Annotated in this window: 53 protein-coding genes (1 of these 53 running past the window's edge); 34 read left to right on the forward strand and 19 right to left on the reverse strand. The window is 61.5% G+C overall.

What is annotated here, in order from left to right; all coding sequences use genetic code 11:
* Positions 1 to 15, reverse strand: partial view of a c-type cytochrome gene (locus DES49_RS09990; protein WP_243865010.1) — the 5' end (the start) only. It extends 324 nt beyond the left edge of the window; only the first 15 of its 339 coding nucleotides appear in the window; it begins with the start codon at positions 13 to 15; the stop codon falls past the left edge of the window.
* Between the two features lie 288 nt (positions 16 to 303).
* Here DES49_RS09990 and DES49_RS09995 point away from each other — a divergent pair, with 288 nt between their 5' ends.
* The 15 genes from DES49_RS09995 to DES49_RS10065 all read left to right on the forward strand — a co-directional run bounded on the left by DES49_RS09995 (position 304) and on the right by DES49_RS10065 (position 15,725).
* Positions 304 to 1,965 (forward strand): cytochrome D1 domain-containing protein, encoded by a 1,662-nt coding sequence (locus DES49_RS09995; protein WP_243865022.1) that lies wholly within the window; start codon positions 304 to 306, stop codon positions 1,963 to 1,965.
* Positions 1,966 to 1,978: 13 nt separating this feature from the next.
* Positions 1,979 to 2,443, forward strand: coding sequence for an Lrp/AsnC family transcriptional regulator (locus DES49_RS10000; RefSeq protein WP_133736268.1), 465 nt, complete (start codon positions 1,979 to 1,981; stop codon positions 2,441 to 2,443).
* Positions 2,440 to 2,964: a siroheme decarboxylase subunit beta gene (ahbB, locus tag DES49_RS10005; protein WP_243865011.1), complete on the forward strand. Its 525-nt coding sequence runs from the start codon at positions 2,440 to 2,442 to the stop codon at positions 2,962 to 2,964. The genes DES49_RS10000 and ahbB (DES49_RS10005) overlap by 4 nt, the downstream gene beginning before the upstream one ends.
* A complete protein-coding gene (locus DES49_RS10010; protein WP_243865012.1) occupies positions 2,942 to 3,421 on the forward strand; it encodes an Lrp/AsnC family transcriptional regulator in 480 nt (159 codons plus the stop codon). The genes ahbB (DES49_RS10005) and DES49_RS10010 overlap by 23 nt, the downstream gene beginning before the upstream one ends.
* Positions 3,422 to 3,425: 4 nt before the next feature.
* A complete protein-coding gene (gene ahbB, locus DES49_RS10015) occupies positions 3,426 to 3,911 on the forward strand; it encodes a siroheme decarboxylase subunit beta (protein ID WP_133736436.1) in 486 nt (161 codons plus the stop codon).
* A 9-nt stretch (positions 3,912 to 3,920) separates the two neighbouring features.
* On the forward strand, positions 3,921 to 5,117 hold the full coding sequence (gene nirJ, locus DES49_RS10020) for a heme d1 biosynthesis radical SAM protein NirJ (protein ID WP_133736269.1): 1,197 nt from the start codon (positions 3,921 to 3,923) through the stop codon (positions 5,115 to 5,117).
* Between the two features lie 11 nt (positions 5,118 to 5,128).
* Complete coding sequence (gene cobA, locus DES49_RS10025; RefSeq protein ID WP_133736270.1) at positions 5,129 to 5,974, forward strand: uroporphyrinogen-III C-methyltransferase; 846 nt, start codon at positions 5,129 to 5,131, stop codon at positions 5,972 to 5,974.
* A complete protein-coding gene (locus DES49_RS10030; RefSeq protein WP_133736271.1) occupies positions 5,971 to 7,539 on the forward strand; it encodes a nitrite reductase in 1,569 nt (522 codons plus the stop codon). The genes cobA and DES49_RS10030 overlap by 4 nt, the downstream gene beginning before the upstream one ends.
* A 90-nt stretch (positions 7,540 to 7,629) precedes the next feature.
* On the forward strand, positions 7,630 to 8,997 hold the full coding sequence (locus DES49_RS10035; RefSeq protein ID WP_133736272.1) for an efflux RND transporter periplasmic adaptor subunit: 1,368 nt from the start codon (positions 7,630 to 7,632) through the stop codon (positions 8,995 to 8,997).
* Positions 8,994 to 12,092 carry an efflux RND transporter permease subunit gene (locus DES49_RS10040; RefSeq protein ID WP_133736273.1) on the forward strand — a complete coding sequence of 1,033 codons (3,099 nt, stop codon included), beginning with the start codon at positions 8,994 to 8,996 and terminating at the stop codon, positions 12,090 to 12,092. The genes DES49_RS10035 and DES49_RS10040 overlap by 4 nt, the downstream gene beginning before the upstream one ends.
* A gap of 63 nt (positions 12,093 to 12,155) precedes the next feature.
* Positions 12,156 to 12,815 carry a cytochrome b/b6 domain-containing protein gene (locus DES49_RS10045; protein ID WP_133736274.1) on the forward strand — a complete coding sequence of 220 codons (660 nt, stop codon included), beginning with the start codon at positions 12,156 to 12,158 and terminating at the stop codon, positions 12,813 to 12,815.
* Positions 12,815 to 13,120 (forward strand): PepSY domain-containing protein, encoded by a 306-nt coding sequence (locus DES49_RS10050; RefSeq protein WP_133736275.1) that lies wholly within the window; start codon positions 12,815 to 12,817, stop codon positions 13,118 to 13,120. Before DES49_RS10045 ends, DES49_RS10050 begins: the two co-directional genes overlap by 1 nt.
* Positions 13,121 to 13,131: 11 nt before the next feature.
* Positions 13,132 to 13,815, forward strand: a complete 684-nt coding sequence (locus tag DES49_RS10055; protein ID WP_133736276.1) for a response regulator transcription factor — start codon at positions 13,132 to 13,134, stop codon at positions 13,813 to 13,815.
* A gap of 11 nt (positions 13,816 to 13,826) precedes the next feature.
* Entirely contained in the window at positions 13,827 to 15,149 is a 1,323-nt protein-coding gene (locus tag DES49_RS10060; protein ID WP_133736277.1) for an ATP-binding protein, read from the forward strand.
* Positions 15,150 to 15,263: 114 nt separating this feature from the next.
* Positions 15,264 to 15,725: a cytochrome c gene (locus tag DES49_RS10065; RefSeq protein WP_133736278.1), complete on the forward strand. Its 462-nt coding sequence runs from the start codon at positions 15,264 to 15,266 to the stop codon at positions 15,723 to 15,725.
* A gap of 32 nt (positions 15,726 to 15,757) precedes the next feature.
* Here DES49_RS10065 and DES49_RS10070 read toward each other — a convergent pair whose 3' ends face one another.
* On the reverse strand, positions 15,758 to 17,035 hold the full coding sequence (locus tag DES49_RS10070; RefSeq protein WP_133736279.1) for an O-acetylhomoserine aminocarboxypropyltransferase/cysteine synthase family protein: 1,278 nt from the start codon (positions 17,033 to 17,035) through the stop codon (positions 15,758 to 15,760).
* Between the two features lie 168 nt (positions 17,036 to 17,203).
* Between DES49_RS10070 and rpe the strand changes: the two genes are divergently transcribed.
* Positions 17,204 to 17,881 (forward strand): ribulose-phosphate 3-epimerase, encoded by a 678-nt coding sequence (gene rpe, locus DES49_RS10075; RefSeq protein WP_133736280.1) that lies wholly within the window; start codon positions 17,204 to 17,206, stop codon positions 17,879 to 17,881.
* Here rpe and DES49_RS10080 read toward each other — a convergent pair.
* The 4 genes from DES49_RS10080 to DES49_RS10095 form a co-directional block, all read right to left on the reverse strand.
* On the reverse strand, positions 17,878 to 18,642 hold the full coding sequence (locus DES49_RS10080; protein WP_133736438.1) for an ABC transporter permease: 765 nt from the start codon (positions 18,640 to 18,642) through the stop codon (positions 17,878 to 17,880). The genes rpe and DES49_RS10080 overlap by 4 nt on opposite strands.
* 41 nt (positions 18,643 to 18,683) lie before the next feature.
* Positions 18,684 to 19,649, reverse strand: a complete 966-nt coding sequence (locus tag DES49_RS10085; RefSeq protein WP_133736281.1) for an ATP-binding cassette domain-containing protein — start codon at positions 19,647 to 19,649, stop codon at positions 18,684 to 18,686.
* Positions 19,650 to 19,711: 62 nt separating this feature from the next.
* The gene (locus tag DES49_RS10090; protein ID WP_166646056.1) at positions 19,712 to 19,906 is read right to left on the reverse strand and encodes a TonB-dependent receptor; all 195 of its coding nucleotides are present in this window, start codon (positions 19,904 to 19,906) and stop codon (positions 19,712 to 19,714) included.
* Positions 19,878 to 20,489 carry a TetR/AcrR family transcriptional regulator gene (locus tag DES49_RS10095; RefSeq protein WP_133736283.1) on the reverse strand — a complete coding sequence of 204 codons (612 nt, stop codon included), beginning with the start codon at positions 20,487 to 20,489 and terminating at the stop codon, positions 19,878 to 19,880. The genes DES49_RS10090 and DES49_RS10095 overlap by 29 nt, the downstream gene beginning before the upstream one ends.
* Before the next feature lie 48 nt (positions 20,490 to 20,537).
* On the opposite strand from DES49_RS10095, the gene DES49_RS10100 reads away from it, so the two are divergent.
* A complete protein-coding gene (locus DES49_RS10100) occupies positions 20,538 to 21,014 on the forward strand; it encodes a hotdog fold domain-containing protein (protein WP_133736284.1) in 477 nt (158 codons plus the stop codon).
* Between the two features lie 3 nt (positions 21,015 to 21,017).
* Here the strand turns inward: DES49_RS10100 and DES49_RS10105 are convergent, their stop codons facing one another.
* Both DES49_RS10105 and DES49_RS10110 read right to left on the reverse strand, forming a co-directional pair.
* Positions 21,018 to 21,335, reverse strand: a complete 318-nt coding sequence (locus DES49_RS10105) for a DUF3301 domain-containing protein (RefSeq protein WP_133736285.1) — start codon at positions 21,333 to 21,335, stop codon at positions 21,018 to 21,020.
* A 6-nt stretch (positions 21,336 to 21,341) separates the two neighbouring features.
* Entirely contained in the window at positions 21,342 to 21,827 is a 486-nt protein-coding gene (locus DES49_RS10110; protein WP_133736286.1) for a hypothetical protein, read from the reverse strand.
* 191 nt (positions 21,828 to 22,018) lie between these two features.
* Between DES49_RS10110 and DES49_RS10115 the strand changes: the two genes are divergently transcribed.
* The 10 genes from DES49_RS10115 to DES49_RS10160 all read left to right on the forward strand — a co-directional run bounded on the left by DES49_RS10115 (position 22,019) and on the right by DES49_RS10160 (position 35,574).
* Entirely contained in the window at positions 22,019 to 22,561 is a 543-nt protein-coding gene (locus tag DES49_RS10115; RefSeq protein ID WP_133736287.1) for a hypothetical protein, read from the forward strand.
* Between the two features lie 259 nt (positions 22,562 to 22,820).
* Complete coding sequence (gene trpE, locus DES49_RS10120) at positions 22,821 to 24,305, forward strand: anthranilate synthase component I (protein WP_133736288.1); 1,485 nt, start codon at positions 22,821 to 22,823, stop codon at positions 24,303 to 24,305.
* Between the two features lie 18 nt (positions 24,306 to 24,323).
* Positions 24,324 to 24,917, forward strand: a complete 594-nt coding sequence (locus DES49_RS10125; protein WP_208297030.1) for an anthranilate synthase component II — start codon at positions 24,324 to 24,326, stop codon at positions 24,915 to 24,917.
* A gap of 5 nt (positions 24,918 to 24,922) precedes the next feature.
* The gene (gene trpD, locus DES49_RS10130; RefSeq protein WP_133736289.1) at positions 24,923 to 25,963 is read left to right on the forward strand and encodes an anthranilate phosphoribosyltransferase; all 1,041 of its coding nucleotides are present in this window, start codon (positions 24,923 to 24,925) and stop codon (positions 25,961 to 25,963) included.
* Positions 25,960 to 26,763: an indole-3-glycerol phosphate synthase TrpC gene (gene trpC / locus DES49_RS10135; protein WP_133736290.1), complete on the forward strand. Its 804-nt coding sequence runs from the start codon at positions 25,960 to 25,962 to the stop codon at positions 26,761 to 26,763. Before trpD ends, trpC begins: the two co-directional genes overlap by 4 nt.
* A gap of 98 nt (positions 26,764 to 26,861) precedes the next feature.
* The gene (locus DES49_RS10140) at positions 26,862 to 28,304 is read left to right on the forward strand and encodes an ATPase domain-containing protein (protein WP_133736291.1); all 1,443 of its coding nucleotides are present in this window, start codon (positions 26,862 to 26,864) and stop codon (positions 28,302 to 28,304) included.
* Positions 28,304 to 30,595, forward strand: coding sequence for a putative bifunctional diguanylate cyclase/phosphodiesterase (locus DES49_RS10145; protein WP_133736292.1), 2,292 nt, complete (start codon positions 28,304 to 28,306; stop codon positions 30,593 to 30,595). The genes DES49_RS10140 and DES49_RS10145 overlap by 1 nt, the downstream gene beginning before the upstream one ends.
* A 76-nt stretch (positions 30,596 to 30,671) precedes the next feature.
* Positions 30,672 to 32,315 carry an FMN-binding glutamate synthase family protein gene (locus tag DES49_RS10150; RefSeq protein ID WP_133736293.1) on the forward strand — a complete coding sequence of 548 codons (1,644 nt, stop codon included), beginning with the start codon at positions 30,672 to 30,674 and terminating at the stop codon, positions 32,313 to 32,315.
* Between the two features lie 100 nt (positions 32,316 to 32,415).
* Positions 32,416 to 33,009 (forward strand): PAS domain-containing protein, encoded by a 594-nt coding sequence (locus tag DES49_RS10155; RefSeq protein ID WP_243865013.1) that lies wholly within the window; start codon positions 32,416 to 32,418, stop codon positions 33,007 to 33,009.
* A gap of 36 nt (positions 33,010 to 33,045) precedes the next feature.
* Entirely contained in the window at positions 33,046 to 35,574 is a 2,529-nt protein-coding gene (locus tag DES49_RS10160; RefSeq protein WP_133736294.1) for a chemotaxis protein CheB, read from the forward strand.
* Between the two features lie 16 nt (positions 35,575 to 35,590).
* Here DES49_RS10160 and DES49_RS10165 read toward each other — a convergent pair whose 3' ends face one another.
* Both DES49_RS10165 and crp read right to left on the reverse strand, forming a co-directional pair.
* Complete coding sequence (locus DES49_RS10165; protein ID WP_133736295.1) at positions 35,591 to 36,205, reverse strand: glutathione S-transferase family protein; 615 nt, start codon at positions 36,203 to 36,205, stop codon at positions 35,591 to 35,593.
* Positions 36,206 to 36,215: 10 nt separating this feature from the next.
* Positions 36,216 to 36,857 carry a cAMP-activated global transcriptional regulator CRP gene (gene crp, locus DES49_RS10170; RefSeq protein WP_133736296.1) on the reverse strand — a complete coding sequence of 214 codons (642 nt, stop codon included), beginning with the start codon at positions 36,855 to 36,857 and terminating at the stop codon, positions 36,216 to 36,218.
* A 291-nt stretch (positions 36,858 to 37,148) separates the two neighbouring features.
* Between crp and DES49_RS10175 the strand changes: the two genes are divergently transcribed.
* The 5 genes from DES49_RS10175 to DES49_RS10195 all read left to right on the forward strand — a co-directional run bounded on the left by DES49_RS10175 (position 37,149) and on the right by DES49_RS10195 (position 42,241).
* A complete protein-coding gene (locus DES49_RS10175) occupies positions 37,149 to 37,568 on the forward strand; it encodes an OsmC family protein (protein WP_133736297.1) in 420 nt (139 codons plus the stop codon).
* Between the two features lie 293 nt (positions 37,569 to 37,861).
* Complete coding sequence (speD, locus tag DES49_RS10180) at positions 37,862 to 38,653, forward strand: adenosylmethionine decarboxylase (RefSeq protein ID WP_133736298.1); 792 nt, start codon at positions 37,862 to 37,864, stop codon at positions 38,651 to 38,653.
* Positions 38,654 to 38,851: 198 nt separating this feature from the next.
* A complete protein-coding gene (locus DES49_RS10185) occupies positions 38,852 to 40,405 on the forward strand; it encodes a flavin-containing monooxygenase (protein ID WP_133736299.1) in 1,554 nt (517 codons plus the stop codon).
* Positions 40,402 to 41,286 carry an SDR family NAD(P)-dependent oxidoreductase gene (locus DES49_RS10190; RefSeq protein ID WP_133736300.1) on the forward strand — a complete coding sequence of 295 codons (885 nt, stop codon included), beginning with the start codon at positions 40,402 to 40,404 and terminating at the stop codon, positions 41,284 to 41,286. Before DES49_RS10185 ends, DES49_RS10190 begins: the two co-directional genes overlap by 4 nt.
* Complete coding sequence (locus tag DES49_RS10195; RefSeq protein ID WP_166646057.1) at positions 41,267 to 42,241, forward strand: alpha/beta fold hydrolase; 975 nt, start codon at positions 41,267 to 41,269, stop codon at positions 42,239 to 42,241. The genes DES49_RS10190 and DES49_RS10195 overlap by 20 nt, the downstream gene beginning before the upstream one ends.
* Before the next feature lie 14 nt (positions 42,242 to 42,255).
* On the opposite strand, the gene DES49_RS10200 is transcribed toward DES49_RS10195, so the two are convergent.
* The 5 genes from DES49_RS10200 to DES49_RS10220 form a co-directional block, all read right to left on the reverse strand.
* The gene (locus DES49_RS10200) at positions 42,256 to 43,125 is read right to left on the reverse strand and encodes a phosphoribulokinase (RefSeq protein WP_133736302.1); all 870 of its coding nucleotides are present in this window, start codon (positions 43,123 to 43,125) and stop codon (positions 42,256 to 42,258) included.
* A gap of 82 nt (positions 43,126 to 43,207) precedes the next feature.
* Positions 43,208 to 46,609: a DUF1631 family protein gene (locus DES49_RS10205; RefSeq protein WP_166646058.1), complete on the reverse strand. Its 3,402-nt coding sequence runs from the start codon at positions 46,607 to 46,609 to the stop codon at positions 43,208 to 43,210.
* 79 nt (positions 46,610 to 46,688) lie between these two features.
* Entirely contained in the window at positions 46,689 to 47,996 is a 1,308-nt protein-coding gene (gene argA, locus DES49_RS10210) for an amino-acid N-acetyltransferase (RefSeq protein ID WP_133736304.1), read from the reverse strand.
* Positions 47,989 to 49,167: an acetylornithine deacetylase gene (argE, locus tag DES49_RS10215; RefSeq protein WP_133736305.1), complete on the reverse strand. Its 1,179-nt coding sequence runs from the start codon at positions 49,165 to 49,167 to the stop codon at positions 47,989 to 47,991. The genes argA and argE overlap by 8 nt, the downstream gene beginning before the upstream one ends.
* Before the next feature lie 2 nt (positions 49,168 to 49,169).
* A complete protein-coding gene (locus DES49_RS10220) occupies positions 49,170 to 50,549 on the reverse strand; it encodes a hypothetical protein (RefSeq protein ID WP_133736306.1) in 1,380 nt (459 codons plus the stop codon).
* Positions 50,550 to 50,747: 198 nt separating this feature from the next.
* Between DES49_RS10220 and DES49_RS10225 the strand changes: the two genes are divergently transcribed.
* A complete protein-coding gene (locus DES49_RS10225) occupies positions 50,748 to 51,200 on the forward strand; it encodes a PilZ domain-containing protein (RefSeq protein ID WP_166646059.1) in 453 nt (150 codons plus the stop codon).
* Here DES49_RS10225 and argB read toward each other — a convergent pair.
* The 4 genes from argB to coaBC form a co-directional block, all read right to left on the reverse strand.
* Complete coding sequence (argB, locus tag DES49_RS10230) at positions 51,187 to 52,083, reverse strand: acetylglutamate kinase (RefSeq protein ID WP_133736308.1); 897 nt, start codon at positions 52,081 to 52,083, stop codon at positions 51,187 to 51,189. The two genes, DES49_RS10225 and argB, sit on opposite strands and share 14 nt — an antisense overlap.
* 15 nt (positions 52,084 to 52,098) lie before the next feature.
* Positions 52,099 to 54,708 (reverse strand): phosphomannomutase/phosphoglucomutase, encoded by a 2,610-nt coding sequence (locus DES49_RS15715; RefSeq protein ID WP_133736309.1) that lies wholly within the window; start codon positions 54,706 to 54,708, stop codon positions 52,099 to 52,101.
* A gap of 62 nt (positions 54,709 to 54,770) precedes the next feature.
* On the reverse strand, positions 54,771 to 55,232 hold the full coding sequence (dut, locus tag DES49_RS10240) for a dUTP diphosphatase (protein ID WP_133736310.1): 462 nt from the start codon (positions 55,230 to 55,232) through the stop codon (positions 54,771 to 54,773).
* A gap of 174 nt (positions 55,233 to 55,406) precedes the next feature.
* Positions 55,407 to 56,600 (reverse strand): bifunctional phosphopantothenoylcysteine decarboxylase/phosphopantothenate--cysteine ligase CoaBC, encoded by a 1,194-nt coding sequence (gene coaBC, locus DES49_RS10245; RefSeq protein WP_133736311.1) that lies wholly within the window; start codon positions 56,598 to 56,600, stop codon positions 55,407 to 55,409.
* A gap of 282 nt (positions 56,601 to 56,882) precedes the next feature.
* Between coaBC and radC the strand changes: the two genes are divergently transcribed.
* A complete protein-coding gene (gene radC / locus DES49_RS10250; RefSeq protein WP_133736312.1) occupies positions 56,883 to 57,557 on the forward strand; it encodes a RadC family protein in 675 nt (224 codons plus the stop codon).
* Positions 57,558 to 57,671 lie beyond the last annotated feature (114 nt).

Here is a 57,671-nt window from a genome sequence, read left to right on the forward strand (position 1 = left end):
TTTCCAACGGATCATAGCTCCACCCTACCAACGCCCATCCGGCAATCGTGACTATCGCGCCGGAACTAATCATTGATTTTAGTTAACAGTTTCCCTGGCGCCCTCAGATTAAAGGGGTATCTCTTAGGTGGTAACTCGCCTCTAAAGTCCCAACTGATGACTTTCATCAATGATGGTGGATTAATAAAAAGAAATATTGACCATGTATAAAAGGTGCCACCAAAGGAGAACGCGCTGATGAATGCAACCCACCATTTCTTCAAACCCATGGCTTTGGCGGTTGCCATTGCCGCTACGGCGACGATGAGCGTACACGCCGAACCGAAACACCCCGAGGACGGGGGCTCCTCCTACAAGGGCGCGCCAAGCGCAGTGGATCCAGGGTCCACCAAGGACCTTATGACCAGCGAAGGCGCACCGCCCATGTCCAAGGAGAACTGGAACGAGGCGAAACAGATCTTCTTCGACCGCTGCGCGGGCTGTCACGGTGTGCTGCGCAAAGGGGCAACCGGTAAGCCGCTCACTCCGGATATTACCCAGGAGCGCGGCATGGCCTACCTGAAGGCCTTCATCAACAGCGGCTCACCCGCCGGCATGCCAGCCTGGGGTGAATCCGGTGAGCTGAGCGATGAGCAGGTCGAGATGATGGCCAAATACATCCAGCACGAACCGCCGGAGCCGCCGGAATTCGGCATGGAGAAGATGCGCGAAACCTGGTCGGTGGATGTCCCTCCCGAGGACCGTCCCACTGAACCCCAGAATGACCTCAACCTGGAAAACCTCATGAGCGTAACGCTGCGTGATGCAGGCCAGGTAGCTCTGATCAGCGGCGACACCAAGGAAATCGTCAAGGTGATTGATACCGGCTATGCGGTGCACATCTCACGCATGTCGGCATCCGGCCGCTACCTGTTCGTGATCGGCCGTGACGCGCGCGTCAACATGATCGACCTCTGGATGGAAGAGCCCACCAACGTGGCGGAGATCACCATCGGGCTGGAGGCGCGTTCCGTTGAAACCTCCAAGTTCAAGGGTTACGAAGACGACCTGGCGATTGCCGGCAGCTACTGGCCGCCGCAGTACACCATCATGGATGGCGAAACACTGGAGCCGAAGAAGATCGTCTCCACCCGCGGCATGACGGTCAACGAGCAGGAGTACCATCCGGAACCGCGCGTGGCGGCCATTGTTGCCTCCCACGAGCACCCGGAGTTCATCGTCAACGTCAAGGAAACCGGCAAGATCAAGCTGGTCAACTACGAGGACCTGGACAACCTGTCCGTGACCACCATCGACTCCGCGCCCTTCCTGCATGACGGTGGCTGGGACCGCACCAAGCGCTACTTCCTGACCGCCGCCAATGAGTCCGACAAGATTGCCGTGGTCGACTCCAGGGACCGCGAGCTTGAGGAACTGATCGACGTGGGCAGCATTCCCCACCCCGGCCGTGGCGCCAACTTCGTGGATCCGGAACACGGACCCGTCTGGGCCACCTCCCACCTGGGTGACGACAGCGTCCAGCTGATTGGTACCGATCCGGAAAACCACCCGGAAAACGCCTGGAAAGTGGTCCGTAAGCTTGAGGGTCAGGGCGGCAGCTCGCTGTTCATCAAGACCCATCCGGAGTCGGATAACCTCTGGGTCGACAACCCGCTCAACCCGAACGACGAGATCAAGCAGAGCGTGATCGTCTTCGACATCAACAACCTTGATGAGGGTTACGAGCGGCTCCCGATCGCCGAGTGGGCCGACCTGGGCGAAGGACCCAAGCGGGTCGTCCAGCCCGAGTACAACAAGGCCGGTGACGAGGTCTGGTTCTCGGTATGGAACGGCAAGGAGCAGGAATCCGCGCTGGTGGTTGTGGATGACAAGACACGCGAACTGAAGAAGGTCATCAAGGATGAGCGTCTGGTGACCCCAACAGGCAAGTTCAACGTCTACAACACACAGCACGACGTGTACTGAGCCGGGTGAGCTGATGCAACTGGATGCGACCGACAGGCGGCTGATCGACCTCTACCAGAGGCGGATGCCCGTAACTTCCCGCCCCTTCCTGAGAATGGGCGAGGAACTGGGCCTCTCCGAACAGGAGGTCATCAATCGACTGGAGGCGCTCCAGGCGCATCAGATCATCAGCCGGGTTGGACCCGTCTTTGAACACAGCCGCGCGGGCGCCAGCCTGCTCGCGGCTGTGGCTGCACCGCAGCACGAGATTGATCAGGTCGCCGACCGGATCAATCACTTCCCGGGCATCAATCACAACTATGCCCGGGAACATACATTCAACCTCTGGTTTGTCATGACCGCGCCGGATGAAAGAACACTGGCGACGCGACTGGATGAGCTGGAGGAGACACTGGCGCTGCCAGTACTCAGGCTGCCGATGATCGAGGCCTATCACATCGACCTCGCCTTCAACATCGACTGGGAGGCAGTCTCATGAGTCATATGCCCCGGGCCATTGATACGACCCTGAGCCATGCGCAGAAGCTGCTGATGCTGCGCCGCCGGCTGGAGACCGGCCTGCCCCTCTGCCCAAGGCCGTACCAGGCGCTTGCGGAAGAGTGTGGACTCACCGAGGAGCAGGTGCTGGATGCCACGTCCGAGTGGCAGGCCGACGGCCTGATCAAGCGCATGGGACTCGTGGTGCGCCATCGCACCCTGGGCTATCGCGCCAATGCCATGGTGGTCTGGAACCTCCCCGATGAGGAGGTTGCCACTATTGGCAATGCCTTTGCGGAAGAACCCTTCGTGACGCTCTGCTACCAGCGTCCCCGACAGCTTCCGGACTGGCCCTACAACCTGTTCTGCATGATCCACGGCACGGATCGGGAGCAGGTCCTGGAGCAGCTCCGACAGCTGCGTGAGCGCCATGGTCTTGAGGAAACGGAGCACGCCGTCCTGTTCAGCCGCAAGGCCTACCGACAGTGTGGAGGCCGTTATGTCGGTGATGGAAACACCTGAAAAGCCGCCCGCGCTGAGCGATACCGAGCGGGCCATTCTCAACCGCCTGCAGGACGGCCTTCCCCTGGTCCCGCATCCCTATGCGGCCGTGGCCGAGGAACTCGGCATCGGGGAAGACACCCTGCTGACCCATCTTCAGGCCATGCTGGACTCCGGCCTTCTGACCCGTTTCGGCCCCATGTTCCATGCCGGGGAAATGGGCGGCGGGCTGACCCTGGCGGCGATGGCCGTTCCGGAAGATGAGTTTGAAACCGTGACCGAACAGGTCAACAGCTTCCCGGAAGTGGCCCACAACTACCGCCGGGAACATGACCTGAACATGTGGTTCGTGCTGGCCACCGAAGAGGAAGAGGCCATTCCGCGGGTCATCCAGGACATTGAATCCCTGACCGGTCACCCGGTCTACAACATGCCCAAGGAGGAGGAGTTCCATGTCAACCTCCGCTTCTACGTCTGAATCAATGACCCTGGGCAACCTGGACCGGGAACTGATCGTCGCCACCCAGCAGGGGCTGCCCCTGGTATCCGACCCCTGGGCCGCCGTGGGCGAACAGATCGGCATCAGCGGCGACGAAGCCCTGGCGCGATTCCAGCGCCTCCAGGCCAATGGTGTACTGCGCCGCGTCGCTGCCGTGCCCAACCACTACCGGCTGGGCTACCACTTCAACGGCATGACGGTCTGGGACGTTGACGATGAGCGGGTCCGTGAGCTGGGCCGGGCAACGGGGGAACTGCCCTTTGTCAGCCACTGCTACCGCCGGCCACGGCATCTGCCGCTCTGGCCCTACAACCTCTTCGCCATGGTGCACGGCACAAGCCGTGACGAGGTGGAAAGCAAGGCCGAACGCATTCACGAGCTGCTGGGCGATGCCTGCCGCGGGCACCAGATCCTGTACAGCTCCGCAATCCTGAAAAAGACCGGATTGCGCCTTCAGCGCAAACGATAAGGGGGCGCCATGTTCAGAATGACCCGTTACATCAAGAGCCTCATGCACCCCACCCCGGTTGCGCCGCCCGCGCAGCCACCCGGGCCCGTGGTTATCTGGAACCTCATCCGCCGCTGCAACCTCACCTGCAAGCACTGCTATTCGGTGTCCGCGGACATTGATTTCGAGGGCGAGCTGGAGACCGACGAGGTCTACACCGTCATGGACGACCTCAAGAGTTACGGCGTGCCGGTGCTGATTCTTTCCGGCGGCGAACCCCTGATGCGGCGGGACATCTTCGAGATTTCCCACCGCGCCAAGCAAATGGGTTTCTACGTGGGCCTGTCCACCAACGGCACCCTGATCACCGAAGACAATATCCAGCAGATTGCCGAGGTGGGCTACGACTATGTCGGCATCAGCATCGACGGACTCGAGGCCACCCACGACTGGTTCCGCCAGAAGCAAGGGGCGTTTGCCGAATCCATGAAGGCGGTCGCGCTGTGCCGCCAGGCCGGAATCAAGGTGGGGCTGCGCTTCACCCTGACCCAGGACAACTTCCACGAACTGCCGGACATACTGCAGCTTCTGGATGACCACGACATCGACAAGTTCTACCTCTCGCACCTGAACTATTCCGGTCGGGGCGGGCGCAACCGCAAGCGCGACACCTGGTACGACATGACCCGCCAGGCCATGACCATGATGTTCGACCACTGCCACCGCGAACTGCAGCAGGGCATCGAACGCGAATACGTCACCGGCAACAACGATGCCGACGGCCCCTTCCTGATCGAATGGGCCAGGGAGCACTACCCGGATCAGGTGGACACCCTCTGGCAGCGGCTCGTGAACTGGGGGGGTAACTCCTCGGGCGTGAACATCTCGAACATCGATAATCTGGGCAACGTCCACCCGGATACCTTCTGGTGGAACTACACCCTGGGCAACGTCCGTCAGAGGCCCTTCTCCGAGATCTGGAGCGACGAGAGCGATCCGCTGATGGCCGGTTTCCGCCAGCGCCCGAGGCCCGTGAAGGGACGCTGCGCGGACTGCCATTACCTGTCCGTGTGCAACGGCAACACCCGTGTGCGGGCCTATAACGTCTCCGGGGATTTCTGGGAGGAAGACCCGGGCTGTTACCTGACCAACCAGGAAATCGGGGTGCCCGAGAGTGACCGCCGGGTGGCCACGCCCGCGGTGGAGATTCCGGTCCATAACCTTTGAGGGAGCGCCGTATGGACAACGCCAACCAGAAAAAACGCCTGGTGGAATTCCAGCTGGCGGAGCCGCCCTTCCGGGCCGGCGACGTCGCCATCGTCGGCGCAGGGCCGGGCGACCCGGGCCTTCTGACCCTGCGCGCCCTGATGCTGATCCAGCAGGCCGATGTGGTCCTGCACGACAGGCTTGTTTCCCCGCAGGTCATGGAACTGGTCAACCCGTCAGCGGAATGCCTCCACGTGGGCAAGTTCAGCGGCAACCATTGTGTGCCCCAGCAGGATACCAACGCACTACTGGTCCAGCGGGCCCGACAGCATCAGCGGGTAGTCCGACTCAAGGGCGGCGACCCCTACATCCTCGGGCGCGGCGGCGAGGAAGCCGAATACCTCATGGAACACGGCATTGACTTCCAGGTGGTACCGGGGATCACCTCGGCGTCCGGCTGCGCGTCACATTGCGGCATCCCCCTCACCCACCGCGATCACGCGCAGAGCGTGATCTTCGTAACCGGCCACCGCAAGGCGGACCAGAGCCTGGACCTGGACTGGAGCGCCCTGGCCACCCCCAACCAGACCCGGGTCTTTTACATGGGGTTGAGCAATGCCGGTGCGATTACGCATAACCTGATGCATCACGGTGTACCGGGAAGCTGCCCTGTTGCCCTGATCGAACGCGGAACAACGGACCAGCAGCGCATGGCCGTCACCTCCCTCGCCGAGCTGCCGGACACCGCGGAACGCGATCAGTTCCAGCCACCGACGCTGATCATCGTCGGGGAAGTCGTGGCTCTTGCCAAGCGCCTGATGCCCTCCCAGAGTAAACCGATTCGCCCGCCAATGATCCGGGCATACCAGGGAGCATGATATTGAAGCCCACTTTTGCCAACACTGCATTCCTCGTCCTGCTGGGTATGGCGACGGCGCTGCAGGCCAGTAACAGCGAACCCGGCGCCACCGAATCCCTCTATCAACAGCACTGCGCCAGCTGCCACGGCTCCGACCGGCTCGGCGTCACCGGCCCCGCCCTGCTGCCGGAGAACCTCTCGAGGCTTTCCAGGGAGGACGCGGAGAACGTCATTCGAAACGGCCGCGCCGCCACCCAGATGAGCGGTTATGAAAAGGCGCTTTCGGACGATGAGATCACCCGCCTGGTGGATTTCATCTACACCAAGCCTGAGGACGACCTGGAATGGAGCCAGGAGGCCATCACGGCGTCACACCGTGTTCCCAACCCGGTGGACACGCTCGATCCGTTCCCCATCTACGTGGCGGACCTGATGAACCTCTTCCTCGTGGTTGAAAAGGGCGACCACCACGTCACTCTGCTCGACGGCGACCGCATGGAGCCCATCACCCGCTTCCCGACCCGCTTCGCCCTCCATGGCGGACCCAAGTACAGCCCGGATGGACGCTTTGTCTACTTCGGTTCAAGGGACGGCTGGATCACCAAGTACGACCTGTACAACCTCAAGGTGGTCGCCGAGATCCGGGCCGGCATCAACATGCGCAACATTGCGGTCTCCGCCGATGGCGAGCATGTGCTGGCCGCCAACTACCTGCCCCACACCATGGTGCTGTTCGATGCCGAGGACCTCAGCCTTATGGAGGTGATTCCCGCGGCACGTCCGGATGAAAACCAGTCCGCAAAGACCAGCTGGCACAGCCTCGAATACCAGGATGCCGTACCAAAGGCGATGGAAAGCTCCCGCGTCAGTGCTGTCTACACGGCGCCACCCAGGGATAGCTTCATCGCCGCGCTCAAGGACATTCCCGAAGCCTGGGAAATCCGGGTGGTCGACGGCGAAGCCGAAGTCCGCCGGATGAAGACGGAGACCCATCTTGATGATTTCTTCTTCGACCAGGATTACCAGCACCTGATCGGTGCCGCGCGTAATGGTGAGAACGGCCATGTCATCGACCTGGATACGGGCAAGACCATCGCCACCCTGCCACTGCCCGGCATGCCCCACCTGGGCTCCGGCATCACCTGGGAATACGAGGGCCGGCGCGTGATGGCCACGCCACACTTCCGCACCGGTGCCGTCTCCATTATCGACATGGAGAACTGGGAGGTTCTCAAGACGCTGGAGACCGACGGCCCCGGCTTCTTCATGCGCAGCCATGAGAATTCCCGCTACGCCTGGGTGGATGTCTTCTTCGGTCCCAACAGTGACAAGGTCCACGTGATCGACAAGCAGACCCTGGAGATCGAGAAGACCCTCCAGCCCGAGCCCGGCAAGACCTCGGCCCATGTGGAGTTTGACCGTTACGGCGAGAAGCTCCTGCTCAGCATCTGGGACGACGACGGGGCGGTGATCGTCTATGACGCCGACACCCTGGAAGAGCTCAAGCGCATTCCCATGAAGAAGCCTTCCGGCAAGTACAACGTCTGGAACAAGACCCAGTACGAGGAGGGGACCAGTCACTGACGGATGTCAATGTGAGAAATCCTTGACTGGGTTTATAGTATTAGGCTTCGCTTAATTAACCATGAACGGTTCAGGGATCACCACTTGGCCATGCTCTCGCCCCGGAAGAACGCACTCATTATCGGCCTGGCGCTGGTGGCCGGCATCGCCTTCGTGGTGGTGATGGCCAACCTCAGGCCTGGGCCCGAAGAGTCCGATTCAGTCGCTGAATCCCGCAGTGTGCGGGTTATGCCCATCACGCCCATGCCCTTTCGCATGGAAGCCCGGGGCTACGGCAATGTCCGCGCGGCCCGACGCTGGCAGGCGGTTGCACGGGTTGGCGGCCGCATTACCGAACGCCACCCCAACCTCGAAAGCGGCAATCTGATTAATGAAGGCACGGAACTGCTGCGGATCGATCCCACCCGGTACGAACTGGCGGTTGCCAGCGCCGAAGCGGACCTTGCCTCGGCACGCAGCGACAAGCGCCAGCTTGAACAGAAAGCCGCCAATACCCGCCTGCTTCTGGAGCTGGAAAAAGAGCGCCTTGCTCTGGCTGAGAGAGAACTCGAACGGGTTCGCAATCTTGCCGAAAGGGACGCGGTCTCCCGCACCCGGTTGGACGAACAGGAACGTGCCACCCTCCAGCAGCGCCAGGCCGTGCAGTCCCTGGAGAATGAACTGGCACTGATCCCCAGCCAGCGGGACAACCTGGAAGCGCGTATTGCCCGCGCGGAGTCCGCCCTGGGACAGGCCAGACAGGATCTTGAGGATACCCATTTCAGCGCCCCCTTTGACCTGCGCATCCATAAGGCCGACGTGGAACAGGACGAAGAGGTGCGCCCGGGGCAGACCCTGTTCACGGCCGATGGCATTGCAACCGCTGAAGCCGTCATCCAGCTCCCGGTCGCCCAGCTGCGCCGGCTTATGCGCCAGTTACCGGACATGCCCGCCGCTGAACTGAAAGAACCCATAGCGGATCTGCACCGCCGTATTGATCTCAGCAGGATCGACGCGCAGCTTTCACTGGCCGGAGATCCGGACACCACCTGGGATGCCAGTGTCACGCGCGTTGCCAGCGGTCTCGACCCGGGCACGCGCACCGTCCAGGTGGTGCTGAGCGTGGAGGAGCCCTACCGCAACGCCAACCCGCCCGAGCAGCCACCGCTGGTGCGGGATATGTACGTGCGGGGCACCCTCTCGCTGCCGACACCGGATGATGTGATTGTGGTTCCCGCAGCAACCATCCACGGGGACCGCGTCTATCTGGCCGATGACGGCGACCGCCTTGAACGGCGCAGGGTCTCGGTGGCGTGGAGCCAGGATGATCTTTCCGTCATCCGGGAGGGGCTGAGCCCCGGAGAGCGGCTGGTGCTGGATGACCTGGTTCCCGCCATCGAGGGAACCCGGCTCAGCCCAGGCCGTGACGAGGAAGCCCTGGAAACCATCCGGAACCAGGCGCGGAGTGCCGCCCCATGATCCGCTGGTTCGCCGCGCACCCCACGGCGGGCAACCTGCTGCTGATCCTGATTCTGGCCATCGGGCTGTTCGCCGCGCCCAATCTCAAGCGCGAGACCTTTCCCGATTACCGCCCGCCGGAAGTCAGCATCACCATGGAATACCGGGGTGCAACAGCAGCGGACGTGGAAGAGGCCATCTGCCGGCGTTTCAACGAGGCCCTGCAGCGTGTGGAGAACCTGGAGGAACTCACCTGCACCGCCCGGGACAACATGGCCCGGGCCGTGGCCAGCATGGAACGTGGTGGCGACATGGGACGCTTCCTGGATGACATCCGCACCGAAATCGAGGCCCTCCAGAACCTGCCCGAGCGGGCCGAGGACCCGATCATCGAAGAGCGCTACCGGACCGACCTGGTGGCCGCCCTCGCCGTTTCCGGCCCCATGTCCTTCAACGATCTGGAAGAATACGCGGACGATCTCGAGGATGAGCTGCTGCGCCTCGACGGCGTCGCGGACGTGGTGACCCAGGGCCTGTCACAGCGCCAGTGGCAGGTGGAGGTCTCCCGCGACCAGCTGCGCCAGTATGGCCTGGCCACCACGGATATCGCCGCGGCCCTGCAGCGCCAGAACCTGGACATGCCGTTGGGCACCCTTGAGACGGACCGGCAGGATGTTCAGCTGCGTTTTGTGGATCAGCGCCGGCGCGCTGAAGACCTGAAAAACCTGCGTATCATCAGCGGCGACAGCGGTGCCGAGATCCGGCTGGGCGACATCGCTGACGTCAGCATCACCCATGAACGCGACGAGGAACGGGTCACGTTCAACGGTGAGCGGGCCATCATCCTGGAAGCCCACAAGAGCCTGGGCGCGGATTCGCTGCGCGTGATGGACGCGCTCGAGGATTTCCGGCGCAGCGAAGTGGCGTCAAAGGGCGATACCGTCAGCCTTGAACTGACCCAGGATATGACCTCCATCGTCCGGGACCGGCTGCGGATGCTGGTGGAGAACGGGATTTTCGGGCTGGTCCTCGTGGGACTGGTCCTGAGCCTCTTCTTCCGCCCGCGCCTCGCGCTCTGGGCCCTGTTCGGGCTGCCCGCCGCCTTTGCCGGGGCCTTTGCGGTCATGCTGGCGACCGGGCTTACGCTGAACATGATCACCCTGGTCGCCCTTCTCATGGCCATTGGCATCGTCATGGATGACGCCGTGGTGATTACCGACAATATTGCGGCCAGTGCCACACAGGACCGCTCGCCGCTGGAAGCCGCCGCCCACGGGGCCCGCGAGGTCTTTCCCGGTGTCATGTCCTCCTTCCTGACCACCGCTTCCGTATTCCTGCCTCTGGCATTCCTCGCCGGGGAAATGGGGGCGGTGCTTGAAGTGCTTCCGGTCGCCCTTCTTGCCGCCCTCGCAGCCAGCCTGATCGAGGCGTTCTGGATCCTGCCCCATCACCTGAAAGGCAGCCTCGGGACGCTGCAGGATCAATCCGATTCACGGCTGAGAGCTGCATTCACCCGGCGCTTCGAGGCGCTGCGGGAACAGAGCGGGCGTATTGCGGATCGTGCCATCCAGTTCCGCTATTCAGCGCTTGCGGTAACGCTCCTCTTCCTGTTCGGCTCGGTTGGCGTCATCGCTTTCGGGGTAATCAAGATGGAAGGGATGCCGGATATCGAAGGCGACGTGCTGGAAGCGCGGATTCTCATGCCCCAGGGCACCCCACTGGAGCGTACCCAGGCGGTTACGGACCAGGTCAGCGCGGCCATGCAGACCATCAACAAGGATCTGACACCCCAGCAGCCCGGGGAGCAGCCCCTGGTTCAGAACATCCAGACCCGCTTCAATCACCATGCCAGCGCGGGAGAAACCGGGCCCCATATTGCAACCGTCATGGTTGACCTGTTGACGGCAGAGGCGCGGACCACGAACCTGGATACGATCAGGCGCCGCTGGTACGAGGGCATTGGCGACATCAATGGTCTCGTCAGCCTCAACATCCAGGAGCCCGGTTTCGGGCCCGCGGGTATTCCCATCGAGGTCCGCCTCCAGCACGAGGATCTGCCCACCCTGAAACAGGCCGCCACGGACCTGTCCGCAGCCATTGGCGATTATGCCGGCACATTCAACATCATGGACGACCTCCGCCCCGGCAAGCCCCAGCGGCTGCTGTCACTCAGGGAAGGCGCTCTGGCCCTGGGCATCGACGCCCGTGACGTGGCGAACCAGGTCCGGACTGGCCTGCTCGGTGACATCGTGGACTCTGTCCAGGTGGGGGATCAGTACATCGAGGTGCTGCTGCGCCAGACAGCCACGGAACGCAACACCCTCGACTTCCTCGCCGACAGTATTGTATTCAGCGCCAATGACCGCGCCGTGCCGCTGACCGAAGTGGTCCGAGTTGAGACCTCACGGGACTGGGGGCAGATCACACGGATCGACGGGCTGCGCACCGCGACCGTCACCGCTGACGTCGATGCCCAGACAGGAAACGCCGCCGCCATTGTCGGTGACCTGAAAGGGACAGCCTTTGCGGACCTGAAGGAGCGCTACCCCGGCCTCAACATCAGCGTGGAAGGCCAGACCGCACGCTCCCAGGAGACCGGCCAGTCCATCGCGCGGGGCCTGATAATCGGACTTGTGGGCATATTCCTGATCCTGTCGTTCCAGTTCCGCAGTTACGTCGAGCCCGTGATCGTGATGCTCGCGATCCCGGTCGCCTTCATGGGCGCCATCTGGGGCCATATCCTGATGGGCTACGACCTGTCCATGCCATCGCTGATCGGCGCGGCGTCGCTGGCGGGGATCGTGGTGAACAACGCCATCCTGCTGGTGCAGTTCATACGCATTCACCGGCAGAACGGCCTGGATGCCCTGAGTGCCGCCAGCCAGGCCAGCCGCGACCGCTTCCGGGCCATTTTCATCACCTCCAGCACCACCATCGCGGGCCTGTTGCCGCTGCTGACCGAAACGAGCACACAGGCCATGGCCGTCATTCCCCTGGTGATCTCCGTCGTATTCGGACTGTTGATCTCAACCGTGCTGATCCTTGTCGCACTGCCGGCGTTCTACGCCATCCTCAGCGATCTTGGCCTTACCAGTACGGACGCGGATGCCTTTTAAGACTGAATTAAGGTTCTCCGCCTAGGCTGAAGTCATAAACACATGAACAGCGGAGAACCAACCATGAATCAGGACAATCAGGTGCGGGTCTGGGACCCATTCGTACGCATCTTTCACTGGCTTCTGGTCATTGCCTTCTTTACAGCCTATCTGACCGAAGGAGAGCCCGAGTGGCTGCATGCCTGGGCCGGCTACCTCATTGTGGGGCTTCTGGTATTGCGCATCATCTGGGGCTTCATCGGAAGCGAGCACGCCCGCTTCAGCAGTTTCGTGTTCTCTCCCCGCGCCATACTGGCCTACATGCGTGACAATATCCGGGGACGTGCCGAATACTACAGGGGGCACAACCCGGCAGGGGGTGCCATGATCCTGGCGATCATCCTGTCCCTGCTCATCACCTCCGGCGCCGGCATGGTAGTCCTCGCAGGAGAGGAAGGCGAAGGGCCTCTCGCCGGCTGGCTGATTGCCACACCGGAAATGCAGTCAGGGGTTGCCCCCGCCGAAACGCATAACGAGTCTGAAGAGGGCGAAGAAGCCCACGAAGAAGAGGAAGAACACGAGGAAAGCGCCTTGGTGGAAACGGCCGAAGAAGTCCATGAGTTGTTTGCTAACCTGACGCTGGCGCTGGTGATTCTTCACGTGATCGCCGTGATCGTGGAAAGCATCCGCGAACGCCAGAACCTGGTTCGATCGATGTTTACCGGCTACAAGCGAGATCATTGATGACAGTCACACCTCCATGGCGGCCGCTGATGGCCGCCGCTCTGCTCCTGGTAGCCGTTATACCGATTGCCGGGGCAGATCATGACGAGGTTCGGGAACTGCGCGAGAATGAGGATATCGTTGGTCTTGAGGAGATCCTCACAACCTTCCGCCAAAAATATCCCGACGGCCGGGTGCTGGAAGTGGAGCTGGAGCGCGAAGAAGATGAACACGTCTACGAACTGGAAATCCTTGCCCCCTCGGGGGAGGTACGTGAACTGCGTTTTGACGCTGTTACCGGCGAATTCATGGGCGAAGACGATTAGGTGACCGGCGCATGAGACTGTTACTGATTGAGGATGAGGCAGCTCTCGCCGAGCAACTCAGGAAAGCCCTGAGTGACGCGGGCTTCGCCACGGATGTCACCGGCGATGGTATTGAAGCCCAGTATCTGGGCGAACAGGAAGCCTACGATGTGGCGGTACTGGATCTTGGTCTCCCCGGCCGCTCCGGGCTGGAAGTACTCCGGAACTGGCGCAAGGCGGGAAACGCCCTCCCCGTTCTGATCCTCACCGCCCGGGATGCATGGCATGAAAAGGTCGATGGCTTCAAGGCCGGGGCCGATGACTATCTGGGGAAGCCCTTCCATACCGAGGAACTCATCGCCCGGCTCAATGCCCTGATCCACCGTGCCGGCAACCAGCCCGGCGGCGCGCTTACCGCCGGCGGTCTGACATTGGATGAGGAGCGCCAGGAAGCCCTTTTGCCCTCGGGAGCCCCGGTGGAGCTCACCGGAACCGAGTTCCGGTTATTGCGCTACCTGATGCTCCACCCGGATTCGCTGCTGTCGAAGAGCCGCCTCACCGAGCACGTGTATGAATACGACCAGGACAAAGACAGCAACGTCATCGAGGTCTACATCAACCGGCTGCGCCGCAGGATCGGGCACGACGCCATCGAAACCCGGCGCGGCCAGGGCTATGTCTTTCACCCCGGCGTTTTCCGGGCACAGGACGGCTGAGGGAGTTCAGGGTGCGAACCAGTCTGCAATCCCGACTTGCTATTGGTATTGCCATTCCGGTGGCGATAGCGACACTGCTGACCGTGGTCCTCGTGAGCTATGGCGCGCGCCAGCTGGTGGACGACTTCGTGCTGACCCGCCTGGAACACGACCTTGAAACCCTGGTCGCCGGCGTGGAACTGAGCCCGAATGCCCCGCCGCACCAGGGCAAACAACTCACCCAGGTGTATCAACAGCCCTATTCCGGCCACTATTTCCAGATTGAAACAGAGGGCAGCGCGCCCGAGCGTTCCCGTTCCCTCTGGGACCATCAACTGGATCTTCCGGATCTCGAACCCGGCGAACGCCGTACCTTCCGCACACTGGGGCCCGAGGGACAACCGCTCATGATGCTGATTGAAGGCTTCAGTCAGTCGGGCCAGTCCGCCGTGGTCGGCGTCGCTGAGGATATTGGCCCGCTAACGGCAACGGTACGACTGCTGCAGGGCAGTATTGCCGGCCTTGGCGTTCTGCTTCTCGGGCTTATTGTGCTGTCACAGACCGCCCTTATCCGTCGTGGTCTGGCACCGGTGAACGCACTCCGCCAGGAGCTTCAGCGCCTGGAGCGCGGCGATATCGAGGAACTCAACGCCGACCAGGTCCCGCGTGAAATCCGCCCCCTGATCCTGGAAATCAATCAGCTGATCCGCCTGCTCTCCAGCCGTTTGATACGCTCCCGCAACGCCCTTGGCAATCTGGCCCACGCCCTCAAAACCCCCCTGACCATCCTCGATGGCCTCAATGAAAACGAGCCTCACTCGTCCGACGAACTCCATCGCCAGGTCGCGGCCATGCGCAACATTGTTGAACGGGAGCTGCGTCGTGCACGCCTTGCCGGTGGCGGCATGCCAGGCGCAACCCTGGCACCGGAGACCGCGATTTCTGAACTTGTCGAGGTATTCACCAAAGTCTATGCCCACAAAACCATCGAATTTGATATCCAGATTACGCCGGAATTGAGACTGCCCCTGGATCGGGAGGATTTTCTCGAGCTGGTCGGAGTCCTCGTCGACAACGCCTGCAAGTGGTGTCATCACCGCGTCCGGGTTACCGTGGAACAGTCTGGGGAGAAGACTTCGCTTACCGTTGACGATGACGGCGCCGGCTGCCCTGAGGAACAACGCGCCTCGCTGGCGAAACGGGGCTGGCGGGTGGATGGGGAACATCCGGGTTCGGGCCTGGGACTGGCCATCGCCGCCGACATTGTCGAGCAGTACAACGGGCGGCTGAGCTTCCATGATTCCCCGCTTGGCGGCCTGCAGGTGAAAGCCACGCTTAAAACAGGGAGGGACTGACTTCCCGAGCAAGGCACTGCTGGCTTGCCCATAAAGATTCATTTTATTAGTATTTTTTATTAATCCTTCTTTTCAAACCAGCAAACAACCACCAACATCAGGGAGACACACCCCATGAGATCCATCCGAAACAGCCTTCTCGGCGCATGCCTGATAACAATGACCCTCGCCGTTCTGCCCGCACAGGCGGAAGACGTGACCTCGGAGCTGAACCCCAAACTCCGGGGACTCCTCCAGAAGGAAATGGTCGGAATCGAGGCGGCAATGAAGGAAGTCTACAGCGCCATCATCCGCGGCAATCACAAGGTCGTGCAGGAAAAAGGCCAGGCCATTCACGACAGTTTCATTCTCGCTCAGGAATTAACCGATGAGGACCGCAAGGCGCTCAAGGCTGCTGTGCCCAAGGCGTTCCTGAAACTCGACCAGAAGTTCCACAAGCAGGCTGCAAAGCTCGCTGAAGCCGGCGGGGGTAAGGACACAGGGAAACAGAAACAGATCTTCGACCGGATGACGAATTCCTGCGTGAGCTGTCACAGCCGTTTTGTGGATGAGCGTTTCAGCGGCCTGAAGAAGTAAGCCCGGATGCGCGACATCCGGGCTGCCCCGGGTCAGGACTGTGAGGCGTCCAGTGCCTGCTCAACGTCCGCCAGGATGTCATCCACGTGCTCAATACCAATGGCGAGGCGCACCAGATCCCGTGGAACGCCGGCGCTGGCCAGTTCCTCGTCATTGAGCTGACGGTGGGTAGTGCTGGCGGGATGGCATGCCAGCGTCTTGGCATCACCAATATTCACCAGGCGCACGATCATCTGCAGGGCATCGATGAATCGGGCGCCCGCTTCGTCGCCTCCCTTGATGCCAAAGGACAGAATGCCCGAGGCTCGGCCATCCATGTATTTCTTCGCGAGCTCATGGTACCGGCTGGATGCCAGGCCCGCGTAGTTGACCCAGTTCACCGCCGGATGCTGCTCCAGGTACTGGGCTACTCTGAGGGCATTCTCGCAGTGGCGTTCCATGCGCAGGTGCAGGGTCTCAATGCCCTGCATCAGCTGGAACGCATTCATCGGTGACAGGGCTGCGCCCATGTTGCGCAGCGGCACCACCCGGCAGCGCCCGATGAAGGCGGCCTCGCCCATGGCTTCGGTATAGACCACGCCATGGTAGGAGGGATCCGGTTCATTCAGCATGGCAAAACGCTCGGGGTAGTCGGCCCACGGGAAGCGCCCGGAATCCACAATCGCACCACCCAGTGTGGTTCCATGCCCACCCATGAATTTCGTCAGTGAATGGATAACCACATCGGCGCCATGCTCAAAAGGGCGCCACAGGCAGGGCGTGGGAACCGTGTTATCGACGAACAGGGGCACGCCGTTCCGGTGACCAATCGTGGCCAGCTTTTCAACGTCAACAACATTGCCGGCCGGGTTGCCCACGGTCTCGCAGAAGATCAGCTTGGTACGATCATCAATGCGAGCCTCAAACGCATCCGGGTCGTCAGCACTGACAAACCGGACCTCAATGCCCTGTCTTGGGAAAGTATGGGCGAACAGATTGTAGGTCCCGCCATAGAGCTGGGTCGTGGTCACAATATTGTCCCCAACCTCGGCAATGGCCTGGATGGAAGCGGTGATGGCCGCCATGCCGGAGGCCATGGCCAGCGCTCCGACACCGCCTTCCAGCAACCTGACTCGCTCCTCGAGAACGGCGTTCGTGGGATTCATCATGCGGGTATAGATATTGCCCGCGACCTTCAGGTCGAACAGGTCAGCACCGTGCTGGGTGTTATCAAACGCATAGGAAGTGGTCTGGTAAATCGGCGTAGCTACGGCTTTCGTGGTGGGGTCGGGTTGGAATCCACCATGAATCGTCAGGGTATCGGTTTTCATGACGCGTCCTTGAAATCCAGTTGTTATGGTTTTTGCCAGCCCTAGTATGCCCCAGCTCGGCTATGATCAGAAACAGGACGCAACGCTGGGCCCCTGCTGGTTTGAAACGGGTGCGACAGTTACACTATCCGCCTTCCAGTCCAGTTAACAATCAGGTTCGGAACTTCTATGAACGACGCCCTTATTGCTCCTTCAATCCTCTCCGCCGATTTCGCCCGACTCGGCGAGGAAGTGGACAACGTCCTCGCCGCCGGCGCGGACATGGTGCACTTCGATGTGATGGACAACCATTACGTGCCCAATCTGACCATCGGCCCCATGGTCTGTGAAGCACTGAGAAAGCATGGCGTCACCGCGCCCATCGACGTCCACCTGATGGTCAAGCCGGTGGACGACCTGATCCGGATGTTCATTGATGCCGGAGCCGATTACATCACCTTCCATCCGGAAGCGTCGGATCACATCGACCGTTCCCTTCAGCTGATCAGGGATGCAGGGCTCAAGGCCGGCCTCGTATTCAACCCGGCCACGCCACTGCACTACATGGACTACGTTCAGGACAAGCTCGACATGATCCTGTTGATGTCCGTGAACCCCGGCTTCGGCGGTCAGTCCTTCATCCCCGGCACCCTGGACAAGCTGCGCGAAGCGCGGCGGAAGATCGATGCCAGCGGCCGCAACATCCGCCTGGAAGTGGACGGTGGCGTGAAGGCGGACAACATCGGCGAGATCGCCGCCGCCGGCGCGGATACCTTTGTGGCCGGCTCAGCCATCTTCAAGCAGGACGACTACCGCCAGGTCATCGACGAGATGCGCAAGCGCATCGCCCAGTCGCAATCGATCTAGCTTTGCGCCAGGCGCCGGTTCAGCGCCCAGACCGACAGGGGCGCGAAAACCAGCGTGATCACGCCGGCCCAGGCCAGGGCTCCCAGGGCGGGCTCGAGTACAGGCCCGCCACTGAGCAGCCCCCGCGACGCCTCCGCCAGCAGGGACACCGGATTGAGAGGGACCACCACCTGCAACAATGGCGGCATGGTCTCGACCGGCACGAACACGCTGCTGATGAAAGTCACCGGAAACAGCGCCGTGAAGCCGAAGAGCTGGACGTGCTCCGGATCCTTGGCAAGAACCCCCACCAGCACCATCACCCAGGACATGGCCAGGGCAAACACCAATAGCAGCGCAATCAGCACCGGCAACCAGACCAGGGATTCACTGGGCCGGAACCCCAGAAGCGCACCGATGACCAGCAGCAGCACGATGCACCAGGCCTGTTTGACCATATCCGCCAGAATCCGCCCGGCAAGCGGCGACCAGCGCGCGATCGGCAGGGCCCGGAAGCGGTCGAACACGCCCCGGGTCAGATCCGTGTTCAGGCCGTGCCCCACATAGACGGTGACGAAGACCAGGTTCATCACGATCACACCGGGCAGTATGAATTCCAGATAATCCGCCGTTGAGCCGGCAATGGCGCCCCCGAAAACGAACAGGAAGAGCACCAGGAACAGGATGGGCTGGATGCTGAAGTCCGCCATTTCCCAGGGATTGCGCCGCAGCTGAAGCAGGGTCCGCCATGCCAGGGTGAAAGTCTGGCGTGCACCATCCATCAAGCGAGCCCGCAGGCCGGTTGGCGTTCGTTCTTCTGGCATCATGACTCGGGCTCCGTCGTTACGTCGGATTCCGGTTCCACGCGCCGCCCTGTCAGTGACAGGAACACATCATCGAGACTGGGCCGGCGCAGCATCAGCTCCCGGACGCTGATGCCCGCCTCATCCAGTCCCCGCACAACCGTGGTCAAAAGGGCCGAATCCGTCAGCGGCACCATGACACGCAGGCCATCCACCTCCGGCGCCCGGCCCGCCACGTCTCCACCCAGCTCCACCAGGGCCGGTAGATCGGCCTCGCTGTTCGCGTGCAGCTCCAGGGTCTGGGCGCCGATGCGGGACTTGAGCTCTTCAGACGTACCCCGGGCAATGACCTGCCCCTGGTCAATCACCACCAGCTCGTCCGCCAGCGCATCCGCCTCGTCCAGATACTGGGTCGTGAGCAGCACCGTGGTTCCCTGCGCCACCAGGCGACGCACCAGGTTCCACAGATCCATGCGGGCGCGCGGATCCAGGCCCGTGGTGGGTTCGTCGAGAAAGAGAACACTGGGGTGGCCGACCAGGCTGGCGGCCAGATCAAGCCGACGGCGCATGCCGCCGGAATAGGTCTGGACGGGCCGATGGGCCGCATCGCGCAGGTCAAAATCGGCGAGCAGCTCATCCGCACGGTTTCGGGCGGTGCGTCGGGGCAGCGCCAGAAGGCGACCGATCAGGACCAGGTTTTCCCGCCCGGTCAGCTTCTCATCCACGGAGGCATACTGACCGGTCAGGCCCAGGTGCTGGCGCACCGCGTGGGGGTCACGCTGGACATCGAAGCCTTCAACACTTGCCGTACCCGCATCCGGGCCAATCAGCGTTGCCAGGATACGCACCACCGTGGTCTTGCCCGCGCCGTTGGGGCCGAGCAAGCCCAGCACGGTGCCACGGCGGACGTTCAGGTCCACGCCATTAAGCGCCTTTGTGGCACCGAAATGCTTGACCAGTCCCTCGGCGCTAATCGCGTCTTCCATGGAATCGCCCCGATCTTCTCAGCCTGTAAGCTGATCAGGATAGCGCCGAGTGAGTCCAGACACTACCAGTTAACCGCGTAGCCGAGGCCAACCGTGCGGCCCTGGCCTTTAACCCTTGATGTGGACAGGTTATACGCCTGGCTCACCGCCGGATAGTAATCCTCGTTCAACAGATTCTTCGCGGACAGCGTCAGATCGCCGGGGCCGGCATCGAAACGGGCTACAACATCAACGACTGTGTAGGGGGCAGGGAGCAAGACTGTGCCAGGCGGCATCCGCAAGCGTTTCGCGATATTCGGACGGCGCAGTTTTCACCCGGCCAGCAAGCCAACTGCGCACGTAATCCTGGGAAGGACCGTTAACGAGTGCATGGAAAAGCTCCACCGGCACGTCCCGTATCTCGCCAGCATCAATCCGGGGCCGCAACCAGTCACGGACCATCCGGAACTGGCGGCGATTGTCTTCCTTGAGGGTCTCGGCGGCCTCGCCCCGGATCACCTGGGCACGCGTTGAGAAGATAAAGCGCGCCCAGTCAGGATTGTCCTCCACCCAATCCAGGTAGGTCGTGACCATCAGACGGATGCCGGTCTCAGCATCCGGATCGGCCGCCAGCGCCTCGGTCAGTCGCTGTGAGTAATTCCTGAGTCCCTGTATGAACAGCGTGGCGGCGAGTTGATCCTTATTGCCGAAATGGTGATAGAGACTACCGGTGCTGGCCCCCGAGCGCTCACGGATCATGTCGACGGTGGTGTTCTCCACACCGTTTTCCATGAAGCAGGCCAGTGCCGCCTGCAGAATCTCATCGCGGCGTCTGTCACCCCGGGCTTGACTACTCGCCATAGAAATAGAATCCTATTCTAGAACGTTATTCTAATAAGAGGATAGACCATGCCTGCTAAATCACCAACCCTGCGTATGTACGAGCGATTTGCCGCGATGCCTGGCGGTCGAGCCATGTTCTCAAGAGCGCTGTGCTTCAGGGCGCCCTATTTTCAAACCATCCGCCCGCGGGTCGAGACCCTGGAACCAACACGCAGTGTCTGGCACATGAAGAAGCGTCGTGCGGTGGAAAACCACATCGGCACCGTCCATGCCCTGGCCATGGGTAACCTCTGTGAAATCGCGGCGGGAACACTCATGGAAGCCGGGTTGCCTGCAAGCAAACGCTGGATCCCGAAAAGCATGACCATCGACTATCTGGCCAAGGCAAACACCGACCTGGTGGGCGAAGCGACACACGATGCGCTGGACAGTGCCGAGGGCGATGTTCCGGTGGTGGTAACCGTCAGGGACAAGTCGGGCACCGCTGTGGTCCAGGCGACGATCACCATGTTTGTTTCCGCGAAAAAGGCGAAATCCACGTGACCCCTAGAACCGGTGAGGCTCAAACTCGACAGCCTGCGGTACCTGGCCCAGCAGCTCAATCCGGCCCCGATAGCGGCCCTCGCCGGTGGCGGTGAAATCGAAGGTAAAGGTCCGGCGGAACCGCAGCCGCCCCCTGTCGTCGCGGCCAACGCCCAGGCCACTGAGATACACGCTCTGGTCCAGCAGGTCCACATCGGCCTTCTCACAGGCCTGGCGGGCGGCCCTGAGGGCACGCTCCTTGGTTTCCTGCGCCCGCCACCAGTACCAGGCGCCGAAGGCGGCAAGAAAAAGCAAAGTGAGTGTCGTTAGATCAAGCTGCATAGCGTCCTAGAATCCGATACACCCAAACTCCGTGCGCGCGGGATGGGCCATAGGGAAAAAGCCACAGAGTCCGCCGCTCATGTCTCCGACCCGCTCGGTGGCAGACACCACCCTGTTCCCCGAGAAGGCCAGCGTTGCATTCATGCTACCAACGGGAACGCCCAGGGGGATTGGCACCGCAAAGACCGGCATCAGCGTATACCACGCAAGCCCGCGTTTATAGAGCCATTGCTCTTTTCCCGCTTCGTGGAATATCGCATCCGGTTCTCCCCATTCGGCTTCAACCTCCGCCTTCGTGTACCTGAAATAAACCAAGGGTTCAGATCGAGGCTCTGAAAGGTAGCCTCTGCCCCCCAGCACAAACTCACCTGCCTGAAGCTGGTTTTCCGAGTTGTGTAAAACAAGCGCGCCGGCACAGCCACTCAGCAACAGCACCATCATACAGAGCATTGATACGGTGCGCAGACGCAGAGTCCGGATGGAGTCATTCATTGACCTGGACCTCCCTGTTCAAATCCGCGCCATTCTACGGCATCTTACGCCAATGCCGATAAACGGGGACGGCAACAACCAGGATCTGCAGATTCCTGCGGAAAACGCACGAGTTGAGTCCTGCTTCCAGCGCGCCTTTGGTATCCTACCCAACGACCCAAAAGGAATACCCTGATCACGGATGAACGACGATGAATACTGCACTGCGCTATCTACTGACGACTGTCCTTTTTCTGACCCTGCTGAGCGGCTGCGACGAAAATCCGGAGCATCCCGATCCGCGTGTGGAGGGACCGTGGGAGATCGGCACAGAATGGCGGACCATTCAGTTTGAGCCGCCGCTTCAGACCTTTCCCGAAGTCATGATCCACATGCTGCAACTTGGCGTCTCCGCCGAGAATTATCGATTCACCGATGAGGGTCTTTTCGAAGAATCCTCCTTCTACCCAAGAGACAAAAGTGATGGAACCGTACTGAAACCGGAACTGGTAATCATCCTTGATGATGGTCGTGATATCCCGATGAAGGCCTCATCCAGAGTGCACGGCGCGGTTGATCCCATCTGGCTGGAGTTCGGCTACAACCCAAAACCGACAAGCGAAGGCGAGCACCGCACCTTTTCCGACCTGAAGGCGGATATCCGCGCGATCCGGATTCGTTGCGACACCCCCTTCACGCTCAAGGCATTGAAATGGGAGGTTCTCCATGATGCAGTCGCTATGGACGACTTCTGATCAAGGCCGCGTTTCCCGGTCGAGATGGATCAGAGTCCTTGAGGGGAACGGTTGCTTCAAAACAACCGCTTCGCTATCCTGAGCCAAGTTTCCAACCATCGGGAGACCGGACGTGACAGCCGGACTGAAGAAAGCAAACCAACACGTGCACCCCGCACGCTGGGCGAATCCGCGCTGGCGATGGTGAACTGAACACCATTGAACGCGACGTGGCCGAGCCACGACTCCACAACGCCCATGCTTTTTTCAGGACAGGACCATGACACCCGAACAGTTTTCCGCCTATGCCGGTGAAGGCTATAACCGTATTCCCGTTCACCGGGAAGTCTTTGCCGACCTCGACACGCCATTGAGCACCTACCTCAAGCTGGCCGATGCGCCCTATTCCTATCTGCTCGAATCCGTCCAGGGCGGTGAGAAGTGGGGCCGTTATTCAATCATCGGACTCCCCGCGCGGGAGCGGCTGCGCGTCACGGGCCACGACGTAACGCATGAAAGCGAGGACGGCGTGATCGAGTCCATCACCGCCGAGGACCCGCTGGCGTACATCGAGGCCTTCCAGGCCCGCTTCCATTCGCCGGAGCTTCCGGACATGCCCCGCTTCAACGGCGGACTCGTTGGCTATTTCGGTTACGACACCGTGCGCTTCGTGGAGCCGCGCCTTCACGACACCGCACCGCCGGACGAACTGGGGACGCCGGACATCCTGCTGATGGTCTCGGACGAAGTGGTGGTTTTCGACAACCTCCGCGGCAAGCTCCACTTGATCGTGCAGGTAAACCCGGCGGACGAGGGAGCCTACGAAGCGGCCGTGGAGCGGCTCGACGAACTGGAGCGCACCCTGCGCCAGACGCAGGTAAACGGACCGGTCTCCCCGAACACCGGCAACAGCCGGATCGACGAACGGGATTTCCACTCGGACTTCACCCAGGAGAACTTCGAGGCCGCCGTCGAGCAGATCCGCGAGTACGTCCTCGCCGGGGATGTGATGCAGACGGTGCTGTCCCGGCGCATGTCCGTGGCCTTCGAGGCGCCGCCGCTGAACCTCTACCGGGCACTGCGCTGCCTCAATCCGTCGCCCTATATGTATTTCCTCAACCTCAAGGACTTCCACATCGTGGGCTCCTCGCCGGAAATACTGGCGCGGGTTGAGGACGAGGAAGTAACGGTCCGCCCCATGGCCGGCACCCGCAAGCGCGGCGCCACCGAGGAGGAAGACAAGGCACTGGAAGAAGAACTCCTGGCCGATCCCAAGGAGCGCGCCGAGCACCTGATGCTGATCGACCTGGGGCGCAACGACATCGGCCGGGTCACCGAAACGGGCTCGGTGGAACTGACCGATAAGATGACGGTGGAGCGTTATTCCCACGTCATGCACATCGTCTCCAACGTCACCGGCCGCCTGAAGGAAGGGCTCTCCTGCATGGACGTGCTGCGCGCCACCCTGCCCGCGGGGACGCTCAGTGGCGCGCCCAAGATCCGGGCGATGGAGATCCTGGACGAACTGGAACCGGTCAAGCGTGGGATCTACGGCGGCGCCGTGGGCTACCTGTCCTGGAGCGGCAACATGGATACGGCCATCGCCATCCGCACCGCCATCATCCAGGACAACACCCTGCACATCCAGGCTGGTGCCGGCGTGGTGGCAGATTCAGTACCCCGGCTGGAGTGGAAGGAAACCCAGAACAAGGGCCGCGCCATCTTCCGGGCGGCCGACATGGCCCTGACGGATTTCGACCACTGACCGGCGAGGAGTATTCCCATGCTTTTAATGATCGACAACTACGACTCCTTCACCTACAACGTGGTCCAGTATCTGGGTGAGCTTGGGGCCGAGGTGGAAGTCCACCGCAATGACACCATCACGCTCAGCGACATCGAGGAAATGAACCCGGAACGCATCGTGATCTCCCCCGGCCCCTGCTCCCCGGACCAGGCCGGCATCTCGCTGGACGTGGTCCGCCATTTTGCGGGGAAGATGCCGATCCTCGGCGTCTGCCTCGGGCACCAGTGCATCGGGCAGGTTTTCGGCGGCCGGGTTATCCGCGCCGGTCAGGTCATGCACGGCAAGACCTCCATGATCCATCATCTCGGCCAGGGTGTCTTCGCCGGGCTGGAGAACCCGTTCGAGGCCACCCGCTACCACTCCCTGGTGGTGGACAAGGATCATTGGCCCGAGGACACCCTCGAGATAACAGCGTGGACCGAGAATGCCGACGGCAGCATGGAGGAAGTCATGGGGCTGCGGCACCGGTCGCTCGCGATCGAGGGCGTGCAGTTCCACCCAGAATCCATCATGACCCGGCACGGCCACGAGCTGCTGGATAACTTTCTGAAGATGAAGAACCAGGGATAAGCGCCATGGACATCAAGACAGCAATCGCCAAGGTGGCCGAACGGCAGGACCTGACCACGGACGAGATGAAAGCGGTGATGCGCATCATCATGCAGGGCGAGGCCACGGATGCCCAGATTGGCGGTTTCCTGGTGGGACTGCGCATGAAGGGTGAAACCATCGACGAAATCACCGGGGCGGTGGAGGTGATGCGGGAGCTGGTCACCGGCGTTAACATCAACGCATCGCCAGTGGTGGACATCGTTGGCACAGGCGGTGACGGCGCCAACCTGTTCAACGTCTCCACCGCCGCTACTTTTGTGATCGCCGGGGCCGGCGGTCACGTGGCCAAGCATGGCAACCGCTCGGTGTCCTCGCGCAGCGGCAGCTCGGACCTGCTCGACCAGGCCGGCCTGCGCCTTGAAATGACCCCGGAACAGATCACGCGCTGTGTGAATGAGACGGGCGTGGGCTTCATGTTCGCCCCCAACCATCACAAGGCCATGAAACACGCCGTCGGACCGCGCAAGGAACTGGGGATGCGCACCATCTTCAATATCCTCGGCCCGATGACCAACCCCGCGGGCGTGAAGCACCAGCTCATCGGCGTCTTCAACGGTGATCTCTGTGCGCCCATGGCCGAGGTCCTGCGCCGGCTTGGCAGCGAGCACATCCTGGTGGTCCATTCCGATGACGGCCTGGACGAGATCAGCCTGGCCAGCCATACCCGCGTGGCCGAACTGCGCAATGGCGAGGTTACGGAATACCGGATTCGCCCGGAGGACATGGGCATCAAGTCCCAGGCGATCACGGACCTCCAGGTGGCGGACGCCACCGAGTCCCTGGAGCTGATCCGTGCGGCGCTCGGCCCCAATCCCGAAGGCCGCGCCGCACTGGCCCGGGACATGATCGCCCTCAACGCCGGTGCCGCCCTCTACGCGGCCGACCTTGCCGATACCCTCGAAGCCGGCGCCAGCAAGGCACTCGATGCCATGGCCAGCGGCGCGGCCCTTGAACGCATGGACCGGCTGGCAACGCTGAGCCAGACCATGGAGCAACAGGCATGAGCGATACACCCACCATCCTCAAGCGCATCGTCGAACGCAAGCACGAGGAAGTGGCCGAGCGCCGCCTGCGGCTGCCACCGGATGAGTGCAAGGCGGAAGCCCGCCACCAGCCGGACACCCGTGGCTTTGCAGCCGCCCTGCAACGGCACATCGATGCCGGGGGCCCGGCCGTGATCGCCGAGATCAAGAAGGCCTCTCCGAGCAAGGGCGTGATCCGGGATCCCTACGATCCGGCCACGATTGCCGAGGATTACGAACGCCACGGCGCCGCCTGCCTGTCCGTGCTCACCGACAGGGACTTCTTCCAGGGCCAGGAAGCCGACCTGATGGCGGCCCGCGCCGCCTGTTCGCTGCCGGTCCTGCGCAAGGACTTCATGGTGGATGACTACCAGATCCACGAAAGCCGCATCGCCGGCGCGGACTGCATCCTTCTGATCGCCGCCTGCCTGTCCACCATCCAGATGCAGGAGCTCGCCGGCCTTGCCCAGGAACTGGGGATGGATGTGCTGGTGGAGGTCCACAACAGCGAGGAAATGGACGAGGCCCTGCGCGTGAAGAGCCCGCTGATCGGCATCAACAACCGCGACCTGCACAGCTTCGAGGTCTCGCTGGAGACCACCTTCAATCTCCACGAACGCGTCCCGGATGATCGACTGACCATCACCGAGAGCGGCATCCATACCCGCGATGATGTTTCCGCCATGCGCAAACGCGGCATTCATGCCTTTCTGGTGGGCGAGTCCTTCATGCGTTCCCAGAGTCCCGGCCAGAAGCTGGCGGACCTGTTTTTCCCCGCCTGAATCACGAACAACCCTAAATAAGGTATTTCCCACCTCAATTGGTGGACTATTTTCCCTGTGCTACGCTAATTGATAAATATCAATAACTGGATGGAACTATGAGCACCAAACTCTCATCCGGCATCTCGGGCCTGGACGAAATCCTGGACGGCGGGCTGCCCCGGAACCGCAGTTTTCTGGTCAGCGGTGGCGCCGGTGTCGGGAAAACCATCCTGGGCACACACTTTCTGCTTGAAGAGACAGATGGGGAAAGTCTTTTCGTAACCCTGGGAGAAACAGCGTCCCAGTTACGGGAGAATGCCGACAAGCTCGGCCTCTCATTGGACAATGTGGATATACTGGATCTGTCGCCGGGAGGGGCGGAAGACGATGGCGCCATCTACAGCCTTCTCGAAAGCTGGGATGTGGAGGGAACGGCCATCCACGACCAGATTGTTGATCGTGTCCGGGAACTGAACCCCGCCCGGATCTTCATCGACTCCATCAGCCATATGCGCCTCCTGTCCTCTGACGCGTTCCAGTACCGCAAGCAGATCATGTCCATGCTGCGTAAACTGACCGCCGACGGTGCCACGGTCCTGTTTACCGCCGAACAGGAAAAAAGCACGGAAGATGCGGTCCTGAACTTCCTGAGTGATGGCATCATCGAGTTGCAACTGACCGAGCACGGCCGACTTTGCCAGATCAAGAAACTGCGCGGTTCCGGGTTTATTGAAGGCTGTCATTTCTACAGTGTTCACGATACTGGACTGACCCTGTTCCCGCGACTGTCACCCGGTGAACACGGCCGAAGCTTTGCGCTGGAGTCCATCAGCTCAGGTGTCCCGGAACTGGACGAACTGACCCACGGGGGCATTGAGCGCGGCACGGTTACCCTGGTGAGCGGCCCCACCGGGGTCGGAAAGACCACGCTGGCCGCTCAGTACATGAAGGAGGCCGCCAGCCGCGGCGAATACTCCGTCATGTACAGCTTCGACGAAAGCGCCTCCACGTTTTTCCGGCGCTGTGCAGAAATCTCCCTGCCAGCCCAACAGATGGTGGAAACAGGCAACCTGAAATTCGAAGCCATTGAACCACTGCATTACAACCCCGACCAGCTGGCCAATATGGTTCGCCATGATGTGGAGGAGAAAGGCGCACGCCTGGTGTTGCTGGACAGCCTCTCCGGCTACCGCCAGTCCGTCCGCGGAGCGGATCTGCAGGAGCGGGTGCATGCGCTGTGCCGTTATCTGGTCAACATGGGAGTGACCGTGCTCCTGATCAACGAAACCTATTCAATTACCGGCGCGGAAATGCGGGTCACGGAAAACGGGGTAAGCTACCTCGCGGATACCATCATCCTCCTTCGCTATCTGGAGCTGTCGGGCGAGATAAGAAAGACCATCGGTGTGCTCAAAAAGCGTACCAGCGATTTCGAGAAAACCCTGCGCGAGTTCAGAATCAGTGCCGATGGCATCAAGGTCGGAGAACCACTGACCAGCTTGAGAGGCATCCTGACGGGCATGCCGGAAATGCTGGAAGACCGTGGAAGTCTTACCTGATGTCGGGATCCTCGGCCCTGCGCACGACACCCACGATTGCGGTGGGTATTGAGAGTGCTGCCAACGTACGCTTGATTAATTCCGTGGTGGGAGACCAGTACTCGCTGCAGCATGCGCTGGACGGAGCAGCCTGGGAAGAACCGGAGCTGATCGTTGTCGACCGGGCGTCCCTGCAACGTCATAGTGCGTTGATTCATCAGCTCTGCACCCAGGATGCCCCCATGATCCTGCCGGTACTCCTGGTCTCGGATGGCAGACGTGACCCCAATCTGCGCTCCCACGCGGAACTCGGTACAGCTATCAATGACATCCTTCGGATCCCCACCAGCCGAATGGAACTACTGGCCCGGATCGACAACCTGGTGCACATGCGCCAATTGTCCCGCACCCAGGAAAAGGCCCGTCGCGAGCTTTCTGATGTAGTGGGTGCCCTGCAGATTCTCAACGCCTGCGACCAGATTCTGGTCCGTTCTGAAAGCGAAAGCGCCTTACTTGACTCGATCTGCCACCGGATCGTTCAGGCGGAAGACTATGACCTGGCCTGGATCAGCTTCCCGCCCCTCCCTGACATCCCTGCCAAAGCGGGCAAATCAGCGGAGTACACCAACATTCTGGCCGCTGAATGGGCGTCAACCAATGGCCACAGGGCCCTCGTTAAGGAAGCCCTGGAGACGGGAAAGCCTCAACCGGTTCAACACCTGCAGGACGAAGGCCTTATCCCGGAAGCATTCGGGAACGCGGACGAGCGGACACTGTCTTCCGGCGTTGTTCTCCCTCTTCAGGTGGACATTGGGACGCCGGGATACCTCGCCATCTGTTCCCACTACCCCAACCACTTTGATCAGGAAGAGTGTCAGCTTCTTCAGCGCCTCAGCACCAACCTGGCCTACGCTCTTAACACGCACCGTTTCCAGCGCGAACGGGATATCCAGTCCGCGGAGATCCGCGGCCTCGCCTTCTCCGACGCACTGACGGGACTGCCGAATCGGCATTACCTGACAAGCTTCCTGGATGACCTGCTGGAAAACCAGGAAACCAGAGGCGCGCCCTCCGCCGCGATTCTTTTCATTGACCTGGACGGCTTCAAGATCATCAACGACGCCCTCGGCCACGACGCCGGAGATGAGGTGCTGATTCAGGTGAGTCGGCGGCTGCAGGGCGCGGTCCGTGATTCCGACCTGGTCGTTCGCCAGGGTGGTGATGAGTTCCTGGTGGTGATATTCGATGCCCCGCGCACGAGCGCGCCCCTTAAACCCCGTGACCCGGACAGCTTCAAGGAACTTGCCAGCAGTCTGGCTTGCCGCATCATCGACAGCCTCAACTCACCCTTTGTGGTGGATGATCACGAACAGCACCTGAGCGCCAGCATCGGTATCAGCCTGTGCCCGGACCATGGCGAGAACGCATCCGTCATCATTCAGGCGGCGGATATCGCCATGTACGAAGCCAAGAAAACCGGCGGCATCAGCCACCTCTACTCGCCGGCAATCTCGGAGCAACGCCAGCAGCGCCTGTCACTGGAAAACCGCCTGCGCCATGCGATTGATCACGAGGAACTCGCGCTGCACTTCCAGCCGCTTTTCAATATGCAGACCCTGGATGTGATCGGTACGGAAGCGCTGGTTCGCTGGCCGCAGGAAGACGGCAGCATGCTGTCACCCGGAAACTTTATCCCCCTGGCTGAAGAAACCTGCCTGATCCGGCCCATGGGCGACTGGATCCTGGAAGCCGCAGCCAGGCAATTGCGCGACTGGCACGACGCGGGCTATCCGCTGACGATGTCGGTCAACCTCAGCCTCAAGCAACTGCAGTCCGAAGGGGATGTCGAACGTTTCTTCGAATTGGTCCGACCCTATATTGATCCCCGGTGGATCACGCTGGAACTGACCGAAAGCATCGTGGCCTCCGACCCGAGCGCTATCGAGTCCCTGATGCATAAACTCAGTGAGCACGGCTTCCAGATTGCCATCGACGACTTCGGCACCGGCTACTCGTCCCTGAGCCGCCTTCAGCACATGCCCATCCAGATCCTGAAGATCGACCGCAGCTTCGTCGACCAGATCAATACTCCCGGCAAAGGGAACGCCATGATCCCGATCATCCGCCAGATGGCGGCCAGCTTCGGACTGCTCACAGTGGCCGAAGGCATCGAGAATGAAGCCCAGTACCAGCACCTCTGCAAGCAGGGCGTCGACGTCGGCCAGGGGTTCTGGTTTGGCCGTCCAGTCCCGGAAGCCCAATTGCGGGAAATGTTCCTTCAGGGCGCCACGATCGTACCTCCTCAGATGTAATCCAGCATGCCCCGGAATTGCCCTTTAACCGGCAAATTCCCTAAGCTGATCCTGTTCATTCATCAAGGAGACGTCGATGTCCCGGTCACCGTCCATGCCATTGCGTTACCTGCCCTATGCCGCCAGCATCATCGGATCCATCGCCACCCTGCCATTGATTACCCTGCATCCGGGGTGGGCCCTGGTGCCTGGAATCCTGGCTGCTCTCGCGATACTGGGAACACGGGATATCCTGCAGCGCCGGCATACAATCAGCCGCAACTACCCGATACTTGCCCATTTCCGCTACTTCCTGGAGTCCATAGGACCGGAAATCCGCCAATACTTCATTGAGTCGGACACCGAAGCCATGCCCTTCTCCCGGGAGCAGCGCAGCATTGTCTACCGCCGCTCCAAGAACGTGCTCGACAAACGGCCCTTTGGCTCGCTGCAGGCGATGTACAACCCGGGGTACGAATGGCTCAACCACTCAATGAGGCCCGTGCACCTCGACAGCTATGATTTCCGCGAACTGGTCGGACCCGACTGCAAACGGCCCTACAGCGTCAGTGTTCTCAATATCTCCGCCATGAGTTTCGGGTCACTCAGCGCCAACGCCATACTGGCCCTCAATACCGGCGCCCACAAAGGCGGTTTCTACCACGACACCGGCGAGGGCGGCATTTCCCGTTACCACCAGGAGCCCGGTGGGGATCTGGTCTGGGAAATCGGCTCCGGCTACTTCGGCTGCCGCAACCCGGACGGCAGCTTCAACCCGGAGGAATTCAGACGCAATGCCCGCCTGGAGCAGGTCAGGATGATCGAGATCAAGCTCTCCCAGGGGGCCAAGCCCGGCCACGGCGGCATCCTGCCCGCCGCCAAGGTCACGCCGGAGATCGCCAGGGCCCGGGGGGTGCCGGAGGGTGAGGATGTGGTTTCCCCGTCATCCCACAGCGCCTTCACCACACCGCTGGAGCTTATGGACTTCATCAGCCAGCTGCGGGAACTCTCAGACGGCAAGCCCATAGGTTTCAAGCTCGCCATCGGCCATCCCTGGGAATGGTTTGGACTGGTCAAGGCCATGCTGGAAACCGGTGAACACCCGGACTTCATTGTGGTGGACGGCGGTGAGGGAGGGACCGGTGCCGCTCCCCTGGAATACATCAACCGGATTGGCGAGCCCCTGAGCGAGGGCCTTCTGCTGGTTCACAACACCCTGGTCGGGACCAACCTCCGGGGCAAGGTCGCCATCGGCGCAGCCGGCAAGATCACCTCCGCCTTCCATATGGCCCGGGCCCTGGCCCTGGGCGCGGACTGGTGCAACGCGGCCCGCGGATTCATGTTCTCGCTCGGCTGCATCCAGGCACTCAACTGCCACACCGACCGGTGCCCCAGCGGCGTAGCCACCCAGAACAAACGGCGCGGCGACAACCTGGATGTGGCCGACAAGAGCGAGCGGGTCTACAACTTCCACCGCAACACCATTGCCGCCCTGGGCAACATGCTGACCACGGCCGGGCTCCACCACCCCCAGGAATTCGGCCCGGAGCACATCATGCGCCGGATCAGCGCCAACGACATCCGCACCTACCGGGAGCTCTATCACTTCATCGAGCCCGGTTCCCTTATCGACGGCTGCCCGGAGCATCAGTTGTTCCAGCGCTACTGGCCCACTGCCCGGGCGGACAGTTTCGACCCGCCCGGCTTCATCATGACGCTGAGGGAACCCCGGGTGCACTGAGGACCCGGCATCCCGAGGCGAGGGACTTTTAATCCACTATGCCGCAGAACCTCCCTGGGTTACCATTGAAGGACGAACCACCCATGTAAGAGGAGATTACTTGGCTAATTCCTCGATTGAGCCCAAACACGGCGATCAACTGCGGATGGACGCGGAAACCCGGCTGAGAAGCGGTAAGGCGCCGCCGACGAACGGTTGGACGCTGAAACCGGACACCCTCGCGCTGCTCTATCGGCTCGCCAGCAACCCGGATACTGCCTCCGATGGGCTCAAACTGCTGCATGAACTGCAGACGCACCAGGTTGAGCTGGATCTGCAGCAAGCCCAGATTGATGCCAACGAGCGCGAATCCACCGACCTGCTGACCCATTACAGGGTCCTTTTTGAGGCTGCCCCTGTCGGTTACCTTGTCGTGACGCTGGATGGACATATCTGCGAGGCCAACCCCGCCGCAACACAGCTACTCGGAGTGGACGCCGGAACACTGGAGGGCAGCACCCTGGAGGGTGTACTGGGAGCCCGCACAGAATCGGCCGTCAGTGGCCTTATGGACACACTGACCCACGGGGATAAGGGCGCACCCTACGAGGTGCAGTCAAGCGACAATGGCACTGCTTCACGTTCGCTGGTGCTCAACTCCAGCATTGCTCCGGATGGCAACGCCCTCCTGATCACCCTTTCCGAACACGCCTGACCCCAGGCACGAGCCCAATGGATTAGGCCCCGCCTTATGGTCACCCATTCGCAGACACGCATCGTTGGCATTGGCTCCTCAGCCGGTGGCCTGGAGGCTCTGGAGCAGTTCCTGAGCCATACTCCAGCGGACACCGGCATGGCGTATATCGTCATACAGCACCTTGATCCCACCAAGAAGGCCCTTTTATCCGAGCTGCTCCAACGCGTCAGCAGCCTGCCCGTATCCGAGGTCAGACAGGATATGAGGATCGAGCCGAACTGTGTCTACGTCATCCCTCCCAATACCGAGCTCAGCATCGGCCACAATGTCCTGCACCTGGAACCACCTCGGGAACCGCGGGGGCTCCGCCTGCCCGTCAACGTTCTGTTCTCCTCCCTTGCCAGTGCCTGTGGCGAAAACGCCATTGCCGTCGTCCTTTCCGGCATGGGCTCGGATGGGACTCTGGGCCTTCAGGCCATCAAGGCAGTTGGCGGCCTGACAATTGCTGAGGACCCGGATTCGGCCCAGTTTGATTCCATGCCCCGCAGCGCAATTGACTCGGGGTACGCCGACATCATCGCCCCTCCCGACAGGATACCGGAACGCATACGGGCCTATGTGGCGCAGGTGTCGGAGCAGGCCGTCGAAAGCGAGGAAACGCAGCCACCGCTCGATTCCATCATCGAACTGCTGCACCAGCGGACCGGGCACGACTTCTCCCTGTACAAGGACAGCACGCTCTTCCGCCGCATCGAGCGTCGCACGGCAATCCATGAACTCCAGTCCATCAGTGACTATGCGGCCTTCCTGCGACACAACGGCCACGAAGCCGACCTGTTGTTCCAGGAACTGCTGATCGGCGTTACGGGGTTTTTCCGGGATTTTTCCGTCTGGGACTACCTGGGCGACACCCTCCTGCCCGAGTTGCTGGAGAATGCTGGGGAGAACCGCAAGCTCCGCGCCTGGGTGGTGGGCTGTTCCACCGGGGAGGAAGCCTACTCGCTGGCCATGCTGTTCAGCGAAGCGCTGCAGCGCCGGCCCGATGGGCATGAATTCACGATTCAGATCTTTGCTTCGGATATCAGCCCCGAAGCCATCGCCAAGGCCCGCCGTGGCGAGTATCCGTTATCCATCAGTGAGCGCGTGTCGCCCGAACGACTGGCTCAATTCTTTACCGCCCACAACACGCACTATCAGATCAAACCCGTCATCCGGGACATGGTGATGTTTGCACAGCATGACGTCGTGATGGATCCCCCCTTCACCAAGCTCGACCTGATTGCCTGTCGCAACCTGCTGATCTACTTTGACTCGGCACTCCAGCGGCGACTTCTGCCCCTGTTCCATTACAGCCTGAACCCGGGCGGGATACTGCTGCTGGGCGCTTCGGAAACCGTCGGACGCTGCAGATCCCTGTTCACACTCCTGGAAACCAGAGCGCGGGCGTACCGGCGCCGCGACAATGTCTCCACCGAGAACCCGGAGCTGCTGTTACGATCATTCCCACCATTGTCCGTAATGAACAAGGAGCCTTCCATGGCCTCTTCCAACCCCCCGAGCCCTACAAGCGATAACCTGCAGACCGCCGCCGACCAGGTACTGCTCCAGGTCTACGCGCCTGCGGCGGTCGTTCTCAACAGTGAGGCCGACATCCTCTACATCAGCGGGCGTACGGGAAAATACCTTGAGCCGGCAGCGGGCAAGGCAAACATGAACTTTCACGCCATGGTCCGCGATGGACTGCGCGCGCCACTGTCCCAGGCACTGAAGCAGGCAGCAACACAGGTTGAACCGGTGCAGCTGCATAACCTGGAAGTGGCGGCGGCGGGCGGCATCCAGCTTGTGGACGTCACGGTCCAGACCTTCCGCAACCCCAAGGCACTGAAAGACATGACCATGGTGGTCTTCCGGGACATTGCCCTGACGCAGGACGGGCAGCGGGAAGCGACGGCACCGGCCAACCAGAATGCTCAACATGCGGCCGAAATACAGCAGTACCGCGACGAGATTGAGACACTACGCGAGGACGCGCGGGCCACACGGGAAGAGCTTCAGTCGACCAAGGAGGAATTCCAGTCGACCAACGAGGAGCTGCAATCCAGCAACGAGGAGTTGACGACGTCCACGGAAGAAATGCAGTCAATGAACGAGGAACTGCAGACCATCAACAGCGAGCTCCAGGCCAAGCTCGATGACCTCGCACTGGCCCAGAGCGATCTGCAGAATGTCCTCAACAGCGTGGAAATCGCCATCCTGTTCCTGGACCAGGACCTGAACGTCCGTCGCTATACAGAACGGGCCTCAGGCATCATCAACCTGCGTGAGAACGATATCGGGCGCCCCCTGACCGACCTGACATCCAGCCTCGACTACCCGGAACTGCACGAGGATGCCACGGAGACCCTGCGGACCCTGGCGGTGTCGGAAAAGCAGGTTCCCACCGACGACGAGCGCTGGTTTTCCGTGCGCATCATGCCCTATCGCCGGCTGGACAACGTCATCGACGGTGTCGTGATCACTCTGCTTGATATCACCGAAACGAAGCAGCTTGAGGCAACGCTTCGCCGGGAATCCAGCCACTGACCCGGGCGGCCCAGAGTCAGACCTTCGCGGATTCCCGCTGCGAGACGCGATCGTACCAGGCCTGCAGGTTCGTCTGGTCAGGCTGGATGCCGATCTTGTTCACCTTGTTGAAATCAATGGTGCACAGCGCGTTGATGTCCGCCGCCGTGAAGGTGTCCCCAACGATGTACTGGCGTCCTTCCAGGTGCTTGTCGAGGAAGTGGAAGAATTTCTCCACCCCCTTACGACACTCCTCGCCCCATTCGGGAATCGGGTTCATGCGATCCTTGAAGACACCGCTGGTGTGCTGAAAGCACATGCCCGTCGGCATGAAGAAGAAGAACTCCAGCCACCGCAGCCACTGCTCCACCTTCGCCTTTTCCAGTGCATCCCGGCCCAGCAGCGGATGCTCGGGATACACCTCTTCAAAGTAGCGACAGATGGCCATGGTTTCCGAGATGCAGGTACCCTCGTCCAGCTCCAGGACAGGGACCTTCTTCATGGGGTTCTTTTCCGCAAATTCGGGCGTCAGGTTTTCTCCCTGGCTGAGGTCAAGCTGAACAAACTCCACCTTATCGAGGATGCCCTTTTCGGCCATGAACATCCGGACGCGCCTCGGGTTGGGCGCCCGTTTCATTTCATAGATTTTCATTGGAACTCCGTTAACGGGTGCCGTAGACGACCATTGTCTTGCCACTGACCTGAACCAGCCCCTGATCTTCCAGGGTTTTCAGAACCCGGCCCACCATCTCGCGGGAACAGCCCACGATACGCCCGATTTCCTGGCGCGTGATCTTGATCTGCATGCCATCGGGATGGGTCATGGCATCCGGTTCCTCGCACAGGTCCAGCAGCGTGCGTGCCACACGGCCGGTCACGTCCAGAAAAGCCAGGTCGCCTACCTTGCGCGTGGTCTGGCGCAGGCGCGAGGCCATCTGCTCGCCGATGAAGTACAGCACCTTGGGGTCTTCCGTAGAGATTTCCCGGAACTTGGTGTAACTGATCTCGGCCACTTCGCATTCGGTCTTGGCTTTTACCCAGGCGCTGCGGGAATCCATATTGTCGAACAGACCCATTTCACCGAAGAAGTCGCCGGCGTTGAGGTAGGCCATGATCATTTCGCGGCCATCTTCATCCTCGATGATGACGGTGACGGAACCCTTGACGATGTAGAAGAGGGAATCACTCTTGTCGCCCGCGTAGATGATGGTGCTCTTGGCTGGGTACCGCCGGCGGTGGCACTGGGACAGAAAGTAGTCCAGATGCTTGGTCTTGTTATCGACGGGTTTGGCAACACTGCTCATAGATTGAATCCTGCCTTTGTTGGTTGTATCCATTCATGCCCCTGGGGCTGCTCCCTCGCATGGACAACAGTATAGAACAGGAAAAGCGCTTCGTCGTCAGTGCGCTTACACTGGATTTTCTCTGTGGTAGCCTTCGTGGTTCGTGCCCGTCGGTGTGGTCGGGGAGGGGGCTCCGGGAAACGCTATGAATACGTCCCTGTACGCTGCGCTTTCGCCATCCATGGCGAAAGAGCTTCCCTCCGCCCCCTCCCCGACCACACCTTATTCAATATCGAGGAGAGCGCCGCTCAAATGAAAACCACCATCAACTGGACTGGCGATGCCAGCTTTCGCGCAACAACCGGCTCGGGACATGACATCCAGATGGATGGACCGCCGGATCACGGTGGCCAGAACCAGGGCGCACGCCCGATGGAGATGATGCTGGTGGGTCTTGGCGGCTGCACATCCTTTGATGTCATGAGCATCCTTCACAAGTCGCGCCAGGACGTTACCGATTGCCGCGCTGAAATCGAGGCGGAGCGGGCGGATACGGTGCCGTCGGTGTTCACGCGCATTCATATCCATTTCCACGTGACCGGCAACAATCTGAAAGAGAAGCAGGTCGAGCGCGCAATCCGCCTCTCAGCCGAGCACTACTGCTCCGCATCAATCATGCTGGAAAAAGCGGGTGTTGAAATCACGCATGAATACACCATTCATAATGGGTAAGGGTATTTTCAAAACTCCAAGATTCTCTACCGGGAAAGGTTCAGGGCTTGAAAGTCGGTGGTATGGCTTGGAGGGAAGCTCTTTCGCCATGGATGGCGAAAGCGCAGCGTCCAGGGATGGATTCATAGCGTTTCCCGGAAAGCCATACCACCGACTTTCAAGCCTGCACGGAACCAACCGGCAAACAAAACCAGAAGACTCGGAAATCCCTGAGAACAATCATGGTGTTCAGCACCTCACGGCAAAGGCATAATACTCCGCTTTAACCAAGTGTGAGCGAAAGAGGCGCGCCGATGGAGAACAAGCTGGAGCTTCACGGTTTCAACAACCTGACCAAGTCCCTGTGCTTCAATATCTACGATATCTGTTATGCACGGACCGAAGAGCAGCGTGAAGCCTATATTGACTACATCGACGAGATGTACAACGCCGAACGCCTGACCCAGATCCTCACGGACGTGGTCAAGATCATCGGTGCCAACATCCTCAATATCGCCCACCAGGACTACGACCCCCACGGCGCCAGTGTGACCATGCTGATTGCCGAGCACGAGGTAGTGCCGGAAGGCCACAGCAGCGAGGCCTCCCCGGGCCCCCTGCCCGAAACCCTGGTGGGACACCTGGACAAGAGCCATGTAACCGTCCACACCTACCCGGAAAGCCATCCCTACGAAGGCATCAGCACCTTCCGGGCGGACATTGACGTGTCCACCTGCGGACTCATTTCGCCGCTGAAAGCGCTCAATTACCTGATCCACAGTTTCGATTCAGACATTGTCACGGTCGACTACCGGATCCGCGGCTTTACCCGCGACGTGGACGGCAAGAAGCATTACACCGATCACGACATGAGCTCCATCCAGGACTACCTGACCGAAGACACCCGCGCGGCCTACCAGATGATGGACGTCAACGTGTACCAGGATAACCTCTTCCACACCAAGATGATCCTGCGCGAGTTCAACCTGGACAACTATGTGTTCGGCGTGAATGCCAGTGACCTTGATCCCCAGGAGGCCGACGACATCCATCAACGCCTCCAGAAGGAAATGCTCGAGATCTTCTACTCGCGCAACCTTCCCTGACCTCCCGCCACAGCTTCCCCTCAAGCCTGATTCGCCCGGGAGACGGCGCACGCCGTTCACGGGGCCATTGTGTCAATACCCAGCGTTACAGTTACATCGTTTAATGTAAATTTTGGCTATCAACCTCTTTACAGCCAAGTATACACTCGTCTACATTTGTATACAGTTGTATACACAGATAACGCAGGAGACGCCGCTATGGCCCAACAGAAAGGCGCAATCGCTGCCACCCATACCCGGGTTGCCATCATTGGTTCTGGATTCTCGGGCCTTGGCATGGCCATCCGGCTCAAGGGGGAAGGCCGACATGACTTCCGCATCTTTGAAAAGGAAGACGGGGTCGGCGGCACCTGGCGCGTGAATCACTACCCGGGTTGTGCCTGTGACGTGCAGTCCCATGTGTACTCATTCTCGTTCGAACCCAACCCGGAATGGACGCGGATGTTCGCGCCGCGTGACGAGATCCGCGCCTATCTGGAGCACTGCGCCGACAAGTACCGGATCCGCCCGCACATCCACCTCGGCACCGCTCTCAACACGGCTGAATGGGATGAGGATGCCGCTCTCTGGCGTCTCCAGGACGAACACGGCAACCGCTATACGGCCAATATGCTGGTATCCGGAATCGGGGCTCTCTCCACCCCCACCTACCCGAACGTGCCCGGTCGCGACCGTTTTCAGGGCAAGGCATTCCATTCCCAGGACTGGGATCACGATTATGACCTGCGCGGTAAGCGAGTGGGTGTGATCGGCACCGGGGCCTCGGCCATCCAGTTCGTTCCGGAAGTGCAGAAAGAGGCCAGCAACCTGAAGGTCTTCCAGCGCTCGGCGCCCTGGATCATGCCGAAGCCGGACCGGCCCATCCGATCCTGGGAGCGGGCGCTTTTCCGGCGCGTGCCGACGGCCCAGACACTGCAGCGCAAGACACTGTACTGGATGCTGGAAGCCCGCGTACTGCCCATGCTGATCAACCCGAAGCTGCTGCGATTCGTCAAGGTCATTGCCCGGCGCCACATCCACAGCCAGATCAGTGATCCGGTGCTGCGCCGCCAGGTCATGCCGGACTATGAATTCGGCTGTAAGCGGGTACTGATGTCCAACAACTACTACCCCGCCCTGGACAAGCCCAACGTGGACCTGGTCACCGATGACATTCAGGAGATCACGGAAACGGGGATACGCACTGCGGACGGCCAGGAGCACGAGCTGGACACAATCATCTACGGTACCGGCTTCAAGGCGACCGACCCGGTCCCCAACGGGCTCATCAAGGGCCGTGGCGGGCAGGACCTGCAGGAGGTCTGGCGTGAAGGGCCCGAGGCCTACAAGGGCGCCACCATCCACGGCTTCCCCAACCTGTTCATGATCATGGGGCCGAATACCGGGCTTGGTCATAACTCGATGGTGTACATGATCGAGTCCCAGATCCAGTACGCGCTGGATGCGCTCAAGACCATGGAGAAGCGGGATCTCGACTGGGTGGACGTCAAACCCCGCAAGCAGGCCCAGTACAACGAGAAGCTACAGAGCCGGCTCGACGGCTCCATCTGGACGGATGGAGGCTGCACCAGCTGGTATCTGCATCCGGAAACGGGTAAGAATGTGGCCTTGTGGCCGGACTTTACCTTCCGGTTTGCACAGCAGACCTGTCGGTTCGATCCGGCGGCCTACAAATGGGGGTGGCGTGAGGAACAGGCAGCGCCCCCTACCCCATCCAATGCGTCCAATAGAAAAGAGGAAGCCTTTGCATGAAGTCATTTTCGGGAAAAGTCGCGGCCATTACCGGCGCAGGATCAGGCATCGGACGGGCGCTGGCCCTGGCGCTCTCCCGCGAAGGCTGCCATCTGGCCCTGAGTGATGTGAACGCGGAAGGGCTGGCAGAAACCGCCAGGCAGTGTGAAGCGGATGGCATTACCGTTACGACGGCCAACGTTGATGTCTCCAACAAGCAGGCCGTCCACAAGTGGGCGGACAGCGTCGTCAAGGATCATGGGCGGGTCAACCTGGTCATCAACAATGCCGGCGTGGCTCACGCCGGCTCCGTGGAGGGGTCCAGCTACGACGATTATGACTGGATCCTGGACATCAACCTGCGTGGCGTCCTCTATGGCACCAAGGCCTTTCTCCCGCATCTGAAACAGGCGAAGGACGGCGGCCACATCGTCAATATCTCCAGCATCTTCGGGCTCTTCTCGCAGCCGGGGATGAGCGCCTACAACATGACCAAGTTCGCGGTCCGTGGCTTTACGGAATCCCTGCGCCAGGAGCTGGACCTGGAAGGCGCGAACGTCTCCGCCACCTGCGTTCACCCCGGCGGCATCAGGACCAACATCGCCCGTTCCGCGCGTATGGACAACAGCGTCCAGGACCTGATGGGCGGCGAAAGCAACGACCAGATGCAGGCCAGTTTCGAGAAGCTTTTCCGGACCACGGCGGATCAGGCCGCAGCCGCTATACTCAAGGGCGTGCGCCAGAACCGTCGGCGCGTCCTGATCGGGCCCGATGCGCGCGCCGCCGACTGGATGCAGCGCGTGCTGCCCACGGGCTATCAGACACTGGTCACGACCGCATTGAAACTGAACCGCAGAAAACAGGGCGGAACCCATGCAAGTAATGGAAACAGCAACCTATGAGGCCATCCTGGCGTCCCTCGAAGAGGTCAGCGAGCAGTACCTGAAGGCAACGGCGGATCTACCCACCCTGGCCGGCAGCTGGCAGCCGGGGCGCAATGCCTGGCAACGGTTGCAGTCCATGAGCGGTTGGCTTCCGGGCATCAGGGCCGAGCGCATCGAGATTGACGGTCACTGCATGCACTACTGGCGAATCGGCTCCGGTCACGGAACCCCGGTGGTGCTGGTCCATGGTTTTGGTGCCAGCAAGGAAAACTGGCTCAGCATGCTGCCGGCCCTTTATAAGCGCGGCATCACCCTTTATGTGCCGGACCTTCCGGGATTCGGCCAGAGCGACTACATCGACGGGGCCCGCTACACCTACGGGAAACAGGCCGGGCGTCTGGACGAATGGGCCCGCCGCCTGGCCCTGCCAGCGGCACACTGGATCGGGTCATCCATGGGGGGCGCCACCCTGGCAACCCTGGGCGCCAACCATCCCGACCGGGTTCGCAGCCTGGTACTGATGAACGCCGCGGGCATGGGCAGCGCACGTTTCAGTCCGATGGAAACCCAGCTCCTGCAGGGTGAAAACCCATTGATCGCGGCGTCAACGGCAGAAACACGGGCGCTGTTCCGCATCGCCATCCACCGGCACCAGGGGCTGATCAGTCGCCTGATGCCACTGGCAATGGGTTCGGAGATGCAGCAGCGGGCACCGGTCAACCGCCGGATCTTTGCCGACATGATGCAGCCCGAGGAGCCCGTTCCCGGGCTTCTGGACCGGGTGAGTGCCCCGACCCAGATCGTCTGGGGCGAACAGGATCGAGTGGTCGATGTCTCCTGCGCCCATCATTATGGGGCGCTGCTCCCCAATGCCCGGGTCAGGGTGTTGCGGGGCATCGGACACCTGCCGATGCTCGAAGCGCCCCTGCGAAGCGCCCGTATCGTGCGCAACTTCTGGAAAACATTGGCGTAACGCCGGAACCGGCGCTACCAGGCGTAGCGCTTGTGTTCCATCAGCTCCAGAAGCCTGGGGCGAAGGATGAGATCAATCGCCAGGGGCAGCTTGGGCCCGGGAATCACAAGGGTGTCCTGCCGGGACATGAAACTGCCGGAAATCATCTGCAGCAGCCTCTGGAAATCCACCTCCATATAATGCCGGAAGTGGATGACGATCATGCTCTCGTCATCCGTGGGCACTTCGCGCACCACAAAAGGGTTTGAGGTGTCGACGGTGGGTACCCGCTGGAAGTTGATGTGGGTGTTGGAGAACTGCGGGACAATATCCTGAACGTAGTCGTCCATGCGGTTGATAATGGTCTCGACCACCTCGCCCTCACGATAGCCCCGGTAATTGGTATCCCGGTGAATCTTCTGGATCCACTCCAGGTTGACGATCGGCACTACCCCAATCAGAAGATCCACGTGATCCGCCACGTTGTACCGATCCGTGGCGATACCACCATGCAGCCCCTCGTAGAACAGCAGATCGCAATCAGGCGGCAGACTCTGCCAGGGCGTGAAGCTGCCCGGCTCGTAACCGGCGGCGATCAGCTCGCGGTCCTCATCGTGCACATACTCACGATACTGACCCGTACCGGTTGCACCGAAATCCTGGAAAAGGGCTTCAAGTTTTTCGATATGGTTGGCATCCAGGGCGAAATGGTTGAAATCACCATAACGCCCACGAGCCGCCACCCGCGACATCTGCTCACGGGTATAGCGGTGGAAGCTGTCGCCACTGACGGTGGCGGCACGCAGCCCTTCACTCGCGAAGAGTTTACTGAATGCGCGCCCGGTGGTCGTGGTGCCGGCTCCCGATGAGCCGGTAACGGCAATAATCGGATACTGACTGGACATGCCTGCACGGGTCTCGGTATGGGTCAAAGCCCGCAATCGCGGGACCGCACATAGTGCACAGGTCTCTGCCCACTGACAAGGATCAGTATCGCAAAAGCCGCGGCCGACCTACGGCTGCCCCCTGGGCATAATCCACGCCGAGTACCCGCAGGGCGTCGAGACGGGCCGGCTGGGAGACGCCGCTCACAACCACTTCGGCGCCCATCTGGTGTGCCACTGTAACAACGGCGGAGAGCATTGAATCCCGCGCAAAACCGGACCACTGAGAGCCAGAACCCTCCTTCAGGCGGATCAGGTCCGTTGGCAGCCGGCGGACCAGACGAGCCATCTCGGGATCCGTCTCACGCATGTCCAGACAGATGCGCCCGCCAAGCTCACGTACCTCCCGCATGAACAGGGCCACGGCATTGGGGTGGGCCATGGCGTCGGCTTCCGAGACACAGAACCAGAGTTTGTCCACGGGGCACTGGTGATACCTGAAAACCGCCTGAATGAATCGCGTCAGACCGGGCTCGGTCAGGGTATACCCCAGAACAGGGATACAGACGCCGGACTCCGCCTCGGGGAAAGTCTGCAACGGCCGCTTGAGGCACTCCAGAACCGCCTGCATCAACCACTCATCAAGACGTGCCCCGCCGCCATAGCGCTCCGCCAGGGGCACGAGCTCGGAGGCATCCATCAGCTCCCCGTGTTCATCCGGCGCCGTCATGCTCAGCTCATGCTGGGCCGGCATGCGGGTGGTCCCGTGAAGCGGGATAATACGCGAAGCCCGAAGCAGTAGCTCATTGCGCCGCAGCGCCTCATTACCCGCGAGCCGATCGGCAAGACGCACCACGTGACGCATCCGCTCGGCGGGGACAGACCCGTAACGAAAGGCGGGTGGCCATTCAAAGGGTGCTTTCCCACAGGCCTCATCCGCCAGTGCCAGCCAGCGTTCAGCGGTGACAACGGCGGGATCCCCGACAGCAACCCCGGCCCGCAGAATACCCTCATCGCCGCCGATTACGCGGTGAACCCGGCGCAGCATCCGTACCAGCCAGGCCTCCATGGCCTGCCCATGAAACAGCAGGCCCAAGCGGTTTCCGGAGAGTCTTCCGATCAGGGTATGGGGCGGCAATTGCTCGCCCAGAAGCTGGACCAGGGTTGCCGGGTCCACCGCCTGCTCGCGCCATGACATGACGATCAGGGTCTGTTCCCGGGACGGCGGTGCCGCCACCAGCATCCGGGTCAGTCGACGCCGGAATTCCCCATCGTTGCACAGACCTGTCTCCGGATCCGTGATCACGCGCTCCACCAACTGCCGGTAGAGCGTCTCCAGCAAGCGGTCCAGTCCCTCATCAACCAACGCCTGGTCATGCCGCGAAATAGGCAGCAGTTCGCCATCCGCCAGTCGCCGGGAAAGCGCATTCAGGCCTAGATCCGCAATCTTGCGACCCGACGGGCCGACCAGGAGAAAGCGCCGGCGATGCTGGCCTGCCCAGGCCATCCGGATCGGCCTGGTCGTACCATCCGTCATCCTTTCCAGGAACCAGGTCCCCACCGGCATCGACTCGAGGCTCTTCTCCCAGTAAGCCAGGGAGCGGTCGGTTCCGTCGTGGTGCTCCTTGACCGGCTTGCCCCGGAATCCGGCGCTCAGCTTCACATACCGGCTGCGATGGGGGTGCCTGATATGGTCCGCCAGGCTCTCCAGGCTCTCGTCACTGGGTTGTTCCGGCGTGCGCTCACGAAACGCCCTCAGGCGAGCGATCAATTCCTCGGCGCGGGTTTCCGACGCCGGGTCGCTCGCGTCCAGGATGGCATCCAGGAGCTCCAGTGCCTCACTCCAGAGCCCTTCCTGGGATTCACTGCGGAGGTAATGCAGCATCATCAGGTTGCGCCACTCATCCTCCACGAATCGCAGGACCGGCCTGGGAAGGGGTTCCCCGAAAAGCCGGTCATCCAGCGCCTCGTCGGTTACCCGGGCGGCTTCATTGACGCGCTCACTGCCTTCCACGGCCTTGATCGCCGTGCGCACCTGCCGCTGATAGTTTTTTTCGCGCTCCTCCAGTTCCTCCCGGAATGCTTCCGCCGCCTGGGTAAGTGCCCGGTTCGGTGAGCGGTCGGGGTCGAGCCCCCTCAGCGGCTGGTACAGTTCCGACGACCAGGGGAGTTGCGACTCCTGGTCCGCGGTATCAAGGTGGCCGATGCGGTTGATCAGGCGCCGCAGTGGGTGATCCCTTTCCTCGAGACCACCCGGTTCCCTGGCCAGAACCCGGGCAATGACCGGCTCAAGCCCCTCGATCAAGCCTCGTCCCCGCTGGGTCAGTCGCGGACTCCGGCACAGCGCGGCGACAAGGTCCGGAACCAGTGATTCGGGAAAGCGTGCGGCCCCGGAAACTGCCTCATCGTTTTCCAGCCTGGTATGCAGGGAGCGGATGGCCTCCGCCCTCGTGTGCCCACCCAGGGGCTCGGGACGCAGATCCTCGGGCTCAGTCAGTGACGGAAGGGGCGGCATGGCCACCTGGCGCACGGCAATCTCCGCCTCCTGGCGCCGGTTGTTCACGGTTCGCCTGGGAGTCGCCGGCAGGTGGAGCAGCATCCCCTGATGGCCAGCGTCCGAAACAATGGCGTTGTTGCGCGCCAGTACCGAGTGGAGGCTGGCGTAGAGGTCCCCGAGCTCATGCAGCACATCGGCCTCAAAGCGCGCGTAGAGTTCCCGGCTTTCCTGCCGGTTGAAACCACGGGCCCGAACAGCCTGACCCAGCACCCGGCAGAGCACCTCGGGGCCCAGTGGGCCCGGCTCCATCGCCGCCGACTCCAGACCCAGGTCACTGAGCCGGGCATGAAGCAGGCCGACGCCGGCTTCGTGGCGCTGCCTGGCCCGCTCCGCGAGCACACCCAGAATGAGCCAGTCTGAACCGCCGTGATCCGATGCAACCGGGCTGCAGAGGCCATCAAAGGTGCCTCGAAGCTCAGTCTCCAGGGACTCACTCAACCCATTGGAGACTGGCACCAGGCTGGCTGGCAGCGCGTCGAGCCATTCCGCAACCAGCGCCTTGATACCACCCAGCCAGGTCGCACGCACCTGGGAGAGGATAACCTTCGAATCCGCCTCCGGGTGGCGTTTCCGGGAGGATTCATCAACCAGTCCGGACTGCTGGAGGAGGGTTTCAAACGCCTGCAGGGAGGCGGAAGAGAATTCAACAGCGAGGCTCTCGGTGCCGGCACGTACAGCATGGCCGGGGATGCAATGCCAGTCCGAACTGCGATTGGGACGAAGGTGGAGATTAATCCGGCTCTTTCCGGCTTCCAGCCAGGCCCGGATTGCGGCCGCACGGGATGCCGGGTATCGGATTGATACTCCGGTCGCTGAAAAAGCAACAACCTGGCACGGCCAGGAAAGACCTTCCGGTGTTTCAGCCCGCGCCGCGATACGGGCACTGCGTCTCTGGCTGTGGCGTCTGTCGGCGTTAGGCCGTACAGCGCCCGGACGTCCACATTCCATGCGGGATTCCCTGTTCATTCGACAACGAGCGCAGATTACGCGCCAGGGTATGACCCCGCCATTGCGGGTTTCCGAAACATTACAATCGCTTCACGAAAATCCGGGAGTTACGGCTGCGCGTGGCTTCCCGGTCTTTTTCCGGCGGCAGGCGGTCAAGCTCCGCCGCCTCGAAACCACGTTCAATGAACCAGTGCGCCGTCTGGGTGGTCAGCACAAAGAGCTCCCCCAGACCTTCAGCCCGGGCGTGGCGCTCCGCCATCGCCAGGAGTTTGTCCCCACGACCGGAGCCACGGTAGTGATCGCTGACCGCAAAGCACGCCAGCTCCATCATCCCGGTTGAGGGATAGGGATAGAGCGCGGCACAGCCCACAATACCGCCGTCGCGCTCATCCACCAGGAAACGGTCAATCTCGGTCTCGATCAATTCCCGTGGACGGCTGACCAGTACGCCACGCTCTTCGAGAGGCTGTATAAGCTCCTGGATAGCGCTGATGTCCTCTGCCGTGGCGGTACGAAGGTGCTCATAGTTCTCATCGGTTACCAGGGTTCCCAGACCATCCCGGGTGAACAGCTCCTCCAACAGGGCACCATCGGTGGTATACCCGATGATGTGGGCGCGACGCACTCCCCGGTCACAGGCCGTCACAGCCGCCCGCAGAGCCGCCGCATCATCCCCCTCGGGCACTTTCGAGGTCAGCAGCTCCCGCGCCTGGGTCACGCTCAGCTCACGCACAAGCTGCCCCGTGCTGCCGGGCACCCCGTTGTTTTCCGTGAACAGGATGAGCTTGTCGGCATCCAGCGCGGACGCGGCCTCCCCGGCCACATCCTCGTGGGAAAGGTTGAACGCATCCCCGGTTGCGGAGTAACCGACCGGCGGCAGCAGGACGACCTGCCCGAGCGCGAGCTGCTGCTGGACGCTGGCGGCATCGACGCGACGCACCCGTCCGGTGTATTCAAGATCCACACCGTCGATAACGCCAATAGGCCGCGCCGTCACCCAATTACCGCTGGCGACCCGGATCTGGGCCCCATGCATGGGCGAGTTGATCAGCCCCATGGAGAGCCGACTCTCCAGCATGGCCCGCAGCCGCCCCACAGCTTCAAGAACCAGGGGCAACTGGGCTTCACTGGTGATCCTCAGCCCCGTCTGATACCCGGACTCGAGGCCTGCGCTCTCAAGCCGTTCACGGATCTGGGGGCGGGCACCAAACGCAATCACCAGGCGCACCCCCAGACTGGCCAGCAGCGCAATATCGTGGATGATGGGCGTGAGATTGCTGTGCGCCAGGGCATCACCACTGAGGGTGATCACCACCACCCTGTCGCGGTGTGCGTTGATGTAAGGCGATGAATGGCGAAACCAGTGCAGCCAGTTGTGGTCAGTCACCCGCTCTTTCCTCCCCTGGTTCGACGCAACAACGTTGTATGAGACCGGACAGGATACCGACCATGGGCTCGATCTGCGACAGGGCCAGGAACTCGTCGGGCTGGTGGGCCTGGTCGATGGAGCCGGGCCCGAGGACCAGCGTCTCCATCCCGAGCGACTGCAGGAAAGGGGCCTCGGTGGCAAAGGCAACGCCCTCGGCCCTGTGCCCCGTCATCTGCTCGCACAGCGAGACCAGTTTCGAGCTCTCGGCCTGCTCGAAGGGCGGCACGCCATCAAAGAGTGGCTCGAAGATGCATTCGAGCTCCCTGGCACGGGCGATGGGCGCCACCCGCTCCAGGATCAGGCGCCGCAGCTCGCTGATGTCCATGCCGGGAAGCGGCCTGAGATCAAAATGCAGCTCGCAGTCGGCACAGATCCGGTTGGGATTGTCACCACCGTGGATATGCCCCGGATTCAGGGTTGGCACGTCCACCCGGAAGCCCGGATGCTGGTACTGCTTCTGGAGTTCCCCGCGCAGCGCCAGTATCTCCGTCAGGACCGCATTCATGCCTTCCAGGGCATTGCGCCCCAGTGACGGGTCCGAGGAGTGGCCAGACCGCCCCTCCAGCCGCAGACGCTCCATCATGATGCCCTTGTGCAGCCTGACAGGCCGGATTTCGGTGGGTTCACCAATAACCGCGTAGCGGCCCCGCGGCCTGCCGGCCCGGACCAGTTCCCGGGCACCTCCCATGGCGCTTTCCTCGTCGGCGGTTGCCAGGATCACCAGAGGTTCACTGAACGCCGCATCCCTGGCCCGCCAGGCGGCTTCAAGCGCCAGGGGGAAGAAGCCCTTCATGTCGCAGGTGCCCAGCCCATACCAGCGGTCACCCCGCTCACTCAGCGTGAAGGGGTCCGTCTGCCAGCGGTGCTCATCGAAAGGCACGGTATCCGTATGACCGGACAGGACCAGCCCGCCCGGCCCCTCGCCGCGTGTGGCAATCAGGTTGTACTTACCCGGCGCTCCGGGAACCGCCATGGTCTCCACCCGGAAGTCCAGCGCGGAAAGCCATTGAGCCAGCTGGCTGACCACCACCTCATTGCTCTGATCCCACTGGGGGCTGACGCTGCTGATTGATGGCGTGGCGATCAGGGTTGCCAGCATGTCACGGATTTCCGGGATCGGCCGCTGCATCGTCACTGCTCCTCGCCGCCTTCTTCGACAGGGGTCGGGACGGGCCTGATTTCACCCAGCCCTGGCCTGAGGAATTCTTCCAGGCCGGGCCCCTCCTCATCACCCGTAATGGGGCGCCCGGGATCATCCGGACGCCGCCAGACCGAGAAGGTCTCAATATCCTCCGCGTGGAAGGGCGCGACCACCTCACCCCCTTCCAGGGTCCGCCGGATATGGAGGGCTCCGCCTTCCAGAGCCACAAGCTGGCCTTCCACGCGTCGCCCATTGGCAAGATCAAGCCGCACCCGCCGGTCAATCCAGGCAGCCGCCCTTTCCGTGTTCGACGCCCTGAATTTGGGATCGTTATCCGGTTCTTCCACGGGCACCAATGGTTCCTCCGCCGCATCGCTGTCCGGCTTGTCCGGATCCACGGCAAATCCGACACTCTCCCACTGCCGGTCATTGTACACAATGGAGAGCCCAGCCTTCTCCTGCCATTGCGCCAGGGTCAATCGCTTTCCCGGCGCCTGGAAATCCTCCGCCGGATTCCACTCCAGGGCAAGCTCACCGCCTTCCCGCAACCAGCTCTGGAAAAGGTTGGTGGTCTCCGTTGATGGACTCATGCCCTGCTCTTTCATGGACATCGACCAGTCACGGGCCGCCCCCAGAACCCATTCGTCCACGGGTTCATCTTCAGCAGCGGCACAGAACGAGGACAGGCGACGCATGAAACCCGCATCGCGCATTACGACTTCCCCCTTATGGATGCCGGGCTGATAGGTGGCGGAGGTTTCAGACCATGGCAGAGCAAGGCGCTCTCCCTGCCACTGACCGGAGAGGCTTCCAAGGAGACCGGCATCCAGACTCAGGGAGTAGCCGTGTCCCTCGCCACCGGTAGGCCCTCGATAACGGAGGGCTGCGTCAGCACCAATCCGATCAATCCCCATGCGCAACAGATCCGCGGGGGTCAGTGCCGGCTGGTTCCCGCAGCGTTCCAGATGCAGGGGGTGCTGCTGCAGGGAAAGCGCACGATGGACGCGAGCCCAGGGACGGAACAGATCCGGCTGAAGCACCAGTTCCACCTCATTGAACTGGAGTTCCCAGGTGCTGGGCTCCTCACCACTCAACAGCCACCGGTGGAGGGGCAGAAACCCGGGCGCACTGAATGACACCGACTTCAGGGTCACGGGCTCGGAAACATCAAACCAGTGCCAGCGCACCCCTTCAACGGAGACGCTGCCGTCAAACCCGGGACGGATACGGTCCCAGTGAAGGTCGCCCCAGGGACCGGCGAATTGTTTCATCTCGCTCAGAGTCGAATGGGCGCCATACCATAAGGTGGCGTAATGAGTGACGGCGGCCAGAAGCAGCGCCGCAAGAACAGAGATCAGAAGTTTTTTCATGATTCAGCGCCTGGAACCCTTGCTGGGAGCGAAAGTAGCTTACCTCACGCCCCTGTGTTTTTATAATTCAGTCGAATGTCGACCCTGTCTCAGCGTAGCAGTCATCGCGACGCCAAAGTGCAGGAAAAATCATGTATATTCACTATAGTAGGAATCAGAAGGGCTGTTATCCGCCATTGCCCCGAGGCAGGAGGCATCATGACCCCAAACCAGCAGCAGTCCAGAACCTTTATCCGCCACCCTGTGGATATGCCAATCGATGTGGAGCCGCTGAACGGTGGGCGCTACCGCGAGGGACTGCGCAACCTGAGCCTGGGCGGCGTGGCATTCTCCGCCGCTGAACCCTGGACCCGGGAAACGCGCGTCCGCATCACCATCAGCTGCTGCGACCCTCCTGCCACCGTTGTTGGCCAGGTAGCCTGGTGTGAGCCCGCCGGGGACCACTATGAGGTAGGCGTATCCTTCCTGAGTCCGGCAGACGCCTACCGCATGCGACTGATTGAGCAGGCCTGCCACATCCAGCAATACCGCCTGGACCAGGTCATCCAGGAGGGACGATACCTGACGCTGGACGAGGCCGCCCAGGAGTGGATCCAGAAGTACGCGCCCTACTTCGCGCCGATTGACGAGCCCCGCCTCACGAACGAGTAATGAGCGTACCCACCCCTTCGTCGGTGAAGATTTCAAGAAGTGTGGCATGGGCAACCCGCCCGTCGATGATGTGCGCAGAGGCCACGCCGCCCTTGACCGCATCCAGGGCGCAGCGGATCTTGGGCAGCATACCGCCGTGAATGGTGCCATCGGCAATCAGTTCATCCACGCGCTGTGCGGAAAGTCCGGTCAGCACCTGGCCCTCGTTGTCCTGAAGTCCGGCCACATTCGTCAGCAGAATAAGCTTCTCCGCCTGCAGGGCCTCGGCGACCCGCCCCGCGACGGAGTCCGCATTGATGTTATAGGCCATACCGTCATCACCGACGCCAATGGGCGCGATCACCGGGATCACATCACCCTGGGTCAGCATGTTGATGACGTCGGTATTAACGGAAGCCACTTCGCCGACATGCCCGATGTCCACGATCTCGGAACTGGTCACTTCCGGGGCGGGATCCCGCACCTCAAGCTTGCGTGCACGGATCAGGCCCGCGTCCTTGCCGGTCAGGCCGATGGCCCTACCCCCATGCTGGTTCATCAACGACACGATTTCCTTGTTCACACGCCCGCCGAGCACCATCTCCACCACATCCATGGTTTCGCTGTCGGTCACGCGCATGCCATTCACAAACTTTGAGTGAATATCCAGGCGCTCCAGCAGCTCGCCGATCTGGGGACCTCCGCCATGGACGACGATCGGATTGATGCCCACCAGCTTCATCAGGACCATATCCCGGGCGAAGCTGTTCTTGAGTTCCTCGTTTTCCATGGCGTTGCCGCCGTACTTCACCACGATGGTCTTGCCGGTGAAGCGCTGGATATAGGGCAGGCCCCGGCTCAGTACCGAGGCTACCTGCATGGCAGTGTCGCGATCCATGGTCATGGGGTATGCAATCTCCTAGAAACTGATCGTCAACGACGGTTCGGCCTTCTGGAGCTGGTCCCGGAAAATGGCCTTGATCCGTTCCAGCCCCTCTATGGATTCCGCCTCAAAGCGCAACACCAGATTGGGCGTGGTATTTGAGGCGCGACAGAGCCCCCAGCCATCCGGGTAGTCCACGCGAATGCCATCGATATCGGTAATGGTGGCATCACCAAAATCCCCGTCATTGGCCAGCCGCTCAATGAGGGCAAACTTGGCATCGTCCGGTACCGGCAGGTTGATCTCGGGGGTGCTTTCATCCTCCGGGAACTCCGCGAAGACCGCATCCGCCTCACGGTCCTCAGTGCCCAGGATCTCCAGCAGCCTTGCTGCGGCGTAGATGCCATCATCAAAGCCGTACCAGCGCTCCTGGAAGAAGATGTGGCCGCTCATCTCCCCGGCCAGCAGCGCGCCCTCGGACTTCATCTTGGCCTTGATCCAGGAATGGCCGGTCTTCCACATGATGGGGCGGCCGCCGTACTCGTTGATGACGGTCGCAAGGCGGCGGGAACACTTCACGTCGTAGATGATGTCCGCGCCGGGGTTGCGCGAGACCACATCGCGGGCAAACAGCATCAGCAGCCGATCCGGCCAGATGATCTTGCCGCTGTTGGTGACAACGCCCAGGCGGTCACCATCACCGTCAAAGGCGATCCCCAGGTCCGCGCCCTGATCCCTGACCGTCTGGATCAGGGTTTCCAGGTTCTCCGGCTTGCCCGGGTCCGGATGATGATTGGGGAAATCGCCATCCACATCGCAGAACAGGGGTGTGACCTCACACCCAAGCTCCTGGATCAGTTGGGGCCCAAGCTCCCCGGCGACGCCATTGCCCGCGTCCACCACAACGCGCAGGGGCGTGGCAACGGCGATATCGCCCACGATCCGGTCGATATAGGCCTTGCGCACGTCCTGTTCCGTCTGCTGGCCGCTGCCCTCTTCCAGCTGCTGGTTGCGGATGCGCTCCAGCAGTTTCTGGATGGCGTCGCCAGCCAGGGTCTCACCCCCGAGCACCATCTTGAGGCCGTTGTACTCAGGCGGGTTATGACTTCCGGTGATCATCACCCCGGAGCCGTTCTCCAGGTAGTGGGCTGCAAAATACAGAACCGGCGTGGGAACACGTCCGACGCGGACGACGTCCATTCCGGCCTGCATCAGGCCCTGCGAGAGCGCCTCGGCCAGTTCGGGGCTCGAGTGGCGGCCATCGTAACCCACGCAGATCTGCTGCTGGCCCCGCTGAATGCCTTCACTGCCAATCGCCTGGCCGATAACGCGGACGATATCCGGCGTCAGGGTGTCGCCCACCACGCCACGGATGTCATAGGCACGGAAAATCGAATCGGGAACTTCTGTCATCAAGGGTGCGGTTTCTTCCAATGTCATCTCCCCGGCGTCACTGCCGCCTTCCAGCCCGAGGACGTCCTCGTCCCCGTTCATCATTTCAATGTCGAGCGCATCATCATCGAAGAGGGGGTCGTTGTCACCCCCCTCCTCACTATCGGGCTCTGCCGGGGCCGCCTCCTCCTCTGGAGCGGCCTGGCGTTTCTTCGCCGCTGGTTTCTTCGTGGCTGCCGCGCCACGACCGGTTCTGACCGGCGCTTCCCTGGCAAGCCGACTCAGGGTCTCGGCCAGCGCAATCGTGGCCGGCAACCTCAGCGCCGGCAGCTTGACACGCTCGCCACCAAAGGCTTTCTGGGCCCACTGACTGAGACCGGAAACGTCGTTACGGAGCTGCTTCTGCAGCGTCATGAATACAGCCCAGAGCCCTGCGATAACGACAAGCGCAATGCCCAGGGCCATCCCCCACACAGTCATCAGCGGGAAAAGTTCCGGCGGTTGGGCGGTGGAGGCATAGCGCACGGACCAGCGGTCAACAGCGAGGTCGCGGGCAACACCCTCCCCGCCGGCCTGGCCACTGGAAACGATGGTCACGTCCCGGTTATCCACGCGCTGGCGCAATTCCACACGCCCGTCGATGGCTTCGGTGGCGGCCGCGATAACGGGATCCATTACGCTGGCCTCGAAAATCACGAGCAGGCTGCCACCTTTTCTGCCGTCCTCCCCGGTCTTGACCGGGGCGGCAATCTGCACCAACCACTCGCCGTCACGCTGGTAGGCATCCATCTGGTTCTCGCCCGAGCGTTCGGCCTGACGGGCAAGATCAATACTGGCAAAGCTGAGTTCGTAGTCGCGTCCCTCGGGCTGGGTGACCTCATCCGGTGCAAACAGGAAAACCGCCCGCGCGGACGGAAGTGTATCCTGAAGCACCCGAGCGACTTCCTGTTTCCCACCCCCCCGGGCGGCCTCAAACGTAGTCTGTTGGGCTGCATAGCCGGCAACAATATCGTGGAGGTAGCTCAGGTGCTGGTCAAACCGGCTTTTCAGACCATCGACGCGGTCGCGGGTATTGGCCTCAAGCACCCGCTGTTCGGTGGGCGCCATGACGAAGGTGGTCAGCAGCCACGTCAGCACGGCGACACCGGCCAGGACCAGGGCCGATTGCAGCAGCGGGATCCGCATCAGCGAAAACGGGCGCGCTCGCGAGTCGTTCCCGGGGGCATCCGTTTTTTTCTTTTTCCCGAATTTCATGGACTCATCCTTAATTGGGGAGGCTTTGAAGCCAGTATAGAAACCTCGGCTATTATTGCATCCTAGCGGCCGCCTGTTGAGCCAAAACCGCCTTCACCGCGCAGAGAGGCATCAAATTCATTCACCAGTTCGAATTCCGCCTGGACGACGGGCACGATCACCAGCTGGGCGATGCGTTCGCCGGGTTCGATGGTGAAGGTTGTATTACCCCGATTCCAGCAGGAGACCATGATCTGGCCCTGGTAGTCGGAGTCGATAAGGCCCACGAGGTTGCCCAGGACGATACCGTGTTTGTGGCCGAGGCCGGAGCGCGGGAGGATCATGGCGGCCAGTGAGGGGTCGTCGATGTGGAGGGCCATGCCGGTGGGGATGAGGTCGGTTTCGCCGGGGGCCAGCGTTAAGGGTTGTTCGACGCAGGCACGGAGGTCGAGGCCGGCGGAGCCTTCGGTGGCGTAGCTCGGCATGGGGATGGTGTCGCCCAGGCGCTCATCCAGGATTTTGAGCTGGAAACGTTGTTTGGACATTATTTGGTCTCTGGTTTCTGTGGGTTGCTGTGGGTTTTGTGCAGGAAATCAGTCGGGTGGGGAGCGCTTTCCGGGAATCGCTGTGAATCCATCCATGGACGCTGCCCTCCGCCATCCATGGCTCCGGAGCTTCCCGGAAAGCGCTCCCCACCCGACTGATTCCCCCCGCATTGTTTATGCTCGCGACCTTTTATGGATCAGGGTCAGGAGATCGGTCGCCAGTTCTGTCTTGGAGCGGGCATCATACTTTTGGCTACCGCCTTCCCAGAACACCTCCACTGCGTTGCGGTCACTGTTGAAACCGATATCCGGGGCCGAGACATCATTGGCGACGATCATATCGAGGTTTTTGCGTTTGAGCTTGTCCTTCGCATAATCGCTGACGTTGTTGGTTTCGGCGGCGAAGCCGACGGTGAAGGGTCGGTTCTGCTTTCGGGCCGCGACGGAGGCGAGGATATCGGGGTTCTGTTGCAGTTCGATTACCGGGGCGCTGTCTTTGTTTTTCTTGATCTTGGATTCGGAGCGGGTGACCGGGCGGTAGTCGGCGACGGCGGCGGTGGCGACGAACCAGTCGGTGCCGTTGGTCAGGGCCTCGTCCACGGCCTTTTGCATGTCTTCGGCGGTTTCCACATCCACGCGCTGGACGCCGTTGGGCGTGGGCAGGGAGACGGGGCCGGCGACCAGGGTGACGTCGGCGCCCTGGCGGGCGGCGGATTCGGCGATGGCGAAGCCCATGCGCCCGGAGCTGTGGTTGGTGATGTAGCGCACCGGGTCCAGGGACTCGCGGGTGGGGCCGGCGGTGAGCACGAGGCGGATGCCTTTCAGGGGCTGGTCGTCCATGGCGGCAACCTGCTGCACCAGTTGGTCCGGCTCCAGCATGCGCCCGGGCCCCACATCCCCACAGGCCTGATCCCCCTCGGCGGGGCCCCAGATACGGAACTGCGGATCGGATTCAAGCGCCTGGAGATTCTTCTGCGTGCGGGCATTCGCCCACATGGCCTGGTTCATCGCCGGCGCCAGGGCAATGGGCGCCTCGGTGGCCAGGCAGAGCGTGGTCAGCAGATCATCGGCAAGGCCGTGAGCAAGACGGGCCATAATGTCGGCGGACGCGGGCGCCACCAGCACCAGCTCCGCCCACTTCGCCAGCTCAATATGGCCCATCCCGGCCTCCGCCTCGGGATCCAGCAGACTCTGGCGAACCGGATGGCCACTCACCGCCTGAAAGGTCAACGGCTGAACAAACGCCTTCGCCCCCTCCGTCATCACCACCCGAACCTCATGCCCCTGCTGCTTGAGCCTGCGCACCAGATCCGCACTCTTGTAGGCGGCAATGCCGCCGGTGACCCCAAGAAGAATCCGTCTGCCCACGTTATCCCCTGCTTAGCTGTTTGGCCGATCTGAACCACAAGATACCAGAGAACCTCCGTGAATTGGCATGGCCTGTTGATATCGCTAGACTATCTCCCCTTAGCAATCCAGCTGACGGCAGCTACTCGAAGCTGGATAGAGGCAGGCGGGGCGGGCTTCACGGGAAGCTCCGGAGCCATGGATGGCGGAGGCGCAGCGTCCAGGGATGGATTCATAGCGATTCCCGTGAAGCCCGCCCCGCCTGCCGATGCACGGAAGACGAAAACCGAAAGGACTCAAGAAATGTCAATCAAGGACCTCCCTGTAGAGGAACGCCCCCGCGAAAAACTCCTGAACCACGGCGCCACCACCCTCAGCGACGCCGAACTCCTGGCCATATTCCTGCGCACCGGCAGCGCCGGCAAACCCGTCATGACCCTGGCCCGGGAACTGATCGAACAGTTCGGCAGCCTGCGCGCCCTCGCCGGCGCCTCCGCCACCCAGTTCTGCCGCACCCAGGGCCTGGGCACCGCCAAGTTCGCCCAGCTCCAGGCCGCGCTCGAAATGTCACTGCGGGTACTGGACTCCCCGCTGCAAAGCGGTGAAGCCCTCACCTCCCCGGACGCCACCCGCCGCTACCTCAAGACCAAGCTCATCACCCGGCCCCACGAAGTCTTCGCCTGCCTGTTCCTCGACACCCGCCACCGCATCATCCGTTACGAGGAACTGTTCTCCGGCACCATCGACGGGGCCGCCGTCTACCCTCGTGAAGTGGTCCGTCGCGCCCTGGACCACAACGCCGCCGCCGTGATCCTGGCCCACAACCACCCGTCCGGTGTCGCCGAGCCCAGCGACGCGGACATCAACCTCACGGAGCGCCTGAAATCCGCGCTGGGACTGGTTGACGTACGGGTCCTCGACCACATGATTGTGGGCCACGGCGAAGTAACCTCGCTCGCAGAGACGGGCCGGATCTGAACTTTTGCTTTGCGTTTTTGGCGTGATTCTGGTATAAAACCGGCCTTTTCCGGGAGCGTCAGGCGCAGGCTTTAGCAGCCGATCAGGGCAACAGGGCACGACCTGAGCGCAGGA

It is taken from the genome of Halospina denitrificans, assembly GCF_004364635.1.
Classification (GTDB): Bacteria; Pseudomonadota; Gammaproteobacteria; order Pseudomonadales; family Oleiphilaceae; genus Halospina; species Halospina denitrificans.

Coding starts and splice junctions, on each gene's coding strand:
- DES49_RS10205 (WP_166646058.1), bottom strand. CDS start 46,609: ATGGAATGTGGACGTCCGGGCGCTGTACGGCCTAACGCCGACAGACGC.
- DES49_RS10150 (WP_133736293.1), top strand. CDS start 30,672: ATGTCCCGGTCACCGTCCATGCCATTGCGTTACCTGCCCTATGCCGCC.
- crp (WP_133736296.1), bottom strand. CDS start 36,857: ATGAGCAGTGTTGCCAAACCCGTCGATAACAAGACCAAGCATCTGGAC.
- argB (WP_133736308.1), bottom strand. CDS start 52,083: ATGACCATGGATCGCGACACTGCCATGCAGGTAGCCTCGGTACTGAGC.
- DES49_RS10110 (WP_133736286.1), bottom strand. CDS start 21,827: ATGAATGACTCCATCCGGACTCTGCGTCTGCGCACCGTATCAATGCTC.
- cobA (WP_133736270.1), top strand. CDS start 5,129: ATGGACAACGCCAACCAGAAAAAACGCCTGGTGGAATTCCAGCTGGCG.
- DES49_RS10040 (WP_133736273.1), top strand. CDS start 8,994: ATGATCCGCTGGTTCGCCGCGCACCCCACGGCGGGCAACCTGCTGCTG.
- rpe (WP_133736280.1), top strand. CDS start 17,204: ATGAACGACGCCCTTATTGCTCCTTCAATCCTCTCCGCCGATTTCGCC.
- trpC (WP_133736290.1), top strand. CDS start 25,960: ATGAGCGATACACCCACCATCCTCAAGCGCATCGTCGAACGCAAGCAC.
- DES49_RS10035 (WP_133736272.1), top strand. CDS start 7,630: ATGCTCTCGCCCCGGAAGAACGCACTCATTATCGGCCTGGCGCTGGTG.
- nirJ (WP_133736269.1), top strand. CDS start 3,921: ATGTTCAGAATGACCCGTTACATCAAGAGCCTCATGCACCCCACCCCG.
- DES49_RS10030 (WP_133736271.1), top strand. CDS start 5,971: ATGATATTGAAGCCCACTTTTGCCAACACTGCATTCCTCGTCCTGCTG.
- DES49_RS09995 (WP_243865022.1), top strand. CDS start 304: ATGAGCGTACACGCCGAACCGAAACACCCCGAGGACGGGGGCTCCTCC.
- DES49_RS10080 (WP_133736438.1), bottom strand. CDS start 18,642: ATGGATGGTGCACGCCAGACTTTCACCCTGGCATGGCGGACCCTGCTT.
- DES49_RS10000 (WP_133736268.1), top strand. CDS start 1,979: ATGCAACTGGATGCGACCGACAGGCGGCTGATCGACCTCTACCAGAGG.
- argE (WP_133736305.1), bottom strand. CDS start 49,167: ATGCAGCGGCCGATCCCGGAAATCCGTGACATGCTGGCAACCCTGATC.
- DES49_RS10105 (WP_133736285.1), bottom strand. CDS start 21,335: ATGCAGCTTGATCTAACGACACTCACTTTGCTTTTTCTTGCCGCCTTC.
- DES49_RS10175 (WP_133736297.1), top strand. CDS start 37,149: ATGAAAACCACCATCAACTGGACTGGCGATGCCAGCTTTCGCGCAACA.
- DES49_RS10140 (WP_133736291.1), top strand. CDS start 26,862: ATGAGCACCAAACTCTCATCCGGCATCTCGGGCCTGGACGAAATCCTG.
- DES49_RS10160 (WP_133736294.1), top strand. CDS start 33,046: ATGGTCACCCATTCGCAGACACGCATCGTTGGCATTGGCTCCTCAGCC.
- trpD (WP_133736289.1), top strand. CDS start 24,923: ATGGACATCAAGACAGCAATCGCCAAGGTGGCCGAACGGCAGGACCTG.
- ahbB (WP_133736436.1), top strand. CDS start 3,426: ATGACCCTGGGCAACCTGGACCGGGAACTGATCGTCGCCACCCAGCAG.
- DES49_RS10115 (WP_133736287.1), top strand. CDS start 22,019: ATGAATACTGCACTGCGCTATCTACTGACGACTGTCCTTTTTCTGACC.
- DES49_RS10045 (WP_133736274.1), top strand. CDS start 12,156: ATGAATCAGGACAATCAGGTGCGGGTCTGGGACCCATTCGTACGCATC.
- trpE (WP_133736288.1), top strand. CDS start 22,821: ATGACACCCGAACAGTTTTCCGCCTATGCCGGTGAAGGCTATAACCGT.
- DES49_RS10225 (WP_166646059.1), top strand. CDS start 50,748: ATGACCCCAAACCAGCAGCAGTCCAGAACCTTTATCCGCCACCCTGTG.
- DES49_RS10065 (WP_133736278.1), top strand. CDS start 15,264: ATGAGATCCATCCGAAACAGCCTTCTCGGCGCATGCCTGATAACAATG.
- radC (WP_133736312.1), top strand. CDS start 56,883: ATGTCAATCAAGGACCTCCCTGTAGAGGAACGCCCCCGCGAAAAACTC.
- DES49_RS10095 (WP_133736283.1), bottom strand. CDS start 20,489: ATGGCGAGTAGTCAAGCCCGGGGTGACAGACGCCGCGATGAGATTCTG.
- DES49_RS10145 (WP_133736292.1), top strand. CDS start 28,304: ATGTCGGGATCCTCGGCCCTGCGCACGACACCCACGATTGCGGTGGGT.
- DES49_RS10100 (WP_133736284.1), top strand. CDS start 20,538: ATGCCTGCTAAATCACCAACCCTGCGTATGTACGAGCGATTTGCCGCG.
- DES49_RS10185 (WP_133736299.1), top strand. CDS start 38,852: ATGGCCCAACAGAAAGGCGCAATCGCTGCCACCCATACCCGGGTTGCC.
- dut (WP_133736310.1), bottom strand. CDS start 55,232: ATGTCCAAACAACGTTTCCAGCTCAAAATCCTGGATGAGCGCCTGGGC.
- DES49_RS10165 (WP_133736295.1), bottom strand. CDS start 36,205: ATGAAAATCTATGAAATGAAACGGGCGCCCAACCCGAGGCGCGTCCGG.
- DES49_RS10055 (WP_133736276.1), top strand. CDS start 13,132: ATGAGACTGTTACTGATTGAGGATGAGGCAGCTCTCGCCGAGCAACTC.
- DES49_RS15715 (WP_133736309.1), bottom strand. CDS start 54,708: ATGAAATTCGGGAAAAAGAAAAAAACGGATGCCCCCGGGAACGACTCG.
- DES49_RS10050 (WP_133736275.1), top strand. CDS start 12,815: ATGACAGTCACACCTCCATGGCGGCCGCTGATGGCCGCCGCTCTGCTC.
- DES49_RS10220 (WP_133736306.1), bottom strand. CDS start 50,549: ATGAAAAAACTTCTGATCTCTGTTCTTGCGGCGCTGCTTCTGGCCGCC.
- DES49_RS10200 (WP_133736302.1), bottom strand. CDS start 43,125: ATGTCCAGTCAGTATCCGATTATTGCCGTTACCGGCTCATCGGGAGCC.
- DES49_RS10190 (WP_133736300.1), top strand. CDS start 40,402: ATGAAGTCATTTTCGGGAAAAGTCGCGGCCATTACCGGCGCAGGATCA.
- ahbB (WP_243865011.1), top strand. CDS start 2,440: ATGAGTCATATGCCCCGGGCCATTGATACGACCCTGAGCCATGCGCAG.
- DES49_RS10010 (WP_243865012.1), top strand. CDS start 2,942: ATGTCGGTGATGGAAACACCTGAAAAGCCGCCCGCGCTGAGCGATACC.
- DES49_RS10085 (WP_133736281.1), bottom strand. CDS start 19,649: ATGGAAGACGCGATTAGCGCCGAGGGACTGGTCAAGCATTTCGGTGCC.
- speD (WP_133736298.1), top strand. CDS start 37,862: ATGGAGAACAAGCTGGAGCTTCACGGTTTCAACAACCTGACCAAGTCC.
- DES49_RS10125 (WP_208297030.1), top strand. CDS start 24,324: ATGCTTTTAATGATCGACAACTACGACTCCTTCACCTACAACGTGGTC.
- DES49_RS10195 (WP_166646057.1), top strand. CDS start 41,267: ATGGAAACAGCAACCTATGAGGCCATCCTGGCGTCCCTCGAAGAGGTC.
- DES49_RS10070 (WP_133736279.1), bottom strand. CDS start 17,035: ATGAAAACCGATACCCTGACGATTCATGGTGGATTCCAACCCGACCCC.